This is a genomic window from Rhodococcus sp. NPDC056506, from assembly GCF_042794945.1.
Classification (GTDB): domain Bacteria; phylum Actinomycetota; class Actinomycetes; order Mycobacteriales; family Mycobacteriaceae; genus Rhodococcus_F.
This window is the reverse complement of record NZ_JBHTSW010000020.1, coordinates 1-56637: the sequence shown is the minus strand read 5'-3', so window position 1 is coordinate 56637 and position 56637 is coordinate 1. Positions and strand designations below refer to the sequence as shown.

Genomic DNA, 56637 nt, shown 5'->3' with positions numbered 1-56637 from the left:
ACCGCACACTGCTCGCCGCTTCCGGCAACCCGATGCTGCGGGCGATGTCGCAGATCGTCGTCGAGATACTCGAAGGCCGCACCCGCCACTCGTTGATGCCCCACGAGGCCGACCCCGAAGCGATCCACCTGCACGGAGTGGTCGCATCGGCCATTCAGGCCGGGGACGCCGAAGCCGCGGAAGTCGCCATGCGCTCGATCGTCGCGGAATCGGCAGAAGCGGTCGAAACAATGCGCGAAAGCCCCGAACCGCCGCCTCATCTGTAAGTCGAGCCACAGACTCGGCGGAATTGGCCCGCAACTGCTCCGCAAGTGGAACGCTTGGCGCCATGACAGCACTCGCTACCCAGAACAGCGCACTCTGATGGCCCGCCCGGTACGCGTCGTCGTCCTCGGTGCCGGATCGTGGGGAACCACGGTGGCCGGCCTCGCTGCCCGCAACACCCCAACCCTGTTGTGGGCACGCAATTCCGAAGCGGCCGACGAGATCAATTCGCAACGAACCAACTCCAAATATCTTGGTGAGCGCAAACTTCCCAAGGGCCTCAAGGCAACCTCGGATCTGGTCGAAGCCGCCCGCGAAGCGGACGTACTCGTGTGCGGGGTGCCGTCGCACGCCGTTCGCTCCACGCTCGCCGAGATCGCCAACGAAGTTCGGGCGTGGGTCCCGGTGCTGTCACTGTCCAAGGGCCTCGAGCCCGGCACCCGGCAGCGTCCAACCGAGGTGATCGCCGAGTGCCTGCCCGGCCATCCCGTCGGACTGCTCGCCGGCCCCAACATCGCCAAGGAGATCGTCGACGGCATGGCGGCGGCATCGGTCGTGGCAACCCAGGACGACCGCGTCGCCGCTGCGCTGCAACCGCTGTTCGCGTCGTCGGTCTTCCGGGTTTACCGCAACACCGACGTGCTCGGCTGCGAACTCGGCGGCATCCTCAAGAACATCGTTGCCATCGCCTCGGGTATGGCCGACGGTTTGGGAGTCGGTGACAACACCCGCGCGATGGTGCTCGCTCGCGGCCTCGCCGAAATGACCCGACTCGGCGAGGCGATGGGCGCCAACCCGCGCACCTTTGCCGGCCTGACGGGCGTCGGCGATCTGATTGCCACCTGCATGGCTCCGACTTCTCGTAACCGTCGCGTCGGTGAGGCTCTGGCACAGGGTCTGACTGTCGAGGAGGCTGTCGCCAAGCTCGGCCAGGTCGCCGAGGGCGTCAAGACCGCTCCCACCGTCATGGATCTGGCCCGCGAGTACGGCGTCGACATGCCGATTGCCGCGGAGGTCGAGGCCGTCATCGGTGGTCGCCAAAGTGCCAGCGACGCATATCGCGGACTTCAGAAAGTTGCCCCCGGCGGTGAGCACGAGGTGGCGTGAGGAAGATCTACAGGTATCTAGCAATTTAGCTAGATACCTGTAGATGGTTCGAGATCAGAGGGTTGGAGTATCGACGAAGATGTCGATCGTCAACGGGGTCTGACCGCCGTACTGCGAGAAATCCGAGATCCCCGCCTCGCGCAAGATCTCGACGTCGAGCACTGTGCGACCGGTATCCGTGCCGGCAGGACGCCCGAGAATCTCCATCGCCGCATCGGCCATGATCTCGGGCGAACGCGAGTGATCGATACTGTCGTCTCCCCCGAGCAGATTTCCGACAGCGGCAGTGGCGATCATGGTCTCGGGCCACAAGCAATTGCTCGAAATCGGTGTACCTGAATACTCCGCGGCGATACCCAAGGCCGCCAATGTCATTCCGTACTTGGCCAGCATGTAGCCCGGATGAGCACCCAGCCAGTGCGGCGAAAAGTTGAGCGGTGGCGACAGCGTCAATACGTGCGCGTTAGCCGAAACCCGAAGGTACGGAAGGCACGCGCGGGTGAGCGCGAAGGTGCCACGGACGTTGACCTGCTGCATCAGATCGAATCGCTTCATCGCGAGATCTTCGGTTTTCGAGATGTCGAGGACGCTCGCGTTGTTGACCACGATGTCGATGCCACCGAAGTGCTCTACCGCTGCAGCCACGGCCCGCGCGATGTCGTCGTCGTTCCTCACGTCGCCGACGACCGGAACGGCATGACCCTCGAGCTCGTTCAACTCGTCCACAGCCGTGTGGATAGTTCCGGGCAGTCGGGGATCCGGCGTATCGGTCTTGGCGAGCAACACGATATTTCCGCCGCGGCGCGCTATCGCACGGGCGATGGCAAGTCCGATGCCACGGCTTCCCCCGGACATGATCGCGGTTCGTCCGCGGAAGTTCTTGTCGTCCAAAACGAATCCTTGTCATCGTCGACGGTCTTCGTCGTTGCGGGTGTGGCCGCGTGAAGTCCCCACACGACCACTCGTCGACTTCCACGATATGAGCGCCTTACCGCGATGACTACGTCCGCGGAGCATCAAGAATCATTGATCCGTTGTCCTGACGGAACAACGGATCAAGGCGATCAGCCACCCACCGGACGCAGGATCCACCATCCGCCGAGCACGAGCACCGCGACGTTCACGAGCATAAACAAACCGACCCAGACGATCGCGGGTATCGGTGAGAGCCTGGCCAATTGGTCTGCGTCCGAGTCCGGTGCCCCACCTCGTCGCATTCGCTGCCGTTGAAGTTCCACGACGGGGCGCGGTCCTGCAAAAAGCAGGAAGAGCGTCAGGAAGTACGCTGCGGCGACTTGCTGCTCCTGGGTCCCCCACCAGACGAGCCCGAACAACACGGCTCCCACGACCGCAAGTGAGAAGATTCCGTAGAGGTTTCGGATCAGGACCATCATGACCGCGATCACGAACACACCGATCCACAGCACCGAGACCGCACGCTGTGCCCCCAACAGACCGGCCGCACCGAGGCCGAGAATCGACGGTCCCACGTACCCCGCGAACGTCATGAGAATGACGCCGAAGCCGGTCGGCTTGCCGGACGAAATCGCGACACCCGACGTATCCGAATGCAGGCGAAGACCTTTCAACCGTCGACCGACCAGGACGGCGACAATCAGATGAGCACCCTCGTGTGCGATGGTGACGACGTTGCGTGCGATCCTCCACAGGTGCGGCTCGAGAACGATGATCACGGCAATCAACGCGGCCAGCTGAACTACCCACGCCGGCGGATTGGGGCTGACAGCCGCCACCCGATCCCACGCGGTTTCGAGGGCGTTCACTCCGCTTGTCCGCGCAGGTATCGGCCGAAGTGCGGGACTGTGAATCCGATGGACCCACGTTCGGCCGAGTAGATGAGGCCCTTCTTGATCAGCCCGTCCCGTGCCGGCGACAGGGAAGCCGGCTTTCGACCGAGCTCGACGGCGATCTTTGCGGTCGCGACAGGTCCGTCGTCACCGGCGAGGTCGGCCATGGCGCGCATGTACTCACGCTCCGCCGGCGTTGCTCTCTCGTACCGTGATCCGAAGAATCCGACAGCGAGTTCTTCCTCCGCCGTCGGCGCGCCGACGCGCACGTCCTCTGCCGTGATCGGGCTCGACGCCGCCACATCCCACGTGGCTTTCCCGTAGGCCTGAACGAAGTACGGGTACCCGTCGGCCGCTTCGTATAGTGCGTCGAGCGCGGATTCGGTGAACTCGACGTCCTCACGCTCGGCAGGTGCAATCAGAGCCTGATCTGCAGCTTCACGCTCGAGGCGGTCGATCCGGTGGTAGCTGAACAGGCGCTCCGAGTAGCTTTTCGACGCCGACAGCACAGCGGGTAGATGCGGAAGTCCCGCCCCGACGACGATCAGCGGTGCCGCGTCCTGACTCAACTCGTGGCAGGCCCCGCAGATCGCCGAGACGTCCGCGGCACCGAGGTCCTGCATCTCGTCGATGAAGATGGCGATCCCGACGCCGACATCCCGGGCCAACGACGACGCGTCGAGCAGCAACTCGACCAGGTCTATCTCGATGTCGCCGCTGTCCGCGCGACCTTTGATCGCAGGTGCGTCGATGCCTGGTTGCCAGCGCTCGCGCATGCCTTTGTCCGCGGTGGCGCGTAGGGCAAACGATTTGAGGACTCCGAGGAACTGTTCGACCCGCTCCGGATCGCGATGGGAGACCGCGATCTCGCGGACCGCCATGTGGAGCGCTGACGAGAGTGGGCGTCGTAAATCCTGGTCGGGCCGCGCTTCGATCTTCCCCGTCCCCCAGCTTCGGGAGATCGCTGCCGAACGCAACTGATTGAGCAGGACGGTCTTACCGACGCCACGCAATCCGGTGAGGACAACACTTCGTTCCGGGCGGCCACGCGCAATTCGCTCGAGCACGACGTCGAAGGCATCGATCTGCTTGTCGCGCCCGGCGAGTTCCGGCGGGCGTTGACCGGCACCGGGGGCATACGGATTGCGCACGGGGTCCATGCCCACCGACGGTACAAGCCGAGTAGACGAATATCTCGCTCTCTAGCGCGTGTCCTAGAGAGAACTAGGAACCGCAATATCTGGCTCGACCTCGTCGAACCAAGCTCCGTGCATCGTCGTCTAGCAGTCCCGGCTTGACGCTCGGGCGAAGTCCCCGGCCACGTGGGCCCCAATTACTCCGGCCAGAATGATCGCAGGATGCGCCGCGGCCAGATAGAGCCCAGGCACGCCTTCGGCGAAGCCCAGTAGCGGGCGGCCACCACGCGGAATGGGACGGTCAGCGATTACCGCCTCGATCAGTTCCACGTGGTCACCGCCCACGAGCTGACTGCGGATAGCCTGCAGCGTCGGCTCGGCAAGCTCACGAGCATCTCCTGAGAACCCGACCGGAACATCTTCAGCCGCAATCAATGTCGTGTCGTTCAATTGTCTGATCTCGAAGTCCGGAGTGGAGAGGATTCCGTTCACCAATGGTTGCGGCGTCGAGAATCTGATGAGGCAACACGGGGAGGCCTCGACCTCGACGTCGACTCCCGCCGAAGCCGCGAGTCTTGGGATTGCAGTACCCGTGGCGAGGATTGTGGTCGATCCGTAAACGGGGCCGTCAGTGGTCAATACACCGCGAACCCTCCGACCTTCCGTGAGCAAAGAGAGCACCGAAATCCTGGAATGCACTGTGGCGCCGTACTCTTCGGCGCCTCGCAAAAGAGAACCGGCTAACGCAACCGGGTCGATTCCACCGTCGTCAGGCGCATATGCCGCTACGGCGGGTGCTGTGCGCAATCCCGGCTCACGAGCAAGGACCTCATCTTCACCGATGAGCTCGACGGGATGACCGAGTGCTCGATGCGCATCGACGAACTTTCGAGTTTCCGCTTCCGTCTTCTCCCACGTGAGCGCGCCTCTGCGGCGCAGACCGAATGGCTCGACGAGTTCGCGCTCCAGGCGGTCGAACTCGACTGCGGCGCCATGTCGGAACGGATCGGAGTAGGTTTCTGCGGCACTCTTCGAGAGGCCGACCCAGGCAAAGGAGTTGCCGGTCACCCCGCCTGCCACCGAGCCCCGCTCAAGCACGGTGACTCGGAGACCAACGCGCGCCTGGTGATACGCAATCGACGCACCGACGACACCGGCACCAATCACCAGGATCGGACTGTCGTTTCGACCATTCGGATGCGTCACCAGTGGACCATATCTGCGAGCCGCAACCTGGATCCACTCAATTTTGAAGCGAGGACTTCGGCGGTTAACGGAGGACTAAGCCTCGGCGCACATCGGGACCGATACGGTGTGCTCATGCTCTGGCGTTGGTTCGCAGTCGTGATCGTCATCCTCGCTGTCGCCGGCATTTGGCGGGTGACCACCCCCGAACGTCCCGTTGCCGCAATAGTCGACGCCGAAACGCTGACGTGCGCGCCCCCGTATCCGATCGGCCCACTCCAGACGACACCAACAGCGACGGTTCCAGACGATTTCGTACCCGTCGCCGCCGTCACGTGCGACCCGTACATCAGCGACAACGTGGCAGCCGACCGAACCGTCAGCTTCTATGCTCACCGTTGGGAGGGCGATTTCAGTCGGGCAGTGAAAACGCTGAACCGCTCGTCCGCGCACAAGACTTGGTTCCCCGGAGGCTGCGGTGACAACTACAGCCTGGCTGTGCTGGACCAATTCTGGTTGGTCGACGATCGAGGCCGAGCAACACGGCCGGGGTATCCCTCCGATTCGTGTGGACTACCGAAACCCGGTGGCCTGGCTGCCATCAAGGAACTGACATCGGCCGGCAGTACCGAACACCGAATAGCATTGTCCGACGACCAGATCTACGAATTCTCGCATTGCCGGCCGACTTACCGACCAGCCACAACAGGTACCACGGCGCTGACATCGCTGTCGGCGGGCAGCGTTTTCTGCCGATTCTCCTCCACCGAATTCGTAGGCACGTCGTCTACGACGGAAACCTTCGACGGACTTCCACCCGCTCCCGACTGTGACGCGGTGGCCACCGAGGTGGCGTCGACGATCAACGTGGACAACCTTACGAACGAGGAACGATTGCTCACCGTCGAACTCGACGGCTGCCGGCGAGTCATCGCCGACGGATACGCACCGCTGCAAGCGTCGGACGAGCTGTTGGTGTCTCTCCGGTAGCGCTGCGCCACAACGCGGTTGACCGCCCGAATGCGCACGTCCCGATGTGACCAGTGACAGCACGCAATCCTGTCAGGCGCCCGGGAACTGAAGGTGCGCTTGGGTCTTTCCCAGAACCGTCTGGCCCCTATGCATGACTGTGACATCGATCCGCGTTGTCCGCACCGTGGTGTCGATCCGCGCGATCTTCGCAGTGATGGAGAGATCAGCACCATCGACGGCATCGACTACGACGGGCCGAGTAAAGCGAGTTTCATACGAGATCAAACCGCTCGGGTCACCAACCCAGTCGACGATGGCCTGCAAAGCGATTCCGGCAGTGAGCATTCCGTGCGCCAGAACTCCCGGTAGCCCAGCCGCAGCAGCGATTGCGTCGTTGAAGTGGATCGGGTTCATGTCGCCGGAGGCACCGGCATAGCGAACTAGGTCATCACGAGTGAGGACCAGATCAACCTTCGCGACTATGTCACCGAGGACGAGGTTTTCGAAGACCGGCACGGCGGGCATGGTCATGCCTCTTCTCCTCGCGCCAGCAGGGTCGAGGTGACCGTTGCGACCAAAGCGTCGGTCACGTCGTGGATCTCGGAAACTGTCGAGAGGATCGCACTGCCTGCTCGCACTGTCACCCCTGTAATCGTCAGTGTCGTAGACAGGTCATCGCCGGCGACTATCGGACGCTGATGCTCGATCTTCTCGGAAGTATGGACCACACGAGTCGGATCGAGCCCAGTATCCGGCGTGCGCAGCAGTGCCATGATCGCTCGTTGCTGGACAACGGTTGTGAATGTTGTCGGCGCGATGACATCGACAAACCCGGCCTCCCTGGCGACACCGACATCATGGTGCAAGGGATTGCTCGAACGCACCGCCAGAGCGAACTCGCGAATCTTCTCGCGCCCGACAAGGTACGAAGACGAGGGAAACACCCGGCCGGCGAGAGCTGGGTTCACAGGAGACATCCCGGAATACTAACGGCGGCCGACTTCGGGTTGATTCGTGGCCTGAGGTCTCGTCGGCCCGAGCATGCGATCGAGGAGACGCTCAACCAACTGGACCGCCAATTCTGCTGTGGCGTAGCCCGGAAGCATCCCCTGGGCGAGCCCGGCGACAGCCGCCAGAATGAGCTCGGCGTCGAGGTCGGGATCCATTGACGGCGCAACCGCGTCCCGATTGGTCACCCGTTGAAGCTGGCCGGAAATGAGCGCTGTCAACTCACGTGGGGCAGTTAGAGTCTCCTCAGCGGCGATTCCCTGTCCGGTCAGTGCGGCAGCGTGAAAGGCGCCGAGAACAATTGCTTCCTCTCGACGTTGCTGATCGAGCGGGAGCATGCCGACAAGGAACGCTGAAATAACCTCGCGGGGTGTCGCTTCCGCACCCAGAACAGACAACTCCTGCATGAGGCGAGCACCCGCATCCTGACGAACGGCTTGATGCGTCGCGAGGAGGAACTCCCGCTTCGTACCGAAGTAGTACTGCACGAGACGCACCGAAATCCCAGCCTCGGCAGCAACTGACTGAAACGTCACCGCCGCGAGCCCACCGTCGACAATCACTCGCCGCACCGCATCGGTGATCTCCCGTTGCCTCACTTCATGGTCGACCAGTCGCGGCATGAGGCTGTCCTTTCCCTTTCGATATGGATGGAACTGACTCGTTAATGATACGCACGTACCGCATTAATGATACGTTCATACCATCAAATCGAAACGCAGTGAGAGGGGCACTCATGCCGAAGATCGGACGATTCAAAAACGAGGCATCGAAGCAGGCGTACGACCGCATCTACCGAGAACTGGAAGACACCTGGCCGGTTCCGTCGACACAACTCGAAGTGCCGACATCGTTCGGAACCACCCATGTCCGTAGGTCGGGGACCGGCACGGAGACGCCGATCGTCCTGGTGCACTCTCTCGGGGCCAACTGTCTGCAATGGCACATCGTCATCGAGGACCTGTGCCGAGACCGAGTCGTGTATGCACTGGACACGATCGGCACACCAGGCCGCAGTGTCCAGACTTCTCCATTGACCGGGGAGTCCGACTTCGCCACCTGGATCAGCGAGGTATTGAACGAACTCGAGGTCGATCGCGTCCACCTGGTCGGCTACTCACAGGGCGCGTGGCATGCCGTTCTCGTAGCACTGCACACCCCTGAACGACTGGCGAGTGTGACGCTCATCGAACCGGGTGGAGTCTTCGACAAGCCCTCGTGGCGTGTGCTGCTGAAGATGGTCCGCGCCGGGATGCGCCGCACCGACAAAAGTATTCGCAAGCTTAACGATTGGCTGTCCCCCGGGTACGTTCTCGGCGACCTCGAGTTCGCCCTCGCCAAGGAAGCGCTGAACTACCGGCCTGGTATCGGGTGGGCGCGAATACTCGAAGATGCAGAAGTGCAGTCGATCTCGGTTCCAATGCTCGTAATCTCCGGCGCTGAGACGGTGGTCTCCAGCCCCGAGCAGGTGGCCGCGAGGTTAGCTGATCTCGTACCTGAAGCCGAAGTGGAGATTTATGCCGGAACCGGCCACGGAATCCTGGGACACATACCTGATCGGGTAATTCCCCGACTCATGAAGTTCGTCCGCAATCATGACGACGCGAAGCGGACGTGATCTCGCGGACCAGCCGCCGACAAGGTAGTGATGAAGCCGGTCAATCAGCCGGCCAAGGCGGTACAACTGATTGATGCGAACATTCCTCTCCGACCGCCGCGGTCAGGTAATGGTGGCCGTTGCCGCCGCCATTTTGGTCGTAGCGGGAGGTCTGTGGTGGACGAAGACCATCTCCTTCACCGAAACTGCAGTAGTTCAGTTCAGTAGTAATCGAACCGGACTCTACGACGGGTCCCCGCGCGATGCGTACATCGGCGATCGGGAAGCCTCCAACGGCATGTCTGTTCCTGCTGAAAAACTCGCGCAGATACTCGGTGGCAGTGCTTCCGACTACGAGTCCGATCTGACGATCACAGATGCGGACATACCTGGGCTCGCGGTGACGGCCCGAGGTCGAACCCCCAGCGCTGCCCGAGCATTGGCGACCGACGCCGCCGAAGCTCTCTGTTCGATCTTCGAAGAAACCAACGCAATGACTTCCGGAGGGTTCACGTTCACCGTCGTTCCACCGGGGAACTGACGGATCTATGGTCAGTAGCGCGGCCGCGCGAGGTTTATGCCTGTTCCCGCTCGGCGGCGAGGGCGACCGCTTGTTCAAAGGTATGGACGAGCACTGCACGTCGAGCGACCTTGTGATCCTCGTCCGGTTCGAGTTCGTCAATGTAGCCATCCCACACGCGCAGATATCGATCGCGCCAGTCGATCAGCACTTGCGTCGATGGAAAGGTCACACCGACTCGTTTCGTCTGAGCAATATCGGTGAGGATCTCGAGCCACGCCGGCACCATCTCCCCGCCCCATTCATCCGGCTCCAGACTCGAATCGTCTTCGAACTCGGCAGTGATGTCGTCCACGATTCGACCGGTCAGTGCCCCCAACCCATCCGCGACGGCGTCACTGTCAAAGTTCCCCGGACCCCAGACTCCCACAAAACCTCCCGCTCGTCGCTCGTATCGATCGTGGCCGCAAACGTGTGAATCTGCCGTCGACCCCGTCAGAGTTTACGGTCGTTGCTACCCGCCCAAATTGGGCTGTCGGCTATCTTCCGAAACTTCGGCGACCCGCCGATTGCAGAAATTTTGAGCATCAACCAGTTCCAGATTCTCACAGCCACCTCCACGTGGTGTTTCACCGTCAACACTAACCGACCGGCAGGACTCTTTTGGCTACCGGTACACCACTATGCGTCGACCAGTTAGACCAGGCGTGAACTCGAACTGGCGCAACAGATCGCCCGGAAGTGAAGGAGCGCTTGGGTCTTTCCCAGAACCGTCTGGCCCTTTGTGTGGGACGACGATTGGTTCTGGGCGCATCGATTCTGTCGGAAGCACTGCGGTGTTGTCGACACACGGAATTTGCACTCGATGGAGATCGAGGATCCGTATCCACCGGTGTCGCAAGCAATTCCTGAAGATTCGCAGGGGAAATAGCTGCGCATCGCCACCCCCAACAGCGATTCCGTCGATTGTGTAACAACCACACGAAGAACAGCCATCGATCTCCGAAAGGAAGACTGATCCGGCGAAACCGCAAGGTAGTGTCACATCTGCCCAGCAAAACTCGCCACGTTTTCGAGAAGGCGGTCGGCTTTGCCAACTGCCACCTCTGACTTTACGACGTTGCTGGGCAGGCGTTTACGAGACTAGGTTCTCGGACCGCAGGATATCGAAGGTCGATGGGCTGATCACCCATTCTCCGAAAGATATTGGAAAACGAATCGAACCACATAGAGGGGAGATGAATCATCCAGCTTGCGATCAATTTTCTCCAATCAACTTCGGCGACGGTTTGATTCGCCGCCCAGGGCCGGGTTCTGCAATACCGGTCGACTACTCGATCACGCGTCTCACTACTAAGGAAGGGACTGAGCACATGACTGAGGTAATTTCGTGGATTGTCCAGAATCCGATTGGTGCGGTCGTCGCGTTTGTTGCCGACATCGTAATATTGACGATGTCGTCTGTCGCGGGATACTCGTAACCGAATCCGCCCGTCCTTCACGGTATTCCTAAGTCGAGGAACTACATTCGAAACGCAGAAGGCCGCAACCGCAGCGTACCGTCGGCGCTCGTCACTGACCTTTCGTGGCCTCATATGCCCAACTGCGCTGGGTCCGTACTGACGCCCCTCGTGTCGAGTGTCATACCACCAGTTTCAATCAATCACGCCATCACTACTCAGGAGGAATCACAATGGGTTCGATCAATGCATTCAACGAATGGGTCAACCAAGCTACGTATGCGGGCGACCCGTTTGCCACCGCCATAGCGATCGTCCAGTTCTTCGCGGTGAGTCTCGTCAACCTGTTCACCGGCGGCCCCATTCTTTAAAGGAGTCCACTCGGTCCAACTTCTGCGCGGCGTCATCGCGGCCTGTTCTTCGGCGGTACAGCTCCGCGCGAAGGGTGCCGGGACATCGATGACGAACGTGGCGTGTAGTTCGGCCTCGCGGATGGTCAGTGCACGTAGTTTTTGGACGTTCGATCAGGACGGGTCGATGTCGGAGCGATGAACTCCGAAGTGCCCGAGCATGTTCGACGTTTGGTAATTGTCGAACTTGTTACCCGTCAGTCGGGGTAGGGTTCAGGGTTTTCCTGGATGAATCGCGGATTGCAAACCCGTACGCTATCGCAATGGACTTGATGGTCTGGATCGTCACGACGCCATTTCTTGCGGCAGCGCTTGCGAGCGTGATGCGACGAACGCTGGGGACGAGGGTCGGTTGGCCGCGAACACTTGTGGTCGCGGTGATAGCGCTCTCGGTGGGTGTCCCCCTGTCGGGCTACGCCGCGACATTCGCAGGAATTGCCAGCCAGGACGATCAACTTCTGGTGAGCGTGGGAGTAGCGCTCACGTTCTTCGGAGTTGTCGCACTCTGGGTATTCGCGGCGTGCCTGGCAGTATTGGTCCTCCTCGAAGTTGTCGTTCCTACGGGGTCCATACCCGGCCCGCCAGAAGCATTGCAGCGCAGCCGCAAATCCTGGCGACGCACCAAGCGATACATCCAAATCATGGGCATCGTCGTGCGAGCGGGAGGCGGGCCGGCTCTCCGTGCCGGGCCGTCCGCGCCTCAGTTCGGGGACGCGCTGGTGGAAGTGATCAACCGGTGCGGCGTCACTTTCGTCAAGCTGGGACAGATCCTCGGCACGCGAGACGACCTCATACCACCTGAGCTGGCTCGCACTCTCTCGTCTCTGCAAAGTTCGGCACGCCCGGCTGATCCAGGCCGCATTGCGGAGCTACTGGCATCGGAACTCGGCGACACCCCCGAGTCGGTGTTCGCACGGTTCGATGTAGAGCCGTTTGCCGCCGCCTCTGTCGCACAAGTACATTCCGCGCGCACCACCGACGGCGTCGATGTGGTTGTGAAGGTTCAACGACCCGAGGCGAGCGCACAGGTGAGCGTGGATTGCGATATCTTCCTCCGCGTTTCATCCCTTGCGGAAACCCGTTTTCCCTGGGCACGCGATATCGGCGTTCATCGACTCGCCGGCGGGCTCGTCACGTCGCTGCTCGAAGAGCTCGACTACCGTACCGAGGCCGCGAACACCGCCACGATTGCCGCCACCATGGCGAGCCGACCAGATATTGTCGTTCCGCACATCTACCCCGAACTCAGCAGCGGGCGAGTGGTTGTGATGGAACGTCTTGACGGAATACCGCTTTCCGACGGCGAGGCAGCGCTCACCGATGTCGACGTCTACTCCCGCAGCAGAATTGCGAACGAGCTACTTGCGTCGCTGCTCGACGGGATCTTCGTCCACGGGGTGTTCCACGCCGATCTGCACCCCGGCAACATCATGATCCTTGACGACGGACGCGTCGGCCTACTCGACTTCGGCGCAGTCGGTGTTCTGGACGGGGAGACACGGATCCTGTTCGCAGTACTCCTGAATGCTGCACTGGCAGGTGACCCGGTGGCAACAGTCGACGCGATGCTGATGGCATTCGACGTGCCTGACGACGTGGATCGTGGAGCGCTGCGTCACCAAGTAGGCCGCGAGATCACCCTTCTCGGTCTTGCGCCCAATGTTTCCATGGGATCGTTCGCGCGAATGTTCACCGTGCTTCGAGAGCACCGAATAGGGGTGCCGGGAGACGTCGCAGCAGCTTTCCGTTCACTCGCGTCGGTGGAACGCGCCCTCCGGCTTCTGGATCCGAACATCGACCTCGTCTCCGCGGTGCGCGCCGAAGTACCCCGACTGTTGACCCAGGTCGCCAGCCCCACCGCAGCGGCGCAGGCGATGCTGTCGACGATTGCGGTCACAACGGCCGTGGTCAGGCGGCTGCCTGGTCAGCTCGACCAGATCACGACCTCACTGGCGTCGGGAAGCTTCACACTCCGTACCCGCTCCATCGCACACCCCGACGACAGGCGGTGGCTCCGACGGTCGGCGAACAACGCCCTGGGAATGGCGGCTGGCGTTGCTGCGCTGATAGTCGCGGCGATCCTGCTGTTCGTTCCCGGTGGACCACAGCTCACACCTCAGTTGTCCAGCTATGCGCTCGTGAGTGCGGTACTGGGCTTCGTAGGGGTCGTCCTGTGCATGCGGACCGTGTTCCGCTTGTTCACCCTCGACAACAGGTAACGAACAGCTCAGAAGTGTTCATCGCTTGATCTCGATATCGTCGAAGTCGAGCGCCAAAAGCGTCGGCCGCGAGAGGACACGACCACCTGGGCCCCGCGGAAGCACGCGGCGCCGAGTGGGGAATGTGAGGCCGTCGAACTGGCGATGCTGGTCGCAGTAAAGGGCGGCTTTGGCCCACTTTCCTACAGGTTCAGCGACGAAGTCGTGGCGGCGGATGAGGCCACCGCTGTCGACGTAGAAGGTCTGTTGCCGGCAATGGGTGTCGATTCCCGGCGCGAATGTCGCCTGCAGTCGTCGCCATTGCCGCCCGGCTTCCTGCCACGGTTCGCCTTCGGTGACAGCGATGTCGTCGCGGGTGAGCAGCACAGGTGCGTTCAGATAGTTCCAAAAGGCGTATCCGGCGAAGTAAGCGGTGTCGAGCGCGTCCCAGTGAAGATTGCGCCGGATTCCACTCAACCCGAAGAACTCTGGACGGGGGTCGGTTCGACTCTCGAGTTGTTCCCCGTCACGAGTCTCGATCCACACGGCCCCCTTGTCGAACACAGCGCACTCGCCGACGCCCGGAAAGTCCTGGAGGACAGTGCGTTGCTCGGCAACTTGCACCTCGACCGTGAACGTCCCGAGCTTGTTGCCGGGGAAGCGCCCAGGCAACAGACCGCCCAGGCGTCCCCGTGCCGTGATCGCTGAAACTGACTGCCAACGTTCGACTCCGCCATGTGCGGTGAGAACTTCATCGAGCAGTTCGTTCATGTCTCGTCGCTTTCCGTCCCCTGACGGAACTGAGGAATCAGTGATCAGACGGACGGGTAGCTGTAGTTGCGTTCTTCCGGCGGTACCACTGCCAGCCCGCGGTGATGATGACGGCGCCGGCGAGGGACCCCAGGATGCCGCTCGGGCGCAGTGATATTCCGTCGCCTGCAATCAGACTCACGAGCAGTCCGCCCACCAAAGAACCACCGATTCCCGCGATGAACGCGAAGGTCCAATCCACCCGTGCGGCCCTTTGTCCCAGAATCAACTGGGCTCCCGCTCCGATGACGATTCCGAACAGAAGTATTCCGATGATGAGCATGTGAAAAGACCCTTTCGTGGAGTGACGACGCAAGGCGCGAACGACTTACTCTGCGCCATCTTTCCGGTACGTCCCTTATGTCGTGGTGAAATCCATGTGAAAGGTCGTCACCGATCACTCCACACTGCTAGGACGACGCCAGTGTCGTCGCCCAGCGGTAGTCCGCCTTACCGGCCGGAGTCCTCTTGACTTCGTCGACCAGCACGATCGTGCGCGGCACCTTGTAGCCGGCCAACGTCTTACGGCAATGTTCCTGAACCGCTTCGAGAGTCAGCTCGTCAGACTCGGGATAGGTCGCGATCACCGCGGCAACCTGCTGCCCCATGCGCGCGTCGGGTGCGGGGACGACAAGCGCGTCGGAGATCGCCGGATGCGCGTGAAGGGCGGCCTCGACCTCTTCGGCGAATACCTTCTCGCCGCCGGTGTTGATGCACTGTGAGCCACGGCCGAGGAAGACAATGGTGCCGTCCGCTTCCACCTTGCCCATGTCTCCGAGCACCGAAAGACGGGTGCCATCGGCGCGGATCGGGAACGTCCGGGCGGTCTTCTCCTCGTCCTTGTAGTACCCGAGCGGGACGTTTCCGATGCGAGCGATGTATCCCACATCGTCGGAGCCGGCTGGGATCTCTTCGAGACGCTCGTCGACCAGAATCATGTTCGGCGAGGGCGGCATTCGCAGATTTCCTGCCTCGTCGATGGCGAAGGCGCCGTCGTTACCTGACTCCGAGGCTCCGAAGTTGTCCCGCAACAGCAGGTCCGGCTTCACCGCCAGCATGCGGTCCCTGACGCTGGTGGACCAGATCGCGCCACCCGAGGTGATCGAGAACAGGGTGCTGAAATCAACCTCGTCTTTGCGTCGTTCCATCTCGTCGACCAACGGCAGCCCCATACCGTCACCGACGATCAAGATCACCTGCACCGAGTCCTTCTCGATCGCTTCGACGACCTTCGCCGGGTCGAATTCTCGTCGTAGAACAACCCGCGCACCGAGGGTGAGGAAGGTGAACAGCGAGTACAACGCGGCGCCATGCATCAGAGGGGCGGCAATGAGGAACGAGAGCTCCGGAAATTCCTTTGCAGCACTGGCGATCTCGGCGAGGTCCTGCCGCGCTCCCTCTCCGTACGGATTTCCGCCGGAGAGCGGCTTACGGAAGAAGTCGTCGTGACGCCACATGACGCCCTTCGGGTATCCGGTCGTCCCGCCGGTGTAGAGCAGGTACACGTCGTCGCCCGAACGAGAGTCGAACTCCCCCACTGGCGACTGTTCACGAGCGTCGGCGAAGGAAACCACGGAAACTTCGTGCTCATTCGCAGCAGCGACCAGTTCGGCCTCGATCTCGCCGATCACGATCACCGTCTTCACCTTCGGGCATGCACTGAAGAGGGAAGCAAGGACGCGCTGATGTTCGGGCAGTTCCACGACCACCGCGACCGAGTCGGAGTTGGTGAAGATGTATTCCAGTTCGGCGGGCGTGTACCGGTAGTTCACGTTGATCGGGACCGCGCGGATCTTGATCAACCCGAGGATCGACGTGACATGTTCAACGCTGTTCTTCAGGAACAGAGCCACGTGGTCACCACGCGAGATACCGGCTTGCGCGAGCAGGTTGGCGGTTCGATTGGCCTCCGCGTCCAACTCAGCGTAGGAGAAGTTCTCTCCCTCGTAAGTCAAGGCGACGCGATCAGGTACCGAGCTGGCGACGGTTTCGAATACATCAGCGAGGTTGAACTGCATCGTCTTCCCTTTCAGAGTCTGCGCCGCGATATCGAGGCATACAACCCTGAATCTAGAACACGTTCCATGCAGCCCGAGGCAAAACGGAACGATTAGCTGGCCATTACCTGGACCTGACCTTGATCGGCGCGGCGACGGCCGAGCCTGCACCGCCCGACACCCATTCGGCGAGCAAGGTCTGCCACGACCCGCAATGGCAGCGGAGGTAAGTGACTGTCCCCTCGCTGGTCCGATGCCGAGATTCGGCCTCCCAGCGGTGGATGCAACTTATCGGCGCCAACTCTGTTTTCTTCATACGACGAGCATGATGTAATGGCATTGTGCATCTCAACCCTTACGGTGAATATGCGGTGACGTTGGCAGCCGACCTGGCCAATCGAAACCCCACATCCTTGGCCGAGCTGGTCGAACGCTGCGTCGACGCGGGCATCATTCTCGATTTCCCCATCGCCGAGAAAGATCTCGACGAGACCCTCGATCTTCTGATCGAGTGGTCGAAGATCGTCGACGTCACAGACGAGGCCGCTCGCGCCGAGTTGGTGAACGTCATGCTCGAGCAAGCGTCGGCATATCCGCGCATGACCAACCACGCCAACGACGGATGGCATCTGCACTATCGCGATCCGCAACAGTCGCTCGCCGAGGTCCTCAAGGCCCTCTTCTCGGTAGGCACGGCGCTGCACCTCGTCGGCCGCGGAATGCACAGATTGGGTCGGTGCACCCTGGACGAGTGCACCAACATCTACGCGGACACCTCACGCAACGGCAATCAGCGGTACTGCTCCCCCACGTGTGCGAATCGCGATGCGGTGCGACGCCACCGCGCGCGCAAGTGATCTGTACCGACTACGACGTCGGACCGACCACCTCGAAGTCCGAGCCACCTTGGTAGTCGAACTGGAAACTGCCGCTACTGCTACCCGAGCTGATTCGATTCCACGCGTCGATCAAGTCCTGGACCGTGTTGTATCCCAGGTCCTCCAAAGAACCTGAGAGACTTCCGGTTCCGGCGCCCTCGAACCAGCCGCCGACCACGACGGCCTGCGGAATGGCAATAGTCGGATTGGTGGGATCGAGGAGTCGAACGCACGCTCCCGCGACGGCGTAGACCCCAGCGGGCAGATTACCGACCGTCCGGGTGATCGTCTGGCCAGGCGAGACTGCAAACAGATCGAGGATGTTGCTGACGGTCGGATACACCAGCACGCCAGGCTGGAGCAGTTTTGCCGGATCACGAATCACGTCGGGGACATCCCTGGCATTGAGGATCGCCACCGTGCAGTTGATGAAGCTGAACCGCGGATTCGGATTGGTGATGGTGAAGGTGATCGCATTGTCCGCTGCGCTCACCGACACCGGCGGCGGGAGAATCGCCGGTGCTGCCGACGCCGTCGCCGGAGACATCACAACCAGTCCCACGACGGCGGCCGACGCCGCAGCGATGCTTCCGCAAGCTCGTATGAATCCACGACTTCGCATTTCCGAACCTCCAGGCAAGTCGGTCACATCACCAGATGCCTGAAGAATAGACCGCTCAGTCGGAAATTTGGGGAGACAGACGCTGAGCTACCCGAAAAGTCCTTCGAGGCTGCCGCTGCCGAACAGGTCGCTCAGGCTTCCGGTATTGATACCGCTGAATGGTCCACCGATGACAACGAGACTCGGCACACCGGGAACTGGCTTGCCCAACGTCTCGAGATCGAAAAGATCGGAGCAGGCACCGAGCACTGCGTAAGTTCCGTCCGGAACATCGGTCACGGTATTGGTGACCGTCTGCCCCTTGCCCACGGCAAACAGCGAGTTCGAATCGGTGATCTTGGGGTACACGACAAGATTCGGGTCGAGCAGTTTCAGCGGATCGTCAAGCACAGCAGCAGAATCCGCGGCATTGACGACGAATGCCTGGCACAGCGAGGCAATGCCCGAGTTGTTGTTCGTGATCGTCAGTGCCAGATCGTTTCCGGTCACCTTGTACGAGACAACCGGCGGGAGCACCTCGGCCGACGCAGTTGCAGGATTGACCATCGCTACGCCGGCCGCGGTGGCAGCGGCAACCGCCACGGTCCCCACTACGCGACGTACTCCACTCGTGCCCAGCTTCATCGAGGATCCTTTCGTACTGCGCCTTGAGTTCGGCAACAGTGCGCAGCCTAGATCGGATCTAGCGCCCGAAATGGTCCAATGGTTCCGCCGGGAGGTCATGACCGAAAAATCGGGACAAACGTCCCCTTCTCGAAAATGTTGCTGTTCGACTCAATTCCCGCTGGAGACAAAGGGCGTACGCACCGGTCCGCCTGCCGATCCGAGCGGTGCGACCAATCCACGCTTTTCGAGGATCGGACGCACGCCCTCACCGAACTGATACGCCTCTTCGAGATGCGGATAACCCGACAGTACGAAGTGATCCAGGCCGATCGCCGCGTACTCGGCAATCCGATCGGCCACTTCTTGGTGCGAACCGACCAATGCGGTACCCGCTCCCCCTCGGACCAATCCGACGCCGGTCCACAGGTTCGGCGCAATTTCCAGCGACCTCGCTCCGACACCCTCCTTGTAAGCCGAACCGCCGCCGTGCAATTCGAGCATCCGACGCTGACCTTCGGAGCCGGATCGCGCAAGACTCGCCTGAGCCTGCTCGACGGTCGCCGGGTCGAGCGCACTGAGCAGCCGATCCGCTTCTGCCCACGCCTGTTCCGAGGTGTCCCGGCTGATGACGTGCAGACGGATTCCGTAATCGAGGTGGCGTCCTTGAACTTCCGCGAGGTCGCGGATCCAGGCGATCTTGGCTGCGACGGCGGACGGCGTCTCACCCCAGGTGAGGTAGGTGTCCGCGTAACGCGAAGCGACGGTTCCGGCTGCCGGCGAGGATCCGCCGAAGAAGATGGGCGGTACCGGATCCGGAATACGCTGCAGCGTAGCTTTTTCCACGTTGACGTACTCGCCGGAAAAATCAACGGGACCGTTACCGGACCACAGCTGGCGGATCACGTCGAGGAACTCGCCGCAGCGTGCGTACCGCTGGTTCTTGTCGAGGAAGTCACCGAACGTGCGCTGCTCGTGGTCCTCTCCACCGGTCACGACGTTGAGCAGCAGGCGACCGCCCGACTGCCACTGGAAGGTCGCGGCCATCTGGGCAGCCAACGTGGGGCTGAGCAATCCCGGGCGCAGAGCAACCAGAAACTTGAGCGTCTCGGTGGTCTCGACCATCATCGCCGTCGTCAGCCATGCGTCTTCGCACCACGCGCCCGTGGGCGTGAGGACTGCTTCGAAGCCGTTCGTCTCTGCGGCCGCACCGATCTGATTGAGGTACTTCAGCGTCGCCGGACGATCACCGGACATCGAGCTACCGTGCCCACCCGCCATCAGATTCCGAGAATCACCATAAGTAGGCAAGAACCAGTGGAAGCGCAGTGACACGGGGATTCCTTTCGTCGACGAACAGGCAGAACTCTTCTGTCATTACATCCACACTCCACCTCGAAGAACAGGGTTGAAATCACCCTGATCTCTATGGGTGCCCACTTTCAGTCCCGGCGATACGTTCGTGAATTTGCACCGCTACCCGGGGGCTCCGATGACTACGTTTGCCGAAGTCGAGCACAATTCACCGTTCTCGAACGAAACCGACGATGAGCGACGTTCCAGGCTGAGAACCGTCGTCGCCGCAAGCCTGCTCGGCACGACGGTCGAGTGGTACGACTTCTTCCTCTACGCGACCGCCGCGAGCCTCGTCTTCAACCAACTGTTCTTCCCGAACCAGAGTTCCTTTGTCGGGACCATGCTCTCTTTTGCGACCTTCGCGGTCGGCTTTCTCGTTCGCCCGATCGGCGGAGTGGTGTTCGGTCACATCGGCGATCGCATCGGGCGCAAGAAAACGCTTGCTCTCACGATGTTCATCATGGGTATCGCGACGGCGCTCATGGGCGTTCTTCCGACGGCCGCTCAAATCGGCGTCGTGGCACCGATTCTGCTTCTGCTGCTTCGAATCCTGCAGGGATTTGCACTCGGTGGTGAGTGGGCCGGAGCTGTTCTTCTGGCGGTGGAACACAGTCCGGAGAAGAAGCGCGGCTTGTTCGGCAGCATCCCGCAGATCGGGCTGGCTCTCGGGTTGGCCTTGGGCACAGGAATGTTCGCGCTACTTCAAACGGTCTTCGACGACGAACAGTTTCTCCGTTTCGGCTGGCGCATAGCCTTCGTTCTGAGCTTGGTGCTCGTGATCGTTGGGTTGGTGGTCCGATTGAAGGTCGACGAGACGCCGGCATTTCAGGCGGTTCGCGACCTCGAACAACGCTCCTCCGCACCGCTCAAGGAAGTCTTCCACGGAAGGGTTGCACGAAACACCGTACTGGGCATGCTGTCTCGCTGGGGCGAGGGCGCCGCCTTCAACACCTGGGGCGTCTTTGCAATCACCTATGCAACCAAGACTCTGCATTTCGAAAAGGTCCCCGTACTCCTCGTGGTCACTGTCGCAGCAGTTGTCATGGCGATCTTGCTGCCGTTCTCCGGCCTGCTCACTGATCGGTTCGGTCCGCAACGGGTCTACATCGTGGGCATCGCCGCGTACGGACTCGCGATCTTCCCCGCTTTCGCACTGTTCGGGACCGAAAACCTTCTGCTCTTCGGACTCGCGATGATCGTGGTCTTCGGAGTGATTCACGCCTTGTTCTACGGAGCCCAGGGAACGCTCTACGCGAGCCTGTACCCCACCGAAATCCGATACACCGGGTTGTCGGTCGTCTACCAGTTCTCGGGTATCTACGCCTCCGGCGTCACTCCCCTGATCCTTACTGCACTGATCGGCGCCACCGGCGGTTCACCGTGGCTGGCCTGTGGATATCTGGTGGCCACCTCGGCGATCAGCGTCGTCGCCACTGCGGCGATCAGGAAGCGTGATCTGTACCTGTAGTGGATGACATCTAAATATCTCCATCTCTTGCATATTTGCTAGATATCCACAGAAATACCGGACAAGTAGATACCGATCGAGATACGCCCACGCATCGGATACATCGGTGTATCGTTTGGGTTCCATCCCGACGGAGGCACCGATGACGACTGGAACGGACAACTCGCCGGCCAAGCGTGTCACCAAACGCCGTGGTCAGACCCGGCAGCGCCTCCTGGATGCGGCCGCGGACGTCTTCTCCGCAGCCGGGTTCGGACACGCCACCGTCGAGCAGATCTGCGAACGCGGCGGATACTCCCGGGGCGCGTTCTACTCCAACTTCGACTCACTCGACGAATTGTTCTTCGCGATGTGGGAGCAGCGATCTGCAGCGATGCTCGCCGACCTGAGGGTGGCGACGGAATCGATCACCGCCGGGAACACCGTCGACATCCATGCCGCCGTGGCCCGGATCGTGGCGGTGGTTCCGGTCGACCCGCAGTGGTACCGAATCAACGCCGAGTTCACTGCCCACGCACTCCGCAACCCGGCACTTCGCAAAGCCCTCGCCGATCGCGAAGACGCAATCCTTCGAACGCTGCTTCCCATCGTGGAGGCCGCACTCAGCGATGTCGGGCGAAAAATCGTCGGTGACCCGACGTCGTTGGGACGGGCGCTGGTCGCCGTACACGACGGCACCAGCGTGCAGTGCCTCGTCGATACCGACACCAACGCGGCCTTCGCGTTGCGCCGCGATATCTTCACTCGAATTCTGCTGTCCTACAGCGAAATAATCCAGAACAACCAATCGGAAGAGGAGCTGTCGTGAGCGAACAAGCTGACGTCATCGTTGTCGGGGCAGGGCTCGCGGGACTGGTCGCCACCTACGAACTGACGCGCGCCGGCCGCAAAGTCCTTGTCGTGGAACAGGAGAACGCTGCCAACCTCGGTGCGCAGGCATTCTGGTCTCTCGGCGGACTCTTCCTCGTGAACAGCCCCGAACAACGCCGACTCGGCATCAAGGACTCCCTCGAGTTAGCCATGCAGGACTGGATGGGCACTGCCGCATTCGACCGCGACCGCGAAGATCACTGGCCGCGTCAGTGGGCCAAGGCATACGTCGAGTTCGCAGCCGGAGACAAGCGTCAGTACCTGCACGATCTGGGCCTTCGCCTGATGCCCAACGTCGGCTGGGCCGAACGCGGACGCGGAATGGCTCTCGGACACGGCAATTCGGTTCCGCGCTTCCACCTCACCTGGGGAACGGGACCAGGTGTCGTCGACGTTTTTCTGACCAAGGTCATCGCCGCGCAGAAACGCGGGCTGGTCACGTTCAAGCACCGCCACCAGGTGGATCAGTTGGTGGTCACCGACGGCGCGGTCACCGGTGTACGAGGAACCGTCCTCGAACCTTCCAGTGATCTGCGCGGCGTGAAGAGCTCACGCACTCCCGTCGGCGAGTTCGAGTTCGCCGCACAGGCCGTCGTGGTGACCTCCGGCGGTATCGGCGGCAACTACGAACTGGTGAAGAAGAATTGGCCGGAGCGACTCGGCACGGCTCCGAAGCACATGCTGACGGGAGTACCGGCGCACGTCGACGGGCGGATGCTCGAAATCACCGAATCCGCGGGCGGAAACATCGTCAACCGAGACCGCATGTGGCACTACACCGAAGGCATCCAGAACTGGAATCCGATCTGGCCGAACCACGGAATCCGCATCATCCCCGGACCGTCCTCGATGTGGTTCGACGCCACCGGCAAGCGTCTGCCGGTCCCCAACTTCCCGGGCTTCGACACGATGGGGACCTTCAAGTACATCCTGGACAGCGGTCACGAGTACACGTGGTTCATCCTCGACCAGAAGATCATCGAGAAGGAGTTCGCACTCTCGGGATCGGAACAGAACCCTGACTTCACCAATCGCGACTTCAAGCTCCTCCTCGAACGAATCAAGAAGGGCGCGCCGGGACCGGTCGAAGCATTCAAGCAGAAGGGCGCCGACTTCGTTGTGCGTAACAACCTTCGCGATCTGGTCGACGGCATGAACGCTCTCACCGACCAACCGCTCCTGGACTACGAGGACATCGAGCGCGAGATGATCGCCCGCGACCGCGAAGTCGACAACAAGTACAGCAAGGACTTCCAAGTCACCGCCATCCACGGTGCACGTAATCTGTTGGCAGATAAAATCGTGCGCGTCGTTGCGCCGCACAAGATCCTGGATCCCAAGAACGGACCACTGATCGCGGTCCGGTTGCACCTGCTCACTCGCAAGACACTCGGCGGCTTGGAGACCAATCTGGATTCGCAGGTTATCAAGGCCGACGGCAGTGTCTTCGACGGCCTGTACGCGGCCGGTGAGGTCGCAGGCTTCGGCGGCGGCGGAGTCCACGGTTACAGCGCACTCGAAGGGACCTTCCTCGGTGGCTGCATCTTCTCGGGCCGCGCAGCCGGACGAGCATTGGCACGCGACCTGTAGCCCCGAAATCAGGCGAGCGAATGCGTGACCAGGATGTGGTGGGCACGCATTCGCCGCGCCTCATGCACGGATTGATGGTGGTGGTGGTGGTGCGTCGGTCCGCGCGCGTGGCGAACCAGATCGTGAACAGTGCGGATGACGGTCGGCATTGCGATCCTCCCTCAGGAGATGGCGACTGCTGTTCTTGTCGGTGGAATCACTGTCTGGACACCGCCACTCGCGCCACCTCCTCCGGATCGATCAGGTGGGTATGGTCGTCGTCACCGACATCGATCTGCACGACGTCGATACGGCCATTGAATGTGGTTGCGCCACTGTAATCAACACTGACAGGCATGCCGTAGTCGTCACCGATGTCGGTAGTCTCGTCGGCGGAAAAGACCATCGGTTGTGTCTGCTCGACGCGACCCGAGCCCACTTCGCGACCGTCGTGATAGATCGTGACCCCGCCGCCTCTCGCGAGACCACCTCCGTCGTAGGCGAACTCAGCCCTGATCTGATGTGATCCTGCCGGAATGTCAACGTCGGATCCGATGACGAACTCGGTCATGCCGAGCAGGTTGTAGACGAATTTGGCGCGACCTTCCCGCGCGTAGAGTGCCCAGCCCCCGAACCTGCCTCCCTGCGCGATCATCACACCGTTTGCCGTGATGCCATCCGCGACGTCGACAGCTGCAGTGACACTGAACGATCGGTTCTTGATGCTCAGCACGCTGTGCTCACTCAGTCGCTTCATTCCGGGAAACAGAACCTGTCTGTTCCCGGTCACCAACTGCGGGCGCCCCGCGATGTGAGGGTTGAACCTCTCGAATCGTCGGTCGTCGATGGGGAGCACGTTGTACTTGACCGCCTCGATCAACCACAAGCGTTGCAGTGCAGCCAGTTTCTCAGGCATCTCGGCCGCCAAGTCTCTCGACTGCGTCCAATCCTGCGACCCGTCGTAGAGCTCCCAGACGTCGTCGTCGAGAGCGGGGAGTACCTCCGCGAACAGCCACGGAGTGCTGTGCCTGGTGACCGCACTCCAACCCTTGTAATAGATACCGCGATTGCCGGCCATCTCGAAGTACTGCAGATCGTGACGTTCCGGGGCTTCGGCGTCGTCGAAGGTGTAGACCATGCTGGTCCCCTCGACGGGCGATTGCTGGACGCCGTTGACAAAAGTCGGTTCCGGTAGTTTCGCGGCTTCGAGGATCGTCGGTGCAACGTCGATGACGTGGGTGAACTGCGACCGCGTCTCACCCTTGGTCCGAATCCCTTCCGGCCAGTGCACGATCGTCCCGTTGCGAGTGCCACCCCAATGCGACGCAACCTGTTTCGTCCACTGATACGGCGTACACATTGCCCACGCCCACCCCACGGAGTAGTGGTTGTACGCGTCCTTGGTGCCGAACTTGTCTTTCACTTCCGCCATGAACTCGGGCGTCTCGATGGCGGCAAGTCCGTTGAAGTTGGCCATCTCGTTGAAGGCTCCGTTGATCGTCCCCTCTGCGGACGCTCCGTTGTCTCCGATGATGTAGTACACGAGGGTGTTGTCGAGAGCTCCGAGTTCTTCGATCGCATCGACAAGCCGGCCGACATGAAAGTCGGTGTGTTCGAGAAATCCTGCATAGACTTCCATTTGGCGTTCGAGGACAGGCTTCAATTCCTCACTCATGTCCTCCCACGCCGGAATGGCCTCAGGGCGCGGGGTGAGAACCGCATCCGCGGGAACGACTCCCCGCTGCTTCTGCTGCTCGAGAATCGACTCGCGTTGAGCGTCCCAGCCTCCTGCGAACCGGCCCTCGTACTTGTCGGCCCACTCCTTCGGAACATGGTGCGGCGCATGTGTAGCGCCGGGAGCGAAATAGACGAAGAACGGCTTGTCCGGGGCCAAGGACTTCTGCATGCGAACCCAGTCGATCGCGTGATCGGCAAGGTCCTCGGTGAGGTGGTAACCCTCCTCCGGTGTCTTGTCCGGCTCGACAGGCGCGACGCCCTCGTACAGAGCCGGGTAATACTGGTTGTTCTCCCCGCCGATGAATCCGTAGAAGTGCTCGAACCCGCCTTCTCCCGTCGGCCACGACGTGAACGGTCCCACCGGGGATGTTTGCCACGGCGGAACCTCGTGACACTTGCCGAACTGCGCCGTCGAGTATCCGTTGAGTTTCAACGTCATCGGCAGTGCGGCTTTGGTATTCGGACGCAGACCGGACAGGCCGGGAGCTGAGGTCGCAGTTTCGGTGATCGATCCCATGCCGACCGAATGATGGTTGCGCCCGCTCAGAAGAGCGGCGCGGGTCGGTGCGCACAGTGCCGTCGTGTGAAACCGCGTGTACGTGAGCCCGCCACCTTGCAGTCGCTCAGCAGTCGGAGTATCCGCTGGTCCGCCGAAAGCACTACTCGCCCCGTACCCCACGTCGTCCAACAGGACCACCAGAACATTGGGTGCCCCGGCTGGTGGCAGTAGCGGAGTGATCGGCGGAAACTCGGTGTCCGGATCCTTCGCGTCGTACGTCACCAGACCAAGATGTTGTCGATCCGGGATCGGTAGTACAGCGCGACTCTGGCCTGTCGGATCCGTCATGACGTCTCGCCTTCTGTCTCTCGCATGGCTCCTTCAAGCGTTTCAGGATCACGACGGCGTCGACATCATCCGTTTCGGGTGAAGGCGCACCATCGCCGCAGCGTGGAGGCTTGAAGTGTGGATCAGCCCGGACGTTTCGCTCCCACCCCGATCGGGCATGCCTTTCTCGTCCCCCGGCGCCGTGTGCGTGCGGGCCTGACCCAGATCCTGTGCGTCGTCATAGGACTGGCTGCCGGACTGACGATGCCGTCCATCCGCAGCGGCCCAACGATCCCCGCCCGTCAGGTCAGCGAGATGCTCGTTGCCCTCGGTCTGGGATTACTGGGCGTTGTCGCGGTGATCTTCTCGCTCCTGTTTCTTGTCGTCCAATGGGCCGCGACCACCTTCACTCCTCGCCTGTTGCTATTCCGCGACGACCCCATCGTGTGGCGGACGTTTGCTTTTGCAATAGGCCAGTCGGTTTTCGACATCACGGCGGCGCTCGCCATCAGCAACGAAACGGACGTGTCCGTGATCGTGCCCAGCCTCGCAGTGCTGGCACTCTTGGCCACGCTGACGCTGATCAGACTGCTCCAACTGCGCGCCTTCTCGGCCATTCAATTGGCTCCTGTACTGGCCTCGATCTCGAGTCGTGGGCGAGCAGTCATCAACGCGGTGTATCCCGACGCCGATCGGGAGTCGCCCCCACTACCACCCCTTCCGATGATCACGACGATCAACTGGCGCCGGCCGCCCGCCGTTCTGCAGCAGATCCTCGTCGAAGATCTGCTGCAGAACGCTCGGACCTGCCGATCCGTCGTGGTATTCCGAGTTCCACCGGGAAGTACACTGCGAGAGGGACTTCCGCTCGCCGACGTCTACGGCGCACCCATGCCCACCGACGCAATCCTCGACGCTTTGATCAGTGGGAGTGAGCGAACCTTCACCCAGGACCCTCTTCTCGCGCTTCGGTTGTTGGCTGACATCGCACTCAGAGCGCTCTCACCCGCGATCAACGATCCTGCGACGGCAGTCCAAGCTCTCGACGAAATCGAGGACCTCCTCTCTCGGATGTCCTCCGCACGCGCAGATTCGATCCGGGCCCTCGATGAGCGTGGAGATCTGCGTGTGGTGATCCCGTTGCCCGACTTCGCGACCGTCGTACGAATCGGACTCGACGACGTCATCGCCTCTGCATCGAACTCACCGCTCGTTCTTGGGCGACTTCACGAGTTACTTTCGTACGTCGCCGCCCAATCGGAGTCTCGGAACCGCGACGTTCTCGCCACGCGCGCCCGCTGGATTGATCAGCTGTCACAAGGCTTCCCGCGACTCGAACCGCCGTTGTGAACTCGTACAGATTTGCGGGCCATCGCGTCAAGGCATCGTCAAGATCGGTCTCAGCTCAACGGGGAGTATCGATACTGACTCGGTGAGACATGCAGTGATACTCGGACACCGTGGAGTCATATCATCGACGACCCGCCCGGCCCGTGGGCCAGAGAATCAGAAGCTCTCCGTCGCAACCGGACTGGCGGGGCTTTCGCTCGACGCGATGGCCTCGGTGTCGTACGGGCCAGAAGCCATCGTGTTGGTGTTGGCCCTCGCCGGCGGCGCAGGGATCGGGTTCACCGTGCCGGTGACGATCGCCATCGCCGTGCTGCTTGTGGTCCTGGTGGCGTCGTATCGCCAGGTGATCGCCGCATTTCCCGAAGGCGGCGGCGCCTACGCCGTCGCAAAGAAGCATCTGAGCCCGCGCGCCAGTTTGACCGCTGCCGCATCGTTGATCGTCGACTACACCCTCAACGTCGCGGTGTCGATCGCAGCCGGTGTCGCGGCTCTGACATCGGCCTTCCCCGCACTTCTTCCCTACACGGTCTGGATTGCGCTGGCGATTCTGGGCGGAATCACGGCATTGAATCTGCGGGGCATCGCAGATTCCGCGCGAGTGTTCATGCTTCCCACCGTGATCTTTGTCGTCAGTATCTTCACTGTGATCGGCGCCGGACTGCTACGGGAGAACCCTGCCGCCGCCCCGGCTCCCTTCCTCGCCGACAACGCACACACGATCGGCATCCTCCTTCTGCTCAAAGCATTTTCGAGTGGTTGCGCCGCATTGACCGGGGTCGAAGCGATCGCCAATGCGGTACCCAGTTTCAAGAAGCCTCGCGTGCGTAGCGCTCAGCGTGCCGAAGTTGCTTTGGGAATTCTGTTGGGCACCATGCTGATCGGACTCGCTGTGTTGATCGAGAAGTTCTCGCTGGCCCCGGTCCCTGGAACAACAGTCCTGTCGCAGCTCACTTCTGCTGCCCTCGGAAATGGTGTGGGCTACTACGTCGTCCAATTCGCCACAGTGATTCTGCTGGCGTTGGCCGCCAACACCTCGTACGGCGGACTCCCCAATCTGATGCGAATCCTCGCCGACGACAACGTGCTCCCACACCGCTTCAGCCGAAAGTCGACGCGCGACGTCTTCACGTACGGCGTCTTGTCGCTCGGCGGCGTCGGCGCTCTCCTGCTAGTCGGATCGGGCGGAAACATGAACACCTTGGTGCCGCTGTTCGCCATCGGTGTGTTCATCGGATTCACGCTCGCGCAGTTCGGCATGGTGCGCCACTGGCTCACTGAACGGACACCTGGCTGGGAATGGCGATTGGCGCTCAACGGTTTCGGCGCTTTGTTGACCTCGATCGCAGCAGTGGTGACCACTGCCATGAAGTTCACCGAGGGAGCCTGGCTGATCGCTCTCGCCCTCCCTGCGCTCGTCCTCGGTATGGAACGCATCCGGGGCGCATACACGCATATCGGTACACGGCTGACCGTTCAGAGTGAGAGCGATTCTCCGTCAATCGGATACAAACCAGCGGTGCTCGTGCCCGTATCCGAAGTTACGTCACTCTCCACCCGCGCGATGGCCGCAGCAACAGCGATGTCTTCGCAGCCCATCGCAATTCGAGTCTGCCTTGCCCACGAATCGACGGCGGACTTCACCCGCCGATGGCAAGCCCGACATCCGAATTCGCGTTTGATCGTCATCGAGGACACCGAGAATTCGGTGGGGAACACTCTCGCTCGATACGTCCGTACGCACTTCCCCCACCGAGAAACATTTGTTGTCGTCGCCACCATCGACCCGGCGACCAGATGGCACCGGTTCCTCCCGAGTCAACGGACCGATGAGATCGCTCATGCACTGCGCAAACACACCGAGGCCGTGGTGTGCCAAATTCCGGTCCGGATCGATCCGGCTCACCGTGATCCCGCCCTACGCGCGTGACCCGTCACTCAGAGCGAAGTCCCGAACAACATGCCGAGCAGATACGTCGCGCCGGCAGCGCCGTAGCCGATCGCAAGTTGGCGTAGGGCCCGCTTGAACGGCGGTCCGCCCGACAGCAACCCGACCACAACGCCGGTGGTCAGCAACGCGATACCCACGAGAACGGACGCGACGATCAGGGCTGTCATGCCTTCCAGGCCGAACAGATACGGCAGCACCGGAATGACTGCGCCCGAGGCGAAGAAGCAGAAACTTGCCGCCGCTGCACCCAACCCGGTGCCGACGGCTTCATGGTCGTCGACAACGTCAGCGGCGCCGAAGGTGCTGTTCGCGAGGACCTCGGCGGCGCGCTGGTCCGCTTCCTCGGCGGACATGCCGCGGGCCCGGTAGACCAGGGCCAATTCGTTCGCGTCGACGTCGAGCAGGCCGACAGCTTCGCTGGCCGCGGGACCAGGATTGGACGCTTCCAACAACTCTCGCTGAGAGCGGACTGAAACGTACTCGCCGGCGCCCATCGACAGGGCACCGGCCAGAAGCCCGGCCATGCCGGTGATCAGAACGATCTGGTTGGAGACGCCGCTACCGCTGATGCCGAGTACGAGAGCGAGATTGCTGACCAGGCCGTCGTTGGCCCCGAAAACGGCGGCACGAAATGTCCCCGAAAGTCTGTTGCGGCCCCGGGTGGCCAAGGCCCGCACCACTTCTTCGTGGATCTTCTCGTCCGCGCCCATCGATGCGGTCGCGTCGGCGTCGTTCGGATAGGGGGATCGTGTCTCCGCGCGCTGGGCAAGAGCGAGCACGAAGACAGAGCCGAAGCGTCTGGCCAGAAAGCCCAGTATCCGAGTGCGGATATCACCGCGAAGTGGTTTGCCGACGTGATCGCCGAGTAGCGCTCGCCAGTGCGCCTCGTGTCGACCCTCCGCATCGGCCAGGGCGAGAAGGATTTCGCGCTCCTCGCCGCTGCGCCTACCCGCGAGGTCGCGGTAGACGGCGGCCTCGGCTTGTTCGTCGGCGAGGTATCGTCTCCAGCGCTTGACATCTCGCGGGTCTGGATCGGGTCGTGCGGCCGGAACTGTGGACATCGTGTTCCCCTTCCGGTGAGGCGGTCACGCTTCGAGTACGCGGTCCATCCACGTCGTCAGATCATTGATGACGTCGTCGCGGTTGGTCTCGTTGAAGATCTCGTGCCTGGCGCCCGGATAGGTGTAATAGGTGACGTCTTCGATCCCCGCCGAGTTGTACCGTTCGACTGCGACGTCGGTACGGCTCAGCGCGGCGTTGAGAGGATCCGAGGTGCCGACGAAGACCAGGATCGGAAGGTCTTGTCGCACGCCCTCGACGTCGACGAACCTCGGCCCAGCTGCGATAAGTCCGCCCATGCCGGCGTCGTCCAGGCTGAAACCGCACAGTGGATCGTTGATGTACAAATCCACCTGCGCTTCGTCACGGCTGAGCCAGTCGTGCGGAGTACGGGCCGGTTCGAATTCCGCGTTGAACTGGGCGAGAACGTCCGGGCCGTCGTTGACGAGGCTCTCGATCAGTTGATCGACCGCGGTGGTCCCCGACAGTGCGACGGCGTCGATGAGGTGCGAATGATCGAGGATGTACTGCTGCGAAGCGAACGACCCGAGGCTGTGGCTGAGCAGTACGACGGGCAGGCCGGGGTGTTTGTCGCGGATGATGCCCGTGAGGGTCACCATGTCTGCCACCAAGCGGTTCCAGCCGTCGTCGCCGATGTTGCCTGGGCCGGCGTGCATGCTCTCACCGTGGCCGCGGTGGTCAGCCGCGTAGACGTGAAAACCGCGAGCATTCAGGGCTTCGGCAACGTGTGCGTAGCGTTTTGCGTGCTCACCCATACCGTGCGCGAGTTGAACAACCCCTCGAGGTTCCTGATCGGTGAGCCATTCGTGGACATGAATGACCACTCCGTCGTCGCTGGTGAAGGTGAACATGCGCTACTCCCGGTGGTCGCGATCCGGACAGGTCATTTCTCATGCTAGATCCGCAGCGGCAATCCATCCGGGAAGTAGGTCCTGATCACCGGCGAGCCTGATTCGTTTCTGCACATCCGGCTTCAAACTCGGATATACCGGACACGGATGTTCCGGAGCCAGTTGTCGACCAGCCTGAGGAGTACAGAGCGATGAATTCGAACCGCATGCGCAACGTCGGCTTGTTGGCGGCTCCACTCGCTGCTCTCGCCCTTCTCAGCGGTTGCGGCTCGGATGAAACGGGAACGGCCGAGAGTTCACCGGCACCCGCCTCAACGACGACCGCCTCTGCGCCGACGACCCAGCCCGGTACTGCCGCACCCTCGACCACCCATACCGATCACACCCAAACCACAACCTCGACGGCACCCAATCCCGAGGGTTGCGCGATCGGGGAACTGAACGTCACCCTCGGCCAACCGAGCGGCGCCGCTGGTTCGGTGGAGCTTCCGGTGGTCTTCACCAACACCGGCGGCCGCACGTGCACGCTCGACGGTTTCCCCGGCGTCTCGTACGTCACGGGAGCATCTGGAAACGAAGTGGGCGCTGCCGCCGGCCGCTCCGGATCCGGATCACTCGTCCCCCTTGCCCCTGGGTCTGCCGCAACGTCTTTGGTGCGAGCTACGAACGTCGAGAACTACCCGGCAGATCAGTGCGGCGTGACCGACGTTGCGGGACTGAGGGTTTACCCACCCAACAGCTACGACTCGGTCTTCCTCGCCTACCCCACCAAGGGTTGCTCGATGACCGGCGCAAACATCAACCAGCTGACGGTCGCACCGGTCGCCCACTGAGTCACGGCTTGAGGCGTCGTAGGCCCCAGAGCGCCGGCAGGAGGAACAGGCCTGAAAGGATCAGGACGAGTGCAGCTTCCGTGAATTGAAAGCGCCTCACTTGATCGACCGAGTGATACCACGTTTCGTGGTGGTCCACTCCCTGCGCGAGCACACACGCACGATACTCGGCTTCGAGTTGGGCCAAGAAGGCCTTCTGACGAACGTAGAAATCCACGTCACTCTCATCGGATCGCTGATCATGTTCGCTATCGGCCGTATCGGAGGTGCACGCCTGATAGTCGATCTCGACGGGCTTGCCGTTGGCATCGGTGTATCCACTCCGTATTACCCACGCCATCGAGGAATCCATGACGTACGTTGCGTAGAAAGTGTCGTGGTCGATACCTTGTGTCAGCACAGTCGGCTCGGCATAGTGCGGCCGTGCCAGATTCTGAAATCCCACCATCAAACCTGCGACGGCGACCAAGGTGACGGCCACCGCGGCGATGGGTGATCGCACCAGCAGTGATACCGCAGCTCCGGCGACCAATGCCATGAAAGTGTATGCACCCAAGACGATTCCGCTGGAATTGAACAGAGGGAAGAGCATCGAACTCATTCCGTACGACTGGACAGGTCCGACGTTCAGCGCGTAGCTCCAACTCTCGAACCCGACGCGAGCGGCCTCGAGAATGAAACCGAGGATCGCGGCTGCGACAGTCAGCGGAACGCTGACAACAAGGACTCGCATCCAGAACCACCGTGCTCGACTCACCGACTGCGTCAGACCGAGAACATGTGTTTGCTGGTCGATGTCACGGGAGAATACGGTCGCACCCACCAGTGCCCCGAGTAGTACCGGTAAGGCAGCGGCGATCGTGTTCACACCGGTGACGGTGGTATTCGCCCAACAGTCCCAACCGATCCCGACACAGCCGAAGTACGTCCCTCGGCCGTCAGCCCCCAAGGTGCTTCGAGTTCCGATTCCCCCGACAACCGCTGCTATGGCCAACGCCGCGATGAATCCCAATGACACAAGGAGCGATGTCCGGTGGTGCCGCCACGTAACCCAGATCATGCCGCCACCATCGTTTCTGCGCTCAGGTGCCCGAGCACCACGTCGTCGAGAGTTGCGTCGTCGATCACCCAGCCGGCCCGAGGGCTCGGACGGATTCCCTCCACCACATGAGAATTCGACCGCATCCCCTTGTCGGTATGAATGACCGCACCGGCGCCGACCACGTCCGAAGGATCGCCGTCGCCGATCAATACGTAATGGGCAGCGATCAATTCATCCAACGGTCCGGACAATCTCGCGTTTCCACCGCCCAGCAGGAGAAGTCGATCCGAGACATCTGCCAGTTCGGAGACGATGTGTGAAGACAACAGAACTGTGGTGCCGTACTCGGCAACGTCTTCGAGCAGGGTGGTCGCAACGGACCGCCGTGCCACCGGATCAAGATCCGCCAAGGGCTCGTCGAGAAGGAGCAGTTGCGGCCTGCGCCCGAGCGCCAAAGCCAGTGCAACCCTGGTTCGTTGACCTGGTGACAGAGTCTTCGACTTTGCATCGAGAGAAATTCCAGCGCGCTCCACCAGATCCAGAGCGTACTTCGCATCCCACTCGTCGTTGGTGTATGCACCGAATCGAAGGAGTTCTGCAACAGTGAATTTGGGATACAGCGGCTTGTGCTGAGCGAGGTAGGACAGGCCTGGGCAGACGCCGTCCTGATCCGGCGTGCTACCCAGGACCGAGATCGAACCGTGGTCAGGCATCGTCAACCCGACAGCCAAGGACATCAGTGTGGACTTACCAGCGCCGTTCACCCCGACCAAGGCAGTGACGCTTCCTGTCGCGACCTCGAATGTGCAGGCGTCGAGCACCTTCTTCTTACCGAAGCGCTTGTCCACGTCCTGCATCGTCAGTGCCGATTCTTGCGCAGTCATGATGTCTCCCCCTGCTTTCCGGACGGATCCGATTCGATGAACGTCTTCTCGAGTTCCAAACTCACCAGTGCTTCGATGTCCGTGCGCTCGAGTCCAGCGGCCACGGCATCTGCCACCCAGCGGGCCAACTCGCGCCGTAGCGCAGAGCTTTCCGCCATACCGGGCTTGGCCAGGGACTTGACGACGAACGTGCCCAATCCAGGCCGCGGAGCAACAAGTCCGTCGCGCTCGAGTTCCTTGTAGGCCTTCAGGACTGTGTTCGGGTTGATCGCGAGCGCTCCCACGACGTCCTTGGCTGTGGGCAGTCGATCCCCGACTTGAAGATCACCGAGCCTGAGCGCCTGCTTCACCTGAAGGACCAATTGCACGTATGTGGGAATGCCGGATCGGCGGTCGATACGGAAGTCGATCATCCGAACCCTTTCACTAGTTCATTAGTGGAATAGATATTTACCCTGCCTTGACCTCCCGGGTCAAGCCCGACGACCCCTGTAAAGTGCAGATGCCCCGGTTCACCGGGGTGCCACGCTGCTCGTGTGAAGTTCGGTGAAACCCCGGCACTGTCGACGCAACTGTGAATTCGCCCGTCACTACTCGAGGCGAACGAGTCAGGTCACCGGCCTCGTGGCGACACGATGGTTCTCGGACGAAGGACCGCTCGTGGCGCTTCCCCTCGCGGCCGCGCTGCTCGCGACCCTCGTCCACTAGCGGAGGGGTGGCTGTGAGTAGTCGGCCGACACGTAGATTCAGATCCGTACTTGCAGCGCTGACGGTGAGTACCGCACTGCTTGTCGGTGCCTGCAGTAGCTCGACATCCGACGCACCCACAACGACAGCCACCTCGGACGGTTCGTTCCCGGTGACTGTTGTTTCCGGTCCCACGGATTCCGGCACGGACATCACCATCGAGTCACGTCCGCAGTCGATCGTGTCACTCAGTCCCAGCGCCACCGAGACCCTGTGGGCCGTCGGCGCGGGCGACCAGGTGAAGGCCGTCGACAATCAGTCCGACTACCCGGCCGGTATCCCGGTCACCGATCTCTCGGGCTTTCAACCGAACGTCGAAGCCATCCTCGGCTACGCACCGGATCTGGTGATCGCATCGGATGACATGAACGATCTTGTCTCCGGACTGCAAAAGGCGAAGGTGCCGACACTCCTGCTACCGGCAGCCACAAGCATCGACGACGTCTACGCCCAGATCGAGCGCGTCGCGAAGGCCACCGGCCACGAGGACAAGGGCACCGAAGTTGTCGATACCATGCGCTCGGACATCGACGCCGCTGTCGCCAGTGTTCCTGCGCGCCAAAAGCCGCTGACGTACTTCCACGAACTCGACTCCTCGCTCTACACCGTCACGAGTTCGAGCTTCGTCGGGCAGATCTACTCGCTGTTCGGAATGAAGAGCATCGCCGACGCCGCGGGGCAGGGCGACTATCCGCAGCTGTCCGCCGAATTCGTGGTGCAGGCCAATCCCGATCTCATCTTTCTCGCAGACTCCCAATGCTGCGGAGTGACTGCAGAATCTGTCGCCGCTCGGCCCGGGTGGAGCGGCATGAAAGCGGTTACCGGCAACCAGATTCATGTGCTCGATGAAGACCTCTCCAGCCGCTGGGGACCTCGTGTCGCCGATCAGGTGAAGGCCGTCGCGGCCATCGTTGCCCAAGTTCCCGCGGCCTGAGCACTCGATGATCAAAGCCGGTATCTCCCATCATCGGACCGTCGTTCTGCTCGGCGCCGCGCTGATTCTGTGCGCTGCCTTGCTGATCGGTGTTCTGGTGGGGCCGGCCGGTTTGACGCCTGATCGGACCATTCTCGAACTTCTGGACGGAATACCCGGCATCAACATCGATTCCGGTCTCACCGCGACACAGCAGGCGATTCTCTGGCAGATTCGGCTTCCGCGAGTAGTCCTGGGCGCGTTGGTCGGAGCAATGTTGGCCGTGGCCGGCGCCGCCTACCAGGGCGTGTTCCGAAATCCCTTGGCGGATCCGTATCTCCTCGGCGTTTCCAGCGGAGCCGGACTGGGCGCAACCCTCGCCATCGTTTCGGGTGGAGCGCTGGGCATGTTCGGAATCCCCATGGCCGCCTTCGTCGGTGGCGTGCTGGCAGTGTTCGCCACCTATACGCTCGGCCGAAGCATTGGCGGGCCGCAGAACGCGGTAGTCATCATCCTCGCCGGTGTCGCTGTCGCAGCGTTCACGAATGCAGCGCAGACTTTTGTTCAGCAGCGGTTCGACGATTCACTGCGCGAGGTCTACTCCTGGCTACTCGGCGGACTGTCCACCGACGGTTGGTCGGAAGTTCTGGTTGTCCTGCCGTACGTCGCGCTGGCATCAGCCGTCATCCTGGTACACCGACGCGTACTCGACGTGATGGCAGTCGGTGACGTCGAAGCCGCCAGCCTCGGCGTCGATCCCGCCAGATCACGCCTGGTGCTGGTGCTCGCCGCAACACTGGGAACAGCCGCAGTAGTGAGCGCAAGTGGGCTCATCGGCTTTGTCGGAATCGTTGTTCCCCATGCGGTTCGACTGGTCGTCGGCCCGTCGCATCGGCTGCTGCTCCCTCTGTCACTCATGCTGGGTGCGGCGTTTCTCGTCCTCACCGACGTCGCCGCCCGCACGGTCATGGCGCCGGCCGAACTCCCCATCGGGGTTGTGACCGCGATGATCGGCGCTCCGTTCTTCCTTCTGGTTCTGCGCCGCAGTCGGGTTTCGGCATGACCGACAGCGCAGTCCGGTGCCGCGGCCTCCGAGTCAACCTCGGCGGCAAGGACGTCGTCGACGGCATCGATCTCGATGTGACACCCGGTGATTGGGTTGCCGTGGTCGGGCCGAACGGCGCAGGCAAAACGACCTTGATGCACGCCCTCGCTGGATTGATTCCGTCCACCGGTGAACTCTCGGTCGGGGGACTCAGCCCACGCAATTCCAGCCGCAAGGCCACGTCAGCCGTAGTCGCGCTGATGCCGCAACGCCCGGTGGTACCCGAGGGCGCGACGGTCAAGGAACTGGTTGCGCTCGGCCGTACTCCGTATCTACGACGCTTCGGAACCGAAACCGCCACAGACCGTTCGGTGATTTCCTCGGTGATCGAAAGGCTCGACCTCACCGAGTTCGCAGATCGACGAGCCACCGAACTTTCCGGCGGCGAATTGCAGCGCGTGGTCCTGGCTCGGGCGCTGGCTCAAGAACCACAGGTACTGCTACTGGACGAACCCACCAGCGCCCTCGACATCGGTCACCAGCAGCAGGTTCTCGACTTGGTGGAGGAACTGCGTGAAGCCGACAACATCACGGTCATCGCCGCGATGCACGACCTCACTCTCGCGGGTCAGTACGGTCGACGAATCGTGCTGCTGGACAAGGGCAGCGTCGTTGCCGACGGCACACCCTCAGCGGTGCTGGAGGCAGACCTCCTCGGCCGCGTGTATGGCGCCCGGGTCGAAATCCTGGACCGGCCCAGCGGTCCCATAGTTGTTCCGATTCGGCAGGAAGGCACCCGCTGATGGAATTGGTGATGCTCGGCACCGGTGCTGCCGACGGTTGGCCGAACCCGTTCTGTACCTGCGCTTCCTGCCTGGCGGCATTGTCGAATGGCACCGTTCGCGGACACACCGCCGCCTTGCTGGACAACCGAATCCTGTTGGACTGTGGGCCGGAAGTACCGCGTGCCGCGTCGCGATTCGGTCGCACATTGGCACACGTCGAACACATTCTGCTGACGCACTCTCACCCCGACCATCTGGGCCCGATGGCGTTGCTGTTCCGATCCTGGGCCTCTCGCGCCGAACCGCTACAGGTTCTCGGACCACCCGACGCGCTCGATCTCTGCCGAGACTGGGTGGGTCCGGGCGATCCGGTGACCTTCACGCCGCTCGAGGCCGGTCAGTCGATCATGTTGGGCACCTATCAGGTTCGCACACTCGAAGCCGCGCACGAAGTACCCACCCTTCTCTACGACATCACCGACGCATCCGGATCTCGAATCTTCTGGGCCACCGACACCGGGCCTCTGCCCGAATCAGCTTTCGATGCCCTTGCCGACGCGCGTTTCGACGCCGTCTTCCTCGAAGAGACCTTCGGCTACAAGACCGACCACGGCACCGGGCACCACGATCTGCCGAGTTTCGCGGAGACGGTGTCGCGACTACGAAACTGCGACGCGATCACCGATCGAACCGATGTGGTCGCCGTACACCTCGGGCACCACAACCCAGTCGAAAACGAACTCGCGGAGGCACTTCGCGTGCCCGGGGCGCGAGCGGTTCCGGATGGAACTGCGCTCGCGATCGGGGTAGGGCAGAGCCATCGAACTCTCGTCACCGGTGGCGCCCGCTCGGGCAAGTCCACTTACGCGGAGGGCCTGCTTGCCGGCTACCCGCACGTCACGTACATCGCCACCGGGGATCCGCAGGACGACGATCCCGACTGGATCGAACGAATTGCGTCGCATCGCGCGCGGAGGCCGTCGACGTGGACGACGGTAGAGACCTCCGAGGTGGCCGAAATTCTTTCAGGCGCAACAACACCGATCCTGATCGACTGCCTCGGCACGTGGTTGACCGCGCGTCTGGACCGACATCAGGCATGGACCACAGAAGATCTCAGCGGCGTCCACGCAGATATCGACGTCTTGGCCGACGCCTGGGCCGCCTGTCCGGTGCCGCTTGTCGCCGTCACCAACGAAGTCGGAAGCGGTGTGGTCCCGGACACGAAGTCCGGGAGGTTGTTCCGTGATCTGCTCGGTCTGCTGAACAGCCGCGTCGCCGCTGCATCCGAGTCAGTGATTCTGATGACCGCCGGACTCCCCCAGCACCTGCGCGGGTGACGTCAGAGCAATCCGGTGAGCTGGCGCGCACAATCGAATAGAAAGCCGACCAACTCTCGATCGCCTTCAGTCACTCGTCCGCTCGCTCCCTGGACGCACAACCCGCCGGCCACCTGGTCCGCATGATCCCGAACGGGCACCGCCAAGGCCGATCGACCCAGGCGACACTCCTGATCCTCGAACGCAAATCCCTGCCGGCGAACAGACCTCAGCTGTTCAGACAAAATATCGAAGTCACCGATCGTGAACTCCGTGACCCGGCGTAGGTCCAAGCCCGGCAGCAACCGCTCGTCATGCGCCAACAGCACCTTCCCCAGCGCATTCGCGTGAAGGTTCTTCGGCAGTGCCGCTATTCCGATGATCTCGTGGTCCGGATCCTTGTCGACGAACCTCAAGCGCCCACCGGCGAATGACGCGACGTGCAGTCCGAACCTCGTGTGTGTCCGCATGTCTTCGACGCGCTCGTGCAGGGTCGGCGCCGGACCGCTCGCCGACGCTGCATGTGAGAGCTCGGCAGTTCGACGCCCCAGCGCAAACCCGGACAGGTCTGGCACCCGCACCAGAAAGCCCTCGGCTACCAGCAGATTGAGCATTCGATACGCCGTAGCAGAAGGGACGCCTGCAAACGTGGCGATCTCCTTCGCAGTCGTTCCCGGCCCCAAGTGAGCTACAGCCTCGAGCATCCCGAGTGCCTTCTGAACCGCACGCGGTTGTTGCCCGCTGAAGTGAGTCTCTTCGCCGATCCTTTTGCCTGATCGCGGACCAGCGGTTGCACGGTCCGCGGTCACCACCCATGCTCCGGCGAGTTACCTTCAGCGGTATCGCGATCCGGGACAAGTCGTCTTCGCCCGTCACCGTCGATCAGTAGTGTGCCGGCACCGGGCAACAGGTCTGCCGTTTCGACGCTGTCGAAGGCGCCCACCATCAGAAGGCTTTCAGGTCTGGCTCTACGGAGCAAGGCGCTCCACACGGTCCCCGACGCAGCGACAACAAGAGCTGCGATCGGCAGGGCCCACATCCCGTGTACCGCACCGTCGAGCACGATGTAGACCAGCAGACCAGCGCCGGCAGCGCTCACGGACACGGTGCATATCCGGGTCAGTGACGTGTGTTCGCCGATTCGGCGCAAGAACTTCCACGAAGCAAAGGCCACCAGGGTGTAAGCGCAGACCAACGCTGTCTCGACTACCCCGTCGAAGGATCCGGAGTCGTCGCGAACCGTATCGGAGTAGACGAATACTCCCACCGCGCTTGCCGCGACGAACGCAAGTACCGCGACGTACGGGGTACGAAATCGTCGGTGCACAAGGGCAAGCGGCGACGGCAGTACCCGTTCGATCCCCATCGAGTACAGCAACCGCGAGCCCGCCTGCGCACAACCGACGGTCGACGCGAACCAGGAACACGTCATTCCGATCTTGACCGCCAGAACCACTTCCTCGCTGGCTCCGGATGCCGTTCCTTCGAAGTACGCTCCGACGATCGTTGCGCCGTGACCGGTCATCGCCGCCCAGGCCGCAAAAACGAAGAGAACTCCGCAGATGATCGGCGAAATGAGGACCGTGCGCGTGACGCTGATGAGTGGTCGTTTTGCTTCCGGACCGAAGAAGGCCGAACTCTCGAAGCCCGCCATGCTCAGTACGGTCAGCATGGCGAGAAACGGCACAGCGCTCAGCGACGGGTTCGGCAGGGCAACAGCAGTTGTCGCGCTGGTGTGCGTCGCCAGCATGACCACGACTATCAGAATCAGCGAGCAAGCCTCGACAACGAGGATCGCTCGGGTGGCGAACCGAACGCCTCGCACTGCAATCCACGCGACGGCAAGGGCAATCGCCACCGTCGTGATGACCGTCGCGGCAGTCCCTCGCACGTCGAGTCCGATAAGGGCGACGGTATCCAGCAGACTCGGAACCGCCTGGGAGAAAACCGATACCGAGATTCCGAGGTAGCCGAGCACCAAGGCGGCACCCGCCGTCAGTGTCGCCCGGATACCGGAGCCCTGAAAGACGAAGCTGTACAACGATCCTGCTGCGGCCAGTCTCCGCGTGAACTGAGTGATGCAGAACGCAACGAGAAACACGGCCGAAGTGGTCGCTGCGATCGCAGCCAACCCGACGTAGCCGGGACTGTAAGTGATCATCCACAGGGCGATGAACACCATCCCGGTTGCCGGCGCGATCGTGGAGAGCGATTGTCCCAACAGGTCGATCGGGGTCAGACGTCCCCGTCCGAGACCGCGGAGCGGGGAGAACACGGGCTCACTGTGTTGATCCGCATTCTGCGCTCGCGCGATCGCTGCACGCAGTGCCGCACTCACGGCCATGTCTCACCGTCCGTCGCGTCCGGGCCCGAACCTACGAGCGAATTGTCAGAATTCGGTCAAGTTAGTCCGCTTATGTTTCGGCGCAGTTTCCACGATGGCGCGCACAGAACTTTCAAGTGAGAATCCGACTTTGTTTGCCACCCAGCATCGTGCGGGATTAATAGGGGCCCGTGGTGTCCCAAGCCTACGAGCCGCGCTTCCACCTGCTAGTTCTCCACTTCTCACACGAAAACTGCTCTCTCAGTTGCACCTCGTCCAGGCGTATCGCGGTCGACGCGGGTTCGCAGCACTGCCCGTACAGGATGTGTCCCACACACCACCGGCCCTGCCGAACAGAACGGAGGAAGCATGGACTTCGTCAGCGCCACCACTGCGGCGATCATCGGATTTGTACTACTGCTCGCCGGCATTCCCAAGCTGAACGACCACGACGGGGTACTCAGTTCGGTGCGCGGTTATAAAGTGCTGCCGGCGCGGCTCGAAGTTCCGATCGCTCGCGCCCTCCCCGTCGCCGAGTCCGTCGTGGGTGCCCTGCTGGTTCTCGGCGTTGTCCATCGACTCGCAGCTGTGGCCGCTGCCGTGATGTTCGCGTCGTTCTTCACGGGTCTCACGATCAATCTCCTACGCGGTCGACGCGATCTGGACTGCGGTTGTTTTGCATTCGGTGTCGGCAAGATTCCGCATATCGGGTGGTTCCACGCCGTTCGCGCCGGGACACTCGCGGTGATATCCGTGGCCGTGTCGGTCGCCCCCAATCAAGCCGAGATCGGCGTCCAGATCGTGGCGGCAACCTTCGGATTCCTCCTCGTTCTGGCTGGAGTTGCTCTCGCACAGATTCGTTCGGTCGTCCATCTAGGGCGACGCCCGGTCGACGACTACCTGTCGAGTGCCTCCATCCGACTCCGCACTGCCGAAACCGCATCCCGGTACGGCTCGTGAACCACACCCACAGCCCCGAAAACTCGAAGGCAGGACTACTACGATGACCACTTTCCTACTCGTCGCGACCGTGATCCTGGTGATCGCCGTAGCCGTACTCTTCTTGATGGTTCTTGCCCTGGCTCGTGAAATCGGCCGCGTACAAGTACGTCTCGGACCGCTCGGCGCCCGCATGATGGATACCGGGCCCAAGGTCGAACAAGTCGGCCCGTCGTTTGCCGGTCTGATCGACCAGGAGGGACGAACCGTCGGAGTCGGCGGTCACCGCGACAAGCCGCAACTCCTGCTGTTCACCGCACCGAGCTGCTCGACGTGCAAGAGTCTTCTTCCCGGCGTAAGGGCAATGGCCCGAGCTGAATCCGATCTCGATGTGGTGATCATCTCCGACGGAACACCCGAAGAGCACCGTGAGTTCCTGGCCGGCAGCGGGATCGGTTCCGAGCTCAGCTACATCGACGCCCGAGAGGTCGGCATCGCGTACCAGGTGGGTACAACTCCCTACGGAGTGATTCTCGACGAGCACGGCAAGATCCGAGGAAAGGGCCTGTGCAATCACATGGCTCAAGTGGAGAGCCTGCTCAATGCGCTCGAATCCGGTACCCCCTCACTCCAGCACCTTCATGCCCAGGCGAAATCCGGCAGCGCGGCCTGATCTTCCTGCACAGTTCGATCCTCTTCACGAATCAGGAGAAAATCGTTGGACGACAATGAATTCCCACAGCACAACATGACGGAGAATCGATATCCCGTCGACGAGGCGACAGTTCAGGCCCAGGCCGAATGGATGGCGGGCCAGGGTGGCTCGCTCACCAGCCGAACGGGTCGCAAACTCTCCGAACGAGTTTCGCGGCGGTCGATGATCAGTCGGATCGGCAAGTGGACCATGGGTGTGTCAGGGGTGGCACTGATCAGCACGCTTCCCGTGACTCGCAGCGCCTTCGCCCAGGAGCCCGAAGTTCCTGCGCCGGCGCCCGGGCCGGAGCCTCTTGTCCCCGTCTACGACGGCAAGGATCCAGCCGAGTGCGAGTACTGGCGCTGGTGCAACATGGACGGAACATCCTGTGCCGCATGCAACGGCGGCGGTGTCACCACCTGTGCGCCCGGCAGCAAACCCGGCGCAGAGTTCTGGGTCGGATGCTGCACCAACCCTGATACCGGCAAGACCTATCTGATCGCCTACTACGACTGCTGCGGCGCGCCCTCGTGTTCCAACGCCTTCTGCGGCGAACCGGACATGCAGGCCGTGATGTACAACCCGGTCTCCGGAAGCTACGACCAGGAAATCATCTGGTGTGTCTCCGACGAGTCTCAGGCATACACCTGCACGATGGCACCCATCATCGGTGAGGACTGCCAGACTCGGCCCGCGGAGCGCCCCAAGGTCGGTGCCGGATCATGAGCAGTTCACGAACCCGAAAACTGGCGCGCCCAGCCGTTGCCGTCATTCCACTCACCGTCGTGCTCGCGCTGGCCGGATGCAGTTCGTCCGACAACGACGAACCCTCCAGCGCAGGCGATGTCACCTATCCGACAGTTCCGTTCACCGCCCCGGGCGAGGGGATCTCACTCGGGCACGACGACCAGGAAATCGGCGATACCATTCCCGAACCACTGCACGTCGGTTCGATCACGCCGATCGCAGCTGACCGCCTACTGGGCGTCGAGGGTGGATTCGGCCAGCTCGAGCTCAGTGTCAATGTGATCGATCCGAAAACCGGTGTGGCCGAAAGTCGAATTACCGTCGGTCCGGGAATCTGGGATCCGGTCATTCACGGATTTGTCGGGGATTCCGCCGAAGACCCAGCGGTTCTCGCGGCCGAGGTGTGGCGTCCCAGAGGTTCCCGCGGCGCAGCCGATTTCACGGTCAGCACCTACTCCGGAAACCTACTGGAACCCGCCGAGGTCATGCTTCCGGACGTCGCACGTGTGCATTCCCGTCCCGGCTCGAACGCCGTGACCTCCGACGGCAAGTTCTTCGTCACGTGGGACGACGGTTTGTACGGCATCAGAGTGGTCGACCTCGAGAAGAAGGAAGCGACCGGTGCACTCCAGATAGTCGGCTGCGGTCCGTTCACGTGGATGGTCGAGCACGAGTTGTACAGCGTATGTGAGGACACCCGAGAACTGCTGCACGTCACGATCGGTGACGACGGCGTCCCGAAGGAAACCGCCCGAAGCAAGGTCCTACCTGAAGATTTTGTCTCCACACGCAAGGTCACCTGGGCATCAGAAGCACAAAAAGCACTGCTGGTCAGCGAGAACGGCGATGTCTACGTTTTCGACTTCTCCAACGGACTGCCTCAGGAAGTTGTCGAGCCGATCGGGAACGCCGGGCAGGATTCGGGTCGATTCTCGGAGAACGTCATCAACGCCGACGCATCCCGGCTCGCAATCGCGTACACGGATACGGCCATTCATCCGGACTCCGCTCGCGGAGGCTCACTGGTCAAGATCGACTTGTCCGACGCGGCGAACTACGCCCCGGTGAAAAGTCTGACGCTCGCAGACCTCGGCCTGACGGACATCAAGAGCATGACCTTCTCCGTCGACGGCGCCACGTTCTACGTGCTGGGTACGGGGCCGGAAGTCGAAGGTTCTGCACCGCAGAAGATCGTGGGCTACAACGCGACCACCGGTGAGCAGGTCAGTTCTGTCGATGTCTCTGGCAACGTCGGCGATGTCAGTGGGTTGATCACACCAGAAGTACTCCGATGAGTCGTCCCGGATCCGGTGTGGTGATGGGACGGCGCCGTTTCCTGAGTTTGGGAGCACTCGGCGCCGGAGCACTCGGGCTCGGTGCTGTTGGAACGATCGCCGGATGCAGTTCCACTGCAGCAACTCCGACGCCCACAACCGATCTCGACTACATCCTGCCCACCGACCCCGAAGTTGCTGCAGCCGAATCGGCGCGAGCCTGGAACGGAACCACCGCTGCGTTTGCCCTTGCCTCCGGATTCTCGACGGTAGATCTTGGCGGACGCCTCGTGGACACGTGGACGTACGGAGGCTCTGCGGTGGCTCCGGAACTTCGCCTGAAGTCCGGTGACCGGGTGAACGTCAGCGTCCAGAACGGCCTCGACGCCGAAACAACACTGCATTGGCACGGAATTCGAATCCGCAACGACATGGACGGCGCGGCACCCACCACGCAGGCTCCCATCGGCGCCGGTTCGAGTTTCGAGTACAACTTCATCGCACCGGATCCGGGAACGTACTGGTACCACTCGCACAGCGGATTACAAGCCGATCGGGGGCTATTCGGCGCAATGATCGTCGAGGACCCGAACGACATCACCGGAGCCGACGCCGATGCCGTCCTGGTGCTCGACGACTGGCTCGACGGATTGGGTACCACCCCGGATTCCGTCCTGATGGCCCTGAACCCGGCAATTTCGGGCGGGCATGGCGGACACGGCGGTGGGGCAACAACTCCGGCAGAACACTCTGAAGCCGACATGTCCGTCGCGCAACAGTTGGTGAGCGGCGGACACGGTTCTTCCGAGGCACTCGGCGGAATGACTCAACACATCGCGTATCCACTGCACTTGATCAACGGGCGACCACCCAATGATCCTGCTGTCATCACTGCAGCGCCTGGTTCGACCCTTCGACTACGAATCATCAACGCGGCAGCCGAAACTCCGTACCGGTTTGCCGTGGCCGGACACGAGATGACGATTGTCGCCACCGACGGCTACGACGTGGTGCCAACTCCTGCCGACACCATCATCGTCGGCATGGCCCAACGCTACGACGTACTGGTGACGGTGAAGTCGGGAACGTGGCCGGTGGTCGCGAAGGTCGAGGGTCGAGACGGTTACGCATCGACCGTCCTGCGGAGCGCTGACGCCTTGGCTCTCGCGAATCCGGATGTGGGCGGCAACCTCTCGGAACTGGCCGGCAGGCTGGTACCCGAAAGTGCGCTACGACCAGCGGAATCCGCACGTCTCCAGACGAGGTCACCCGACCGCGATTACCACATCGAATTGATCCAAGCCGGAGATCGTTACGTCTGGGGCATGGCGGGTGCCGATGCGGGCAAACTCGTCATGAAACAGGGCGAACGGGTTCGCATCACGATGAAGAACACTTCCACGATGTGGCACCCCATGCATACCCACGGCCACACGTTTGCGGTACCGGACTACGGCGGACTTCGCCGCGACACCGTCAACGTCCTACCAGGTGCCGAGCTTGCCATCGAGTTCGACGCCGACAATCCCGGCGAGTGGATGTTCCACTGCCACAACGCCTACCACTTCGAAGCCGGCATGACGGCAAATCTGCGTTACGTCCGCTGACAAGTTGAAGAATGGAGAGAACCCCTCATGAAGAAACTCGTTCCCGCTTTCCTCGCCGCGTGCGCTGCCTTGAGTCTCACCGCCTGCAGTAGTGATGCAGGTGCGTCGTCGGACGAACCTGCCGTCGTGATCGAGGTGAAGAACATGGCGTACACACCGGCATCGGTCACCATCGAGAAGGGACAGACCGTCGAATGGAAGTTCGACGACAGCGGACTCCCCCACGATGTGGTCGGCAACGGTGAACTCGACGGGAAACTGAAGAGCGACTTGCTCACCGAGGGGACCTTCTCCTACACGTTCGACGACGCCGGAACTTTCACCTACCACTGCACGCCCCACCCGATGATGGTGGGCACCGTGATCGTTCAATAGTGAGGAGGTGGATCGCCGGCTTCGGCCTCGCCGTCGCCGCAACGTGTGTTCCAGCATGCGGCACAAAAGATCCCGTCCCCGACGTGGTGGTCGAGATCAGCAATGTTCAGTTCAGTCCGATGGACGTGACAGTAGAGCGTGGTGGCACCGTCGAGTGGCGCTTCGACGACGGTGGACTCCTGCATCACGTCGAGTCGCCCGGCCTGTTCGACAGCGGCATCACCGGGGACGGCGCATACCGGCACACGTTCGAGAGCGCCGGCGTCTACGAATACTCGTGCTCCGTACACCCGTACATGATCGGAGTCATCACAGTGCTGTGACTCTGGCTCAACCTTTTTCACTGTGAGATTGGCTCACTACTTTCATTGAACCACACACATTTTGGAGGATCTGATGACTACCGTTCTCTCACACGGCCCGCTCCAGACCGATGTCCCCGACATCCGGCCGACCCTTCAAGGCTCGGTAGGGACCGCAACTCGTGCCAGCCTCATCGCGGCGGGTGCTGCCGCGGGTGCCGGTATTGCACTCGTTGCTGTGCCCTCTGCGACAACAGCTTTGACCACTGCCGTTGTCGGAGCCGGACTGGTCACTTCGCTGGCCGCCAACTGGTCGACCTGCGGCATGTCCGTTGCCGGAGTTGTTGCCGCTCCGAAGCAAGCTGACCGAAAGGGATCCTCGACTCCGGTACGCCGACTCGGCTGGCATGCAATGGGTTCCGTCACGACAGGAGCCGTCGCCGGCGCACTGATCGGCGCGATCGGAGCGGCGGTGTCCGGCTACGTCCCGGTCGGCTGGGCGCTAGGCGTCTGGGCCGTCGTCGCGGTTGCGTACGGGCTGCACGAGTTGGGTGCGGTGAGGATGCCGACTCCGATGCGGCGCCAACAGCTTCCGCGTCATCTGCGCCGCAGCATGGCGCCGTGGAAGGTCTCGCTGATCTTCGGTGCGATCATCGGTCCGGGATTTCTGATCTTCATCCGCTCGAGTGCGTACTACCTCCTGGCGCTCGGCGTCATTGCCTCGGGTTCGCCGGCACTTGGTGCGGCGCTGTTCACGGTCGTTTCCCTTGGCCGCTGCATGCCCAGCCTCGCGGCAATCGTGCACACCAAGCGCGGTGGCTCGATGCCGGGATTCCTCTCGATCATGTGCGTCGTGGACCGGCGAGTGCAGAGCGTCACCGGCGCTGCGCTGATAGCGCTGGGAGCATTTGCCGCAGCAGCACTGATCTGACTGTCGACCTAGCACCCTGTGCGTCGAGTGAACACACGCTCCAACTCCCCGGAGCGTGTGTTCGCTCGACACAAACTGTGCGCACTCTCAGCGCGTCAGGACACCGACAGCGCCGTCTGGACCGAATCCTCCGACGGCGACGTCACCTTTGCATCCCGCCCCCACAGCATGTCCAGCGCTGCCTTGGGTTTGGCGAGAGCCCACTCGCGAGCGGCGTTCTTGATCAGCGTCGGAGTTGCGCACCCGCAATCGCTGTTCACACCGTCTGCGTCGATGCCGACGTCTCGGCACAATGCCACAGCGCGGGGCACGTGGTACCCCTGGGTGGCGATCAACGCCCTGGTTACCCCATACGTATGTATGGCCCGGAAGCAGGTGTCATAGGTATCGAGGCCGTACGGATCCCCCACGATGCGACGCTCATCGATTCCCTGCTCCACCAGGTAGTTCGTCATCGCCGCGATCTCGTCACCCGAGCCGCCGTTCGCGTCGCCGGAGACCAGGACCGCTCTTGCCTTCCCCGCCTCCACCAGCTCGACGGCTGCGTCCAGCCGTCCCTTCAGGAACGCCATCGGCTTGCCGTCCTTGATCTGCGCGCCCAGCACAATCACCACCGGGGCCTCCGGAGCGTCCGCTGCGCCCGACGTGTGGCCGGCCGACGCGACGGAAATCCAGACGATCGAGCCCGCGTAGACAACCGCTCCGAGCACGGCGATACCCGCGACCCAGCGAGGCCACCTGCGCTTCCGCGGCGGTTTCACTGGATCTGCAGCGGCTTCGTCCATTCGTCGATCAAACCACACGGTTTCTTCACCGCTTAGGTGCTCGGTCGATCCTCCATCCCTCCGCGCCACTGCGCTCGGCCCACAGATCCGAGTACTTTCCACCTCGCGCGATCAGGTCTTCGTGGGTACCGACCTCCTCGACGCCACCGTCTTCGAGGTAGACGATGTGATCTGCTCCCTGAATAGTCGACAGGCGATGAGCGATCACCACGACGGTTCGACCACGAGCCAAGCGGTGAATCGCCTCGGTGATCGCGACTTCGTTCTCTCCGTCGAGGGCAGAAGTTGCTTCGTCGAGGAGAACGATCGGAGTGTCTTTGAGAAATGCCCGCGCAATCGAGACCCGCTGACGTTCACCACCGGACAGCAGTGATCCCCCTTCACCCACCCTTGTCTCTTCACCGCTCGGCAGACGATCGATCACTTCGCCGAGTCGGGAATCGCTCACCGCTTGGCGGACCTCCGACTCCGTGGCATCCGGTCTCGCCAACCGAACGTTTTCCAGAATGGTTCCGTCGAACAGGTAAACCTGCTGCGAGACAGTCGATATCCGCGTCATCAGCACACGCGTTCCGATCTCGCGAACATCCGCTCCCCCGATCGATACCGTTCCTTCGTCGACATCCCAGAATCTCGAGATCAGCCGAACCAGCGTGGTCTTTCCGGAACCGGAAGGGCCGACCAAAGCGGTGACCGAACTTTCCGGGAACTCGAGACTGAGGTCGCGGATCACGGAGACGGACCCGTAGCCGAAGGAGACCGAATCGAACCGAATATCGTACGACATGGGCTCTTTCGATACCTCGGGCTCCGCCAGCACCGGTACGCCGATCATCTCTCGGACGGATCCGAGCGACACCCGAGCCAGTGAGATCCCTTCGCCGAACCCTGCGAGCATCTGCATCGGCTCCACGAACCTCACGGCCAACACGAGAACAACTATCACGCTTGCGGTGTCGATGGACCCGGTGGTGACCAGCAGTGCCGCCAGAGCCAGCACGGTGAGAAAGGCAACCTGAACGACGATCATGAATCGCAGCAGATACTTGTCGACCGAACCGATTTCCTGCAGGTGCGCATCCCGATTGGACACAAGAGCATCGTCCAGCCGATTCCAGCCTTCGTCGCTCTTTCCGGCCGAGCGTAGAACTTGCTGTGCCTGTGCATATTCGACGACGCGCGACGCCAACTCGGATTCGCTCTTGCCAATCGTCTCGTATTCGGGCACAACCGCCCGCTGCACATTGCGGTAAGCCCGAATTCCCAGTGGAACAAACACGACCATCGCGAGGGACAGTCGCCAGTCCACGAACAGAACAGCGATCGCCACGGTCGCGGGAGTCACGGTGACAGTGACGAGTTGCGCGATGATCATCCCCGGGATGCTCATCAAGATCGCCGTGCCCTCGGTGACCAGGCGAGTGAACGCTCCACGGTTTGCCTTGCTGAACCACCCGAGCGGAACCTGCACCAAGTGCTCACCGAGGCGATGCATGATTCCACCGGCAAAACCCTCGATTCCGATGCGGTACGCCCGATTCTCGGCGATCCACCGTACGGCGCCACAAGCCACCGCCACGAGAGCAGCCGTGACAACCCACGGCACTGCGGCGTCGTAATCGCCGCGAACCACCGCTTTCAGGATCGGAATCATCAGTGCAAAGACGACACCCTCGAGTATCCCGGCGAGCGTGAAACCCGCTATCTGACCTCGCATCCCATTGTCGCGCCCGAGGATTTCGTCCAGGTCTCGAATCATTGCAGCGCCTTTCGCGGAGATATGTCTTCGACGAGGGGGTTCTGGAGCGCCCACATCCGCGCGTAGGTTCCGCCGAGTGCCGACAACTGTTCGTGCGTACCCTTTTCCACGATCCGTCCGGCGTCGAGAACGAGTATCTGGTCTGCGTATCGGATGGTGTGCAGTCGATGAGCAATCACCATCATGGTGCCGCCGTCTGCACTGATCTCACCCAATGCGCGTTGAACGGCCGATTCACTATGGGGATCGGCCTGCGAGGTCGCCTCGTCCAGGATGACGATCGGCGGGTTCTGAAGGATGGCGCGGGCGATGGTCAGGCGTTGCTTCTCCCCACCTGAGAGCTCCCCACCCGAACTCCCACCGATCTCGGTGTCGTACCCGTCTGGCAGTCGCACGATCACGTCATGAATTTGCGCCCGCTTCGCCGCTGTCTCCACTTCCAAATCAGTTGCATCTGGTCTCCCGAGCCGAATGTTCTCGCGCACGGTGTCCCGCAAGAGCACAACATCCTGGAAGACGATAGCCATCGATTTCAAGACTTCACGACTGGACTGATCTCGTAAATCGCTTCCACCGAGGCGAATAGATCCATCCGTCACGTCCCAGAACCGCGGAAGTAGACGCGCCAACGTGGTCTTTCCAGAGCCGGACGGTCCAACTATCGCGGTGACGGTGCCCGGTTGCAGCTCGAAGGAGATGTTCTCGAGGACGCGCTGTCCAGCGGTGTATTCAAATCCGACGCAGTCGAATTCAACCAAGGTACCGCGAGCCGAGACCGGCTCCCGGGGTTCAGCCAGCTCTTCTTCGCAGAGAATGCTCTCGACGTGGGTCGCTCCGAGTTGGCCTTCGCGGTAGAGGTTGGCCATCGTTCCCAGGTGGAGAACCGAAGATGGAACGCCTATTCCGACGACGAGAAAAGCCACCAGAGCTACCGGGGTAACCCAACCCCCGGAGAGCAGTGCGATCCCCGACCCCGTGATAACCACGATGAGTACAGCCGGCGAGAGAAGGATCGACATCGCGACCACCGGTCTTCCCATCCCCGACATCCATCGCACGCACACCGCGACCATCGAATCGACTGCGCTCGAGTAGCGAGCGAACGCTCGACTCCCATTCCCGTAGGTCTTGACGACCTCGATACCGTCACCCAGTTCGACTGTTGCAGAGGTCAATGTCGACATGGCGCGATTCCACGAGTCGACGTTCGTTCGATACGCTCTGCGCATCGACGGCGCGGCAAGAGCGAGACACACTCCGATGTAGCCCACCAGGACCAGGCTGAACTTCCAGTCGATCGCCACCAGATAGACCAGAGCCACTAGCGGCGACAGGATGGCAGGCACCACGTCGGCGGGAAGATGGGCGACGAGGAGATGCATCCGTTTGACGTCGTCGGTCATCGCTTGTTTCACTTCGCCGGTTCCGCCGTTTGCGAACCAGCCCAGAGGAACTCGAGACAGATGCCGAGCGATACCCGAGCGGATCGAGTACTTGAAATGCGCGTCGGCAGTGTGACACACCGTCAGGGCCGCGTTGTAGACGACGAAACCGAGAATTGTGCCCGCTGCGCCGATCGCGGCCCACCACCAGACCAGATTCAACGACGCGTCGGTCAGAAGCACTCGCGCGATCTCGACCACCGCTACGTAGGGCAGGAAACGCAGCGGCACCGACAGCGCCGACAAACCAGCCCCCAGGAGGAGTCGATTTCTCACGGGCGCGATCATTCTGCCCAAAGCGTCTCGGTCGACGAGACCAGTCGAATCTTTCGAGGCTGCAGCCTCATTCACTTTCATTGCGCCACTCACTCTTCGACGATGATCGTGCCGGTCATGTTCGGATGTGGTGTGCACGTGTACGTGAAGGTTCCCACTTTGTCGAAGGTCTGACTGTAGGTTCCACTTCCTTGCAGTTCACTCTTGGTCCCCAGTTCTGCGAACACGACATCGTGTGGCATACCCTGGTCCTCGAAAATCCACGTGACGGTCTGTCCTTTGTGTACCGTGACGGAGTCCGGTGTGTACGCAAGGTTCTTCACCGAGATCTCGACCGGCGCTTGCTCGGTAGATCCCGTCGAATCGTCACCGCACGACGTCAGCGTGAACACCGCTGCAACAGCGATCAATGTGGTCAACCCGGTGCGAACTGACATTCTGCTCTCCTCATCGAACGTAGTGGAGGTCGGCAGTCATCCCGGCCTCGAAGTGGTACGCGTTGTGACAGTGGAACATCCACCGCCCTGGATTGTCGGCGTCGAAGTCGATCGCCAATTGTGCACGCGGAAGTGCGATCACGGTGTCTCGGCGAAGCCCACCGTACGAGGGAACCGAGAAGGTGTGGCCGTGGGTGTGCATCGGGTGCCACATATCGGTGTTGTTGTTCATGACGATTCGTATCCGCTCGCCCTGCTTCATGATCAACCGACCTGCATCGGCGCCCGCCATTCCCCAGACATATCGATCGCCGGCCTGAATGAGATCCACCGAATACTCACGATCCGGCACCCTCTGTTCCCGTGCGCCTGACGGGCGAAGCTCCGATTCCAGAACGAGTCGACCGCCGGAACCTGACAGCACTGCAGAAGAAGTCAGATCGACGCTCGTTACCGAATCCGGTGTCCGGAGCAGGCACGCGGCTCCACCTGGCTTCCCTTCCACCTTCGCGGCAATAGGCCACGAACCGGACTGCACCGTCACCAATACGTCGTATCGCTGCGCGGGTGCGATCAGAATCTCCTCTCCGACTGCGTGAGCGACGTCCTGCCCGTCAGCGCTGACAACGGTCAACTCGTGCCCGGCAACCGAGAAACGGTACGGAGTCTCCGCCCCGGCATTGATCACCCGTAGTCGGAGCCGCGTTCCGGCCGGCGCACTGACGACAAACGGATCTTCCGCCGGTCGTCCGTTGATCAGATGCAAGGGGTAGGTGATGTGCGTTGCCATTCCGCCGAGTGCCGTCGAACTTCCGTGTCCACTGGCGAGAAGTTCTGCAGCAGAGTCGATCTCTGCATCGTCGACTTCCGGCGGGGTTCCACCGTGCCCGTGGTGTCCTCCCTGCACTTCCGGAGACAATGCACGAAGAACTGCATCCGGGGTTGTTCCCAGCCCGTCGAGCCAGTCGTCGATCACGATGACAACGTCCTCGTCGGCGCCGGTCAGATCGTTCGGGTCCTCGACCACGAGCGCACCGAAGAGCCCTCGATCAGCCTGCAACCCTGAATGAGAGTGGTACCAGTAGGTTCCGTGGTCCGGGGCCACGAAGTCATAGGTGAATTCCGCGCCTGGTTGGATTCGTTCCTGGGTGATCGGCGGGACACCGTCCATGTCGTTGCGGATCGCAATGCCGTGCCAGTGAACCGAGGTCTCCGCCGGAAGATTGTTCTGCAACCGAACTTTAAGCTGGTCTCCCTTGGAGATTCGGATCTCCGGGCCCACCGCTTCTGCGCCGTACGACCACGTGTCGACCTCTCTACCGCCCAGGCTCACCCGAGCCGGCGTAGATGTCAGGTTTCGTTCGACTGTATGTCCGCTACGAAATCGCAATTGCTCGGCAGCACGAACCTCGTCGTCGAACGGCGAAATTTCGGAACTGGTTTCGTTCGCCGAACCACGGCTGCACGCACTCAATGCCGCCGAACTCAGAGCCGCAGAGCCGAGCGTCAACGCTCCCCATTTCAGAGCCAGACGCCGACTCAACGCACTCGAACTCATGCCGTCAGCGCCGTGAAATCCTGATAGCGCTTCGCGGCAACAGATTCGGTACCCGCACCAGCCAGATTGCCCGCAGCCATGGCATCCATGTCCTCGATCATCCAGAAGGTGGCGAAAGGATGAGTAGCGAGCCACATGTCTCCGTTGACTTTGGCCACTCGGTTCTCCTGCACCGCTGGAAGACTCGAGAATCCGGGAACACCGGCAACCTTGCCGAACTCGTACACGCCCTCGTCGAACACGGCCACGATCCGAGCGTCCTGCGCCGGGATTGCTTCGTCGGACAGGGGTGCATACGGCAGACCTCCAGCGGCGTTGGCTCGCTGGGATTCCGGACGCCCGAAGCCGCTCTCCGCCAACAACAACGACGGCGGCGCCTGTTCGGTGGTGGTGGCGAGAATCCCTGAGCTGCTCATCAACACCGATACTGTGTTCGTTTCACCACCGGAGCGAGCAGAGACGTCAGCGATCTTGCTCTCCAAAGCGCCAGTCAACTTGTCGGCGACCGCCTGACGATCGAAAGCACGACCGAAGAAGGCAAGATTCTCACGCCACGGAGTGGTGACGGCCGGGACCGGCACTGTGGGGACGGTCGATGCGAGGGAGTCGTAGTAGCTCCGATCACCCATCGACGTGAAGATGACCAGTCCCGGATCCTGGGCGAGGACCTGCTCGATCGGGGGTGCACCGAGCGGCGGCACCGTGACCACCTCGGTACCAGCTGACGCCAGGATGTCCTGGCCGATCTCCGATCCCCACGACGTGAAGGCCACGTCGGGCGTAATGCCGACGGCAAGGAGACCGAGTGCGGCGTATTCGTCGAGGGAAACAATTCGCCCGAGGTCGTCCGGAACCGACGTCTCACCGAATTCGTGGGACACAGCATGCGTTCCCTCGACAGGTTCCGTCGTCGGCCCTGCCTCACTGGAGCTACAGGCGGCCGCAGTCAGGGCAACGACACTGACCAGCAGCGAAGCACCCAGCCTTGATAGATAACCGGGTCGCGTTTTCAACTTCATGGTGTCCTTCAGCTTCGAAAAATCGGGGGTTCGCACAAATCCGAGCACTGCTCGGATTTGGCAAGTAAACCTCACCTAAGTTCATCCGTCAATCGCTTGCGCCGACTACGCGACCTGATCCGACGCCGCTAAGCTCGGTCGGACCATGACTGCGCCATCACCTGACAAAAAGCCCGCCGCGAAATCACAGCGCCGCCGGAGTTACAACACCGGGATCACTGCGGACGCAGTGCTGACCGTTGCGTTCGGGCTCAGTCGCGAGCACGGAGTCGAGGGCTGGTCGCTGCGGCAGCTGCTCGGCGAACTCGATACGTCGTTCTCCGTCGTCTATCGGCTCGTCGGAGATCGCGAAGCACTCTCGGCGGCGGTGGTCGACAGTGCGATGTCGACCGTGAACGTGCCATCCGCAGAAGAAGATTGGCGTCAATGGTTGACACATCTGCTCTTGCAGATGCGAGAAGCGTTGATCGAGTGTCCAGGCGCGGCGCAGTGGCTGCTGATGAACGGAGTTGCCACCGAGCGCAGCCGGATACTCATGGAGGCCGGATTGGCATCGCTGACAGACGCCGGGTTCGGAGCGGAAGCCGCCCAGGCCTATACCGTCGCCTTCACCTCGACAACCACGCTGATCGCCATGAACGACGCCAGGCGCATTCCCAGCGGTCAGCCTTCACCCGATCACAGCGCGATGCTGGAACGACTGAGCAACGACGGGCCCGCCGATCCCCGTTCATCGATGGAGACACTGATCGGGAAGTTCGCGGGGCCACCGGATACTGCGGAAGCGACACGGGCAGAACACTATCGCTACACACTCGACCGTGTCCTCGACGGTCTCGAAGCGCGACTGGACGCAATCAAAGAGTCACAGAAATGACCGAGGGGTGGGGGGGGGGGGTTATCGGGCGGCGGCCCCCGGGGGGAGGGGGTTGGTGGTGGGGGGTAATGTAAAAAGGGTGGGGCGAAAAGAA

At 61.8% G+C, this 56637-nt stretch carries 56 protein-coding genes (1 of these 56 only partly in view); 27 read left to right on the top strand and 29 right to left on the bottom strand.

Going from position 1 to position 56637, the window contains the following annotated elements; all coding sequences use genetic code 11:
* A protein-coding gene (locus ACFQ6H_RS17395; RefSeq protein WP_378531177.1) for a FadR/GntR family transcriptional regulator crosses the window boundary here: on the top strand, positions 1-266 show its 3' portion. Its footprint begins 463 nt before the window's first position; only the last 266 of its 729 coding nucleotides appear in the window; its start codon lies beyond the left edge, outside the window; it ends in the stop codon at positions 264-266.
* Between the two features lie 97 nt (positions 267-363).
* Positions 364-1371: an NAD(P)H-dependent glycerol-3-phosphate dehydrogenase gene (locus ACFQ6H_RS17390; RefSeq protein ID WP_003940093.1), complete on the top strand. Its 1008-nt coding sequence runs from the start codon at positions 364-366 to the stop codon at positions 1369-1371.
* Between the two features lie 54 nt (positions 1372-1425).
* Here ACFQ6H_RS17390 and ACFQ6H_RS17385 read toward each other — a convergent pair whose 3' ends face one another.
* The 4 genes from ACFQ6H_RS17385 to ACFQ6H_RS17370 form a co-directional block, all read right to left on the bottom strand.
* Entirely contained in the window at positions 1426-2262 is an 837-nt protein-coding gene (locus ACFQ6H_RS17385; protein WP_378647524.1) for an SDR family oxidoreductase, read from the bottom strand.
* 173 nt (positions 2263-2435) lie between these two features.
* Positions 2436-3155 (bottom strand): M50 family metallopeptidase, encoded by a 720-nt coding sequence (locus ACFQ6H_RS17380; RefSeq protein ID WP_378447295.1) that lies wholly within the window; start codon positions 3153-3155, stop codon positions 2436-2438.
* Positions 3152-4339 (bottom strand): ATP-binding protein, encoded by a 1188-nt coding sequence (locus tag ACFQ6H_RS17375; protein ID WP_007729973.1) that lies wholly within the window; start codon positions 4337-4339, stop codon positions 3152-3154. Before ACFQ6H_RS17375 ends, ACFQ6H_RS17380 begins: the two co-directional genes overlap by 4 nt.
* Before the next feature lie 120 nt (positions 4340-4459).
* Positions 4460-5521 carry an NAD(P)/FAD-dependent oxidoreductase gene (locus ACFQ6H_RS17370; protein ID WP_378647522.1) on the bottom strand — a complete coding sequence of 354 codons (1062 nt, stop codon included), beginning with the start codon at positions 5519-5521 and terminating at the stop codon, positions 4460-4462.
* A 114-nt stretch (positions 5522-5635) separates the two neighbouring features.
* On the opposite strand from ACFQ6H_RS17370, the gene ACFQ6H_RS17365 reads away from it, so the two are divergent.
* Positions 5636-6490, top strand: a complete 855-nt coding sequence (locus ACFQ6H_RS17365; RefSeq protein WP_378647520.1) for a hypothetical protein — start codon at positions 5636-5638, stop codon at positions 6488-6490.
* A 72-nt stretch (positions 6491-6562) separates the two neighbouring features.
* Here the strand turns inward: ACFQ6H_RS17365 and ACFQ6H_RS17360 are convergent, their stop codons facing one another.
* From ACFQ6H_RS17360 to ACFQ6H_RS17350, 3 genes are read right to left on the bottom strand one after another with little or no spacing between them, the layout of a single operon-like run.
* Positions 6563-7003: a MaoC/PaaZ C-terminal domain-containing protein gene (locus tag ACFQ6H_RS17360; protein ID WP_378647518.1), complete on the bottom strand. Its 441-nt coding sequence runs from the start codon at positions 7001-7003 to the stop codon at positions 6563-6565.
* Complete coding sequence (locus tag ACFQ6H_RS17355; RefSeq protein ID WP_373937566.1) at positions 7000-7449, bottom strand: MaoC family dehydratase N-terminal domain-containing protein; 450 nt, start codon at positions 7447-7449, stop codon at positions 7000-7002. Before ACFQ6H_RS17355 ends, ACFQ6H_RS17360 begins: the two co-directional genes overlap by 4 nt.
* Before the next feature lie 9 nt (positions 7450-7458).
* Positions 7459-8103, bottom strand: coding sequence for a TetR/AcrR family transcriptional regulator (locus ACFQ6H_RS17350; RefSeq protein WP_378647514.1), 645 nt, complete (start codon positions 8101-8103; stop codon positions 7459-7461).
* Between the two features lie 113 nt (positions 8104-8216).
* On the opposite strand from ACFQ6H_RS17350, the gene ACFQ6H_RS17345 reads away from it, so the two are divergent.
* Together ACFQ6H_RS17345 and ACFQ6H_RS17340 are read left to right on the top strand one after the other, a co-directional pair.
* On the top strand, positions 8217-9098 hold the full coding sequence (locus ACFQ6H_RS17345; protein WP_378647512.1) for an alpha/beta fold hydrolase: 882 nt from the start codon (positions 8217-8219) through the stop codon (positions 9096-9098).
* Positions 9099-9171: 73 nt separating this feature from the next.
* Complete coding sequence (locus ACFQ6H_RS17340) at positions 9172-9618, top strand: hypothetical protein (RefSeq protein ID WP_378647511.1); 447 nt, start codon at positions 9172-9174, stop codon at positions 9616-9618.
* 34 nt (positions 9619-9652) lie between these two features.
* Here ACFQ6H_RS17340 and ACFQ6H_RS17335 read toward each other — a convergent pair whose 3' ends face one another.
* On the bottom strand, positions 9653-9952 hold the full coding sequence (locus tag ACFQ6H_RS17335; RefSeq protein ID WP_223304584.1) for a DUF4259 domain-containing protein: 300 nt from the start codon (positions 9950-9952) through the stop codon (positions 9653-9655).
* A gap of 1338 nt (positions 9953-11290) precedes the next feature.
* Here ACFQ6H_RS17335 and ACFQ6H_RS17330 point away from each other — a divergent pair.
* Together ACFQ6H_RS17330 and ACFQ6H_RS17325 are read left to right on the top strand one after the other, a co-directional pair.
* Positions 11291-11428 carry a hypothetical protein gene (locus ACFQ6H_RS17330; protein ID WP_021345701.1) on the top strand — a complete coding sequence of 46 codons (138 nt, stop codon included), beginning with the start codon at positions 11291-11293 and terminating at the stop codon, positions 11426-11428.
* 302 nt (positions 11429-11730) lie between these two features.
* Entirely contained in the window at positions 11731-13686 is a 1956-nt protein-coding gene (locus tag ACFQ6H_RS17325) for an ABC1 kinase family protein (protein ID WP_378647509.1), read from the top strand.
* A gap of 18 nt (positions 13687-13704) precedes the next feature.
* On the opposite strand, the gene ACFQ6H_RS17320 is transcribed toward ACFQ6H_RS17325, so the two are convergent.
* The 3 genes from ACFQ6H_RS17320 to ACFQ6H_RS17310 form a co-directional block, all read right to left on the bottom strand.
* The gene (locus ACFQ6H_RS17320) at positions 13705-14436 is read right to left on the bottom strand and encodes a hypothetical protein (RefSeq protein ID WP_378647507.1); all 732 of its coding nucleotides are present in this window, start codon (positions 14434-14436) and stop codon (positions 13705-13707) included.
* A 37-nt stretch (positions 14437-14473) separates the two neighbouring features.
* A complete protein-coding gene (locus ACFQ6H_RS17315; RefSeq protein WP_378542231.1) occupies positions 14474-14758 on the bottom strand; it encodes a hypothetical protein in 285 nt (94 codons plus the stop codon).
* A 127-nt stretch (positions 14759-14885) separates the two neighbouring features.
* Positions 14886-16493 carry an AMP-binding protein gene (locus ACFQ6H_RS17310; protein ID WP_378647505.1) on the bottom strand — a complete coding sequence of 536 codons (1608 nt, stop codon included), beginning with the start codon at positions 16491-16493 and terminating at the stop codon, positions 14886-14888.
* 320 nt (positions 16494-16813) lie between these two features.
* Between ACFQ6H_RS17310 and ACFQ6H_RS17305 the strand changes: the two genes are divergently transcribed.
* Complete coding sequence (locus tag ACFQ6H_RS17305; RefSeq protein WP_378447306.1) at positions 16814-17329, top strand: CGNR zinc finger domain-containing protein; 516 nt, start codon at positions 16814-16816, stop codon at positions 17327-17329.
* Positions 17330-17339: 10 nt separating this feature from the next.
* On the opposite strand, the gene ACFQ6H_RS17300 is transcribed toward ACFQ6H_RS17305, so the two are convergent.
* From ACFQ6H_RS17300 to ACFQ6H_RS17290, 3 genes are all read right to left on the bottom strand, one after another.
* Positions 17340-17972 (bottom strand): hypothetical protein, encoded by a 633-nt coding sequence (locus ACFQ6H_RS17300; RefSeq protein WP_378447307.1) that lies wholly within the window; start codon positions 17970-17972, stop codon positions 17340-17342.
* An 87-nt stretch (positions 17973-18059) separates the two neighbouring features.
* Positions 18060-18596, bottom strand: coding sequence for a hypothetical protein (locus ACFQ6H_RS17295; RefSeq protein WP_378647503.1), 537 nt, complete (start codon positions 18594-18596; stop codon positions 18060-18062).
* Between the two features lie 150 nt (positions 18597-18746).
* The gene (locus tag ACFQ6H_RS17290) at positions 18747-19910 is read right to left on the bottom strand and encodes an LLM class flavin-dependent oxidoreductase (protein ID WP_378647501.1); all 1164 of its coding nucleotides are present in this window, start codon (positions 19908-19910) and stop codon (positions 18747-18749) included.
* Between the two features lie 157 nt (positions 19911-20067).
* Here ACFQ6H_RS17290 and ACFQ6H_RS17285 point away from each other — a divergent pair, with 157 nt between their 5' ends.
* The 3 genes from ACFQ6H_RS17285 (at position 20068) to ACFQ6H_RS17275 (ending at position 23859) form a co-directional block, all read left to right on the top strand.
* Positions 20068-21399: an MFS transporter gene (locus ACFQ6H_RS17285; protein WP_378647499.1), complete on the top strand. Its 1332-nt coding sequence runs from the start codon at positions 20068-20070 to the stop codon at positions 21397-21399.
* Positions 21400-21541: 142 nt separating this feature from the next.
* The gene (locus tag ACFQ6H_RS17280; RefSeq protein WP_378542219.1) at positions 21542-22207 is read left to right on the top strand and encodes a TetR/AcrR family transcriptional regulator; all 666 of its coding nucleotides are present in this window, start codon (positions 21542-21544) and stop codon (positions 22205-22207) included.
* A complete protein-coding gene (locus ACFQ6H_RS17275) occupies positions 22204-23859 on the top strand; it encodes an FAD-binding dehydrogenase (protein ID WP_378647497.1) in 1656 nt (551 codons plus the stop codon). The genes ACFQ6H_RS17280 and ACFQ6H_RS17275 overlap by 4 nt, the downstream gene beginning before the upstream one ends.
* Before the next feature lie 8 nt (positions 23860-23867).
* Here the strand turns inward: ACFQ6H_RS17275 and ACFQ6H_RS17270 are convergent, their stop codons facing one another.
* A complete protein-coding gene (locus tag ACFQ6H_RS17270) occupies positions 23868-24008 on the bottom strand; it encodes a hypothetical protein (RefSeq protein WP_378647495.1) in 141 nt (46 codons plus the stop codon).
* Between the two features lie 47 nt (positions 24009-24055).
* The gene (locus ACFQ6H_RS17265) at positions 24056-26422 is read right to left on the bottom strand and encodes an arylsulfatase (protein ID WP_378647493.1); all 2367 of its coding nucleotides are present in this window, start codon (positions 26420-26422) and stop codon (positions 24056-24058) included.
* A gap of 117 nt (positions 26423-26539) precedes the next feature.
* On the opposite strand from ACFQ6H_RS17265, the gene ACFQ6H_RS17260 reads away from it, so the two are divergent.
* The gene (locus ACFQ6H_RS17260; RefSeq protein ID WP_378647491.1) at positions 26540-27751 is read left to right on the top strand and encodes a DUF2254 family protein; all 1212 of its coding nucleotides are present in this window, start codon (positions 26540-26542) and stop codon (positions 27749-27751) included.
* Between the two features lie 94 nt (positions 27752-27845).
* Positions 27846-29678, top strand: coding sequence for an APC family permease (locus tag ACFQ6H_RS17255; RefSeq protein ID WP_378647576.1), 1833 nt, complete (start codon positions 27846-27848; stop codon positions 29676-29678).
* Between the two features lie 8 nt (positions 29679-29686).
* Here ACFQ6H_RS17255 and ACFQ6H_RS17250 read toward each other — a convergent pair whose 3' ends face one another.
* Together ACFQ6H_RS17250 and ACFQ6H_RS17245 are read right to left on the bottom strand one after the other, a co-directional pair.
* Positions 29687-30760, bottom strand: coding sequence for a VIT1/CCC1 family protein (locus ACFQ6H_RS17250; RefSeq protein WP_378647489.1), 1074 nt, complete (start codon positions 30758-30760; stop codon positions 29687-29689).
* Between the two features lie 24 nt (positions 30761-30784).
* The gene (locus ACFQ6H_RS17245) at positions 30785-31630 is read right to left on the bottom strand and encodes an alpha/beta hydrolase (RefSeq protein ID WP_378647487.1); all 846 of its coding nucleotides are present in this window, start codon (positions 31628-31630) and stop codon (positions 30785-30787) included.
* Between the two features lie 191 nt (positions 31631-31821).
* Between ACFQ6H_RS17245 and ACFQ6H_RS17240 the strand changes: the two genes are divergently transcribed.
* Positions 31822-32463: a DUF4232 domain-containing protein gene (locus tag ACFQ6H_RS17240; protein WP_378647483.1), complete on the top strand. Its 642-nt coding sequence runs from the start codon at positions 31822-31824 to the stop codon at positions 32461-32463.
* Position 32464: 1 nt separating this feature from the next.
* Here ACFQ6H_RS17240 and ACFQ6H_RS17235 read toward each other — a convergent pair whose 3' ends face one another.
* Genes ACFQ6H_RS17235 through ACFQ6H_RS17225 form a run of 3 tightly spaced genes read right to left on the bottom strand, consistent with a single transcriptional unit; the run spans position 32465 to position 34802 of the window.
* Complete coding sequence (locus tag ACFQ6H_RS17235; RefSeq protein ID WP_378647481.1) at positions 32465-33523, bottom strand: ABC transporter permease; 1059 nt, start codon at positions 33521-33523, stop codon at positions 32465-32467.
* Positions 33520-34389 carry an ABC transporter ATP-binding protein gene (locus ACFQ6H_RS17230; protein WP_378647479.1) on the bottom strand — a complete coding sequence of 290 codons (870 nt, stop codon included), beginning with the start codon at positions 34387-34389 and terminating at the stop codon, positions 33520-33522. Before ACFQ6H_RS17230 ends, ACFQ6H_RS17235 begins: the two co-directional genes overlap by 4 nt.
* The gene (locus ACFQ6H_RS17225) at positions 34386-34802 is read right to left on the bottom strand and encodes a GntR family transcriptional regulator (RefSeq protein WP_007729675.1); all 417 of its coding nucleotides are present in this window, start codon (positions 34800-34802) and stop codon (positions 34386-34388) included. Before ACFQ6H_RS17225 ends, ACFQ6H_RS17230 begins: the two co-directional genes overlap by 4 nt.
* Before the next feature lie 308 nt (positions 34803-35110).
* On the opposite strand from ACFQ6H_RS17225, the gene ACFQ6H_RS17220 reads away from it, so the two are divergent.
* The 4 genes from ACFQ6H_RS17220 to ACFQ6H_RS17205 are packed head-to-tail and all read left to right on the top strand — an operon-like array spanning position 35111 to position 39219.
* A complete protein-coding gene (locus ACFQ6H_RS17220) occupies positions 35111-36070 on the top strand; it encodes an ABC transporter substrate-binding protein (RefSeq protein WP_378531120.1) in 960 nt (319 codons plus the stop codon).
* Positions 36071-36077: 7 nt separating this feature from the next.
* Positions 36078-37112, top strand: a complete 1035-nt coding sequence (locus ACFQ6H_RS17215; protein ID WP_378531118.1) for a FecCD family ABC transporter permease — start codon at positions 36078-36080, stop codon at positions 37110-37112.
* Positions 37109-37897 (top strand): ABC transporter ATP-binding protein, encoded by a 789-nt coding sequence (locus ACFQ6H_RS17210; RefSeq protein ID WP_378647477.1) that lies wholly within the window; start codon positions 37109-37111, stop codon positions 37895-37897. The genes ACFQ6H_RS17215 and ACFQ6H_RS17210 overlap by 4 nt, the downstream gene beginning before the upstream one ends.
* Positions 37897-39219, top strand: a complete 1323-nt coding sequence (locus ACFQ6H_RS17205) for a bifunctional adenosylcobinamide kinase/adenosylcobinamide-phosphate guanylyltransferase (protein ID WP_378647475.1) — start codon at positions 37897-37899, stop codon at positions 39217-39219. Before ACFQ6H_RS17210 ends, ACFQ6H_RS17205 begins: the two co-directional genes overlap by 1 nt.
* 2 nt (positions 39220-39221) lie before the next feature.
* Here ACFQ6H_RS17205 and ACFQ6H_RS17200 read toward each other — a convergent pair whose 3' ends face one another.
* Both ACFQ6H_RS17200 and ACFQ6H_RS17195 read right to left on the bottom strand, forming a co-directional pair.
* A complete protein-coding gene (locus ACFQ6H_RS17200) occupies positions 39222-40007 on the bottom strand; it encodes an IclR family transcriptional regulator (RefSeq protein WP_378647473.1) in 786 nt (261 codons plus the stop codon).
* Positions 40004-41542: an APC family permease gene (locus ACFQ6H_RS17195; RefSeq protein WP_378647471.1), complete on the bottom strand. Its 1539-nt coding sequence runs from the start codon at positions 41540-41542 to the stop codon at positions 40004-40006. Before ACFQ6H_RS17195 ends, ACFQ6H_RS17200 begins: the two co-directional genes overlap by 4 nt.
* A 348-nt stretch (positions 41543-41890) precedes the next feature.
* Here ACFQ6H_RS17195 and ACFQ6H_RS17190 point away from each other — a divergent pair, with 348 nt between their 5' ends.
* The 8 genes from ACFQ6H_RS17190 (at position 41891) to ACFQ6H_RS17155 (ending at position 48390) form a co-directional block, all read left to right on the top strand.
* A complete protein-coding gene (locus ACFQ6H_RS17190; protein ID WP_378647469.1) occupies positions 41891-42481 on the top strand; it encodes a MauE/DoxX family redox-associated membrane protein in 591 nt (196 codons plus the stop codon).
* Positions 42482-42524: 43 nt separating this feature from the next.
* On the top strand, positions 42525-43133 hold the full coding sequence (locus ACFQ6H_RS17185; RefSeq protein ID WP_378647467.1) for a redoxin domain-containing protein: 609 nt from the start codon (positions 42525-42527) through the stop codon (positions 43131-43133).
* Between the two features lie 75 nt (positions 43134-43208).
* A complete protein-coding gene (locus ACFQ6H_RS17180) occupies positions 43209-43880 on the top strand; it encodes a methylamine dehydrogenase light chain (protein ID WP_029256402.1) in 672 nt (223 codons plus the stop codon).
* The gene (locus ACFQ6H_RS17175; protein ID WP_378647465.1) at positions 43877-45196 is read left to right on the top strand and encodes a hypothetical protein; all 1320 of its coding nucleotides are present in this window, start codon (positions 43877-43879) and stop codon (positions 45194-45196) included. Before ACFQ6H_RS17180 ends, ACFQ6H_RS17175 begins: the two co-directional genes overlap by 4 nt.
* The gene (locus ACFQ6H_RS17170) at positions 45193-46782 is read left to right on the top strand and encodes a multicopper oxidase family protein (RefSeq protein ID WP_378647463.1); all 1590 of its coding nucleotides are present in this window, start codon (positions 45193-45195) and stop codon (positions 46780-46782) included. The genes ACFQ6H_RS17175 and ACFQ6H_RS17170 overlap by 4 nt, the downstream gene beginning before the upstream one ends.
* 27 nt (positions 46783-46809) lie before the next feature.
* Positions 46810-47157, top strand: coding sequence for a plastocyanin/azurin family copper-binding protein (locus ACFQ6H_RS17165; RefSeq protein ID WP_378531099.1), 348 nt, complete (start codon positions 46810-46812; stop codon positions 47155-47157).
* Positions 47157-47480 (top strand): biphenyl 2,3-dioxygenase, encoded by a 324-nt coding sequence (locus ACFQ6H_RS17160; RefSeq protein ID WP_378542181.1) that lies wholly within the window; start codon positions 47157-47159, stop codon positions 47478-47480. Before ACFQ6H_RS17165 ends, ACFQ6H_RS17160 begins: the two co-directional genes overlap by 1 nt.
* A 73-nt stretch (positions 47481-47553) precedes the next feature.
* The gene (locus tag ACFQ6H_RS17155) at positions 47554-48390 is read left to right on the top strand and encodes a methylamine utilization protein (protein WP_378647461.1); all 837 of its coding nucleotides are present in this window, start codon (positions 47554-47556) and stop codon (positions 48388-48390) included.
* A gap of 95 nt (positions 48391-48485) precedes the next feature.
* Here the strand turns inward: ACFQ6H_RS17155 and ACFQ6H_RS17150 are convergent, their stop codons facing one another.
* From ACFQ6H_RS17150 to ACFQ6H_RS17125, 6 genes are all read right to left on the bottom strand, one after another.
* Entirely contained in the window at positions 48486-49175 is a 690-nt protein-coding gene (locus ACFQ6H_RS17150; protein WP_378647459.1) for a vancomycin high temperature exclusion protein, read from the bottom strand.
* 25 nt (positions 49176-49200) lie between these two features.
* Positions 49201-50934 (bottom strand): ABC transporter ATP-binding protein, encoded by a 1734-nt coding sequence (locus ACFQ6H_RS17145; protein ID WP_378647457.1) that lies wholly within the window; start codon positions 50932-50934, stop codon positions 49201-49203.
* A complete protein-coding gene (locus ACFQ6H_RS17140) occupies positions 50931-52652 on the bottom strand; it encodes an ABC transporter ATP-binding protein (RefSeq protein WP_378647455.1) in 1722 nt (573 codons plus the stop codon). The genes ACFQ6H_RS17145 and ACFQ6H_RS17140 overlap by 4 nt, the downstream gene beginning before the upstream one ends.
* Before the next feature lie 89 nt (positions 52653-52741).
* Positions 52742-53089: a plastocyanin/azurin family copper-binding protein gene (locus tag ACFQ6H_RS17135; RefSeq protein ID WP_378628475.1), complete on the bottom strand. Its 348-nt coding sequence runs from the start codon at positions 53087-53089 to the stop codon at positions 52742-52744.
* Positions 53090-53099: 10 nt separating this feature from the next.
* Positions 53100-54647, bottom strand: a complete 1548-nt coding sequence (locus ACFQ6H_RS17130; protein ID WP_378647453.1) for a multicopper oxidase family protein — start codon at positions 54645-54647, stop codon at positions 53100-53102.
* Positions 54644-55528, bottom strand: coding sequence for an ABC transporter substrate-binding protein (locus ACFQ6H_RS17125; RefSeq protein WP_378647451.1), 885 nt, complete (start codon positions 55526-55528; stop codon positions 54644-54646). The genes ACFQ6H_RS17130 and ACFQ6H_RS17125 overlap by 4 nt, the downstream gene beginning before the upstream one ends.
* A gap of 283 nt (positions 55529-55811) precedes the next feature.
* Here ACFQ6H_RS17125 and ACFQ6H_RS17120 point away from each other — a divergent pair, with 283 nt between their 5' ends.
* Positions 55812-56543 (top strand): TetR/AcrR family transcriptional regulator, encoded by a 732-nt coding sequence (locus tag ACFQ6H_RS17120; RefSeq protein WP_378647449.1) that lies wholly within the window; start codon positions 55812-55814, stop codon positions 56541-56543.
* Positions 56544-56637 lie beyond the last annotated feature (94 nt).

Coding starts and splice junctions, on each gene's coding strand:
- ACFQ6H_RS17230 (WP_378647479.1), bottom strand. CDS start 34,389: ATGACTGCGCAAGAATCGGCACTGACGATGCAGGACGTGGACAAGCGC.
- ACFQ6H_RS17250 (WP_378647489.1), bottom strand. CDS start 30,760: ATGTCCACAGTTCCGGCCGCACGACCCGATCCAGACCCGCGAGATGTC.
- ACFQ6H_RS17150 (WP_378647459.1), bottom strand. CDS start 49,175: ATGGACGAAGCCGCTGCAGATCCAGTGAAACCGCCGCGGAAGCGCAGG.
- ACFQ6H_RS17170 (WP_378647463.1), top strand. CDS start 45,193: ATGAGTCGTCCCGGATCCGGTGTGGTGATGGGACGGCGCCGTTTCCTG.
- ACFQ6H_RS17300 (WP_378447307.1), bottom strand. CDS start 17,972: ATGCGAAGTCGTGGATTCATACGAGCTTGCGGAAGCATCGCTGCGGCG.
- ACFQ6H_RS17320 (WP_378647507.1), bottom strand. CDS start 14,436: ATGAACGAACTGCTCGATGAAGTTCTCACCGCACATGGCGGAGTCGAA.
- ACFQ6H_RS17365 (WP_378647520.1), top strand. CDS start 5,636: ATGCTCTGGCGTTGGTTCGCAGTCGTGATCGTCATCCTCGCTGTCGCC.
- ACFQ6H_RS17135 (WP_378628475.1), bottom strand. CDS start 53,089: ATGTCAGTTCGCACCGGGTTGACCACATTGATCGCTGTTGCAGCGGTG.
- ACFQ6H_RS17145 (WP_378647457.1), bottom strand. CDS start 50,934: ATGATTCGAGACCTGGACGAAATCCTCGGGCGCGACAATGGGATGCGA.
- ACFQ6H_RS17120 (WP_378647449.1), top strand. CDS start 55,812: ATGACTGCGCCATCACCTGACAAAAAGCCCGCCGCGAAATCACAGCGC.
- ACFQ6H_RS17390 (WP_003940093.1), top strand. CDS start 364: ATGGCCCGCCCGGTACGCGTCGTCGTCCTCGGTGCCGGATCGTGGGGA.
- ACFQ6H_RS17190 (WP_378647469.1), top strand. CDS start 41,891: ATGGACTTCGTCAGCGCCACCACTGCGGCGATCATCGGATTTGTACTA.
- ACFQ6H_RS17165 (WP_378531099.1), top strand. CDS start 46,810: ATGAAGAAACTCGTTCCCGCTTTCCTCGCCGCGTGCGCTGCCTTGAGT.
- ACFQ6H_RS17325 (WP_378647509.1), top strand. CDS start 11,731: ATGGACTTGATGGTCTGGATCGTCACGACGCCATTTCTTGCGGCAGCG.
- ACFQ6H_RS17235 (WP_378647481.1), bottom strand. CDS start 33,523: ATGATCTGGGTTACGTGGCGGCACCACCGGACATCGCTCCTTGTGTCA.
- ACFQ6H_RS17210 (WP_378647477.1), top strand. CDS start 37,109: ATGACCGACAGCGCAGTCCGGTGCCGCGGCCTCCGAGTCAACCTCGGC.
- ACFQ6H_RS17130 (WP_378647453.1), bottom strand. CDS start 54,647: ATGAGTTCGAGTGCGTTGAGTCGGCGTCTGGCTCTGAAATGGGGAGCG.
- ACFQ6H_RS17285 (WP_378647499.1), top strand. CDS start 20,068: ATGACTACGTTTGCCGAAGTCGAGCACAATTCACCGTTCTCGAACGAA.
- ACFQ6H_RS17215 (WP_378531118.1), top strand. CDS start 36,078: ATGATCAAAGCCGGTATCTCCCATCATCGGACCGTCGTTCTGCTCGGC.
- ACFQ6H_RS17340 (WP_378647511.1), top strand. CDS start 9,172: ATGCGAACATTCCTCTCCGACCGCCGCGGTCAGGTAATGGTGGCCGTT.
- ACFQ6H_RS17240 (WP_378647483.1), top strand. CDS start 31,822: ATGAATTCGAACCGCATGCGCAACGTCGGCTTGTTGGCGGCTCCACTC.
- ACFQ6H_RS17175 (WP_378647465.1), top strand. CDS start 43,877: ATGAGCAGTTCACGAACCCGAAAACTGGCGCGCCCAGCCGTTGCCGTC.
- ACFQ6H_RS17205 (WP_378647475.1), top strand. CDS start 37,897: ATGGAATTGGTGATGCTCGGCACCGGTGCTGCCGACGGTTGGCCGAAC.
- ACFQ6H_RS17180 (WP_029256402.1), top strand. CDS start 43,209: ATGACGGAGAATCGATATCCCGTCGACGAGGCGACAGTTCAGGCCCAG.
- ACFQ6H_RS17270 (WP_378647495.1), bottom strand. CDS start 24,008: ATGCCGACCGTCATCCGCACTGTTCACGATCTGGTTCGCCACGCGCGC.
- ACFQ6H_RS17355 (WP_373937566.1), bottom strand. CDS start 7,449: ATGTCTCCTGTGAACCCAGCTCTCGCCGGCCGGGTGTTTCCCTCGTCT.
- ACFQ6H_RS17155 (WP_378647461.1), top strand. CDS start 47,554: ATGACTACCGTTCTCTCACACGGCCCGCTCCAGACCGATGTCCCCGAC.
- ACFQ6H_RS17195 (WP_378647471.1), bottom strand. CDS start 41,542: ATGGCCGTGAGTGCGGCACTGCGTGCAGCGATCGCGCGAGCGCAGAAT.
- ACFQ6H_RS17295 (WP_378647503.1), bottom strand. CDS start 18,596: ATGAAGCTGGGCACGAGTGGAGTACGTCGCGTAGTGGGGACCGTGGCG.
- ACFQ6H_RS17310 (WP_378647505.1), bottom strand. CDS start 16,493: ATGCAGTTCAACCTCGCTGATGTATTCGAAACCGTCGCCAGCTCGGTA.
- ACFQ6H_RS17265 (WP_378647493.1), bottom strand. CDS start 26,422: ATGACGGATCCGACAGGCCAGAGTCGCGCTGTACTACCGATCCCGGAT.
- ACFQ6H_RS17315 (WP_378542231.1), bottom strand. CDS start 14,758: ATGCTCATCATCGGAATACTTCTGTTCGGAATCGTCATCGGAGCGGGA.
- ACFQ6H_RS17345 (WP_378647512.1), top strand. CDS start 8,217: ATGCCGAAGATCGGACGATTCAAAAACGAGGCATCGAAGCAGGCGTAC.
- ACFQ6H_RS17350 (WP_378647514.1), bottom strand. CDS start 8,103: ATGCCGCGACTGGTCGACCATGAAGTGAGGCAACGGGAGATCACCGAT.
- ACFQ6H_RS17360 (WP_378647518.1), bottom strand. CDS start 7,003: ATGACCATGCCCGCCGTGCCGGTCTTCGAAAACCTCGTCCTCGGTGAC.
- ACFQ6H_RS17280 (WP_378542219.1), top strand. CDS start 21,542: ATGACGACTGGAACGGACAACTCGCCGGCCAAGCGTGTCACCAAACGC.
- ACFQ6H_RS17375 (WP_007729973.1), bottom strand. CDS start 4,339: ATGGACCCCGTGCGCAATCCGTATGCCCCCGGTGCCGGTCAACGCCCG.
- ACFQ6H_RS17225 (WP_007729675.1), bottom strand. CDS start 34,802: ATGATCGACTTCCGTATCGACCGCCGATCCGGCATTCCCACATACGTG.
- ACFQ6H_RS17330 (WP_021345701.1), top strand. CDS start 11,291: ATGGGTTCGATCAATGCATTCAACGAATGGGTCAACCAAGCTACGTAT.
- ACFQ6H_RS17245 (WP_378647487.1), bottom strand. CDS start 31,630: ATGTTCACCTTCACCAGCGACGACGGAGTGGTCATTCATGTCCACGAA.
- ACFQ6H_RS17185 (WP_378647467.1), top strand. CDS start 42,525: ATGACCACTTTCCTACTCGTCGCGACCGTGATCCTGGTGATCGCCGTA.